Source organism: Blautia sp. DFI.3.45, from assembly GCF_020593505.1.
Lineage (GTDB): Bacteria > Bacillota > Clostridia > Lachnospirales > Lachnospiraceae > Blautia_A > Blautia_A wexlerae.
The window spans coordinates 1-41,090 of sequence record NZ_JAJDMI010000031.1; the positions used below are offsets into that span (position 1 = coordinate 1).

The following is a 41,090-nucleotide window of genomic DNA, read 5'->3' on the forward strand; positions in this document are numbered from 1 at the left end:
ATTGACTTTTTATTTGCAGGCTAAAGTAACGAGAATGCGACGCGCAGTTATTCAAGCGGATATAAATTCTGTAATGAGTAAAAAAAACATTTACAAGTAGTATTTAAAACTATATAATAAGGAACAGAGGTGATAAAAGATGACAATCGATGATAAAGACATGATAAACAGCATTCTGGAAAGTGTATCCAGGATTGACTATATTAAACCGGAAGACATCCCAAATATTGATTTATATATGGATCAGGTAACAACCTTTATGGAAGAACAGCTCGTTTCTTCCAAACGTTACGCAGACGACAAGATTCTCACCAAGACTATGATCAACAATTATGCAAAGAATAAGCTCCTTCCCCCGCCTGAGAAGAAACGTTATTCCAAAGAACATGTGCTGATGCTGATTTTTATTTACTATTTCAAGAATATTCTTTCCATCAATGATATCCAGACTCTGCTCACACCGATCACGCAGAAATATTTTAAATCCATGACTGAGAAAGATATGACTTATATTTATAATGAAGTTTTCAGCATGGAAAAGGAACAGATTGAATCCCTGAAAAAAGACCTTCTGCGCAAATACAAAACAGCACAGGATACTTTCGGGGACGCAGATGAAGAAGATCAGGCGAACCTGAAAAGATTTTCCTTTATCTGTCTGTTAAGCTTTGATGTTTATGTAAAAAAGATGATGATTGAGCATATAATCGACGGGATGAATCCGGAACCGGAGCATAATTCCAAAAAGAAAAAATAATTGTCAGCCTATAATCAAACAAATACTGAACAGACCAAAAGGAGACCACATATTTTTCTGTGATCTCCTTTTATTTTTCCTTTATTTTATCAGCGAATTACATATAAAAAAGTTCCTTCATCCACACAAGCATTTCTCCATTTTCACGATTTCCCCAATAACAATATGGTACCAGTGTCAATTTAACATCTTCCAGTTCTACTTTTCTGTTCTGATACAATATTCCTTCATTCCAACCCTTCTCTGAAATTTTTTTGCCGGTTATATGGAGTACACTGCATCCTTCCAGAAGTTCGTCATCATATGTTTCTTCAATCTTCTGATCAGTATTAACCATAACAGAAGAAAGATTCTCCCCGTTATCCGCTTCTTCCACACAGTAAACCAGAGGTCCCTTTACTACTGCCACTTTTGCACTGTCAACTCTTACCTGTGGATTTGCATGAACAAATACTGGCTCTGCATCAAAACTTATTTCAAATGTTTCTTTATACATTTTTCCGGAAATTTTAATATATCCATGGTCTTCTGTCAGATTCTCTTCTTTACCGTTTCTCAAAATTTTGAAATTCTCTGCATATGCCGGAACCCTGAATGCGATCATCGCCTCAGTTTCTTGCACACCATCTACAGAAACTGTCATCTTGTTTTCCCATGGGAAATTTCCTTTTAACGTAATTTTGAACGGAACTCCATTAAGTGTAACTTCTGTTTCATTTGCAACATACAGATTTACGTAAATTTCATTTTCTTCTTGGAAATAGATGTATTGTCCAAGAGATGCCAATGTTCTGGTAATGTTTGGCGGGCAGCATGCAACACCAAACCATTTCTGCCTGACAGGTTTCACATGTTCGCGTGAAGTTCTCGGCATACAGCTTACCGGCCATACTTCCAGAGGATTTACATAAAAAAAGCTTTTTCCATCCATAGCTATGCCTGATAAAAGTGTATTATATAAAGCCCGTTCCACTACATCCATATAAGAAGCATCCTTCTCCATATCTGCCATTCTCTTTCCAAACATAGCAAGTGCAATCGTAGCACATGTCTCAGAATAATTGCTGTCATTTGGCAGATCATAATCTGTTGTAAATCGTTCCAAGAATCCAGAAGATCCAACACTTCCTGTAATATACATTCTTTTGTGCACCATATTATCCCACAAGTTTCGGCATGCCTGCTGTAATTCTTTATCCTGATATTCATATGCCAGGTCTGCCATTGCAGAATACATATAGTTTGCTCTTACAGCGTGTCCTTCTGCTGTCCTCTGTTTTCTTACCGGTTTATGTGCCTGCGCATACATGGTATCATAATTTACAAAATCCGGAAAAATACGCTTATGTCCCGGTCTCTTTTCCTCCTCCAGAAAATAATTTTTGCCAGTACCTCTCAGATCTATGAAATATTTTGCCAGATCCAGATATTTTTTCTCACGTGTTACACGGTAAAGCTTTACAAGTGCCAGTTCTATTTCCTGATGTCCCGGATATCCATGGATTTTTCCCTCTTCCGATCCGAAAGTCTGGCAGACAAGATCTGCAAATTTTGATACAATTTCCAGGAATCTACGTTTTCCGGTTGCTTCATAGTATGCTACTGCTGCCTCGATCATATGCCCTGCTGTATAAAGCTCATGACCTTCCATAAGATTACTCCATCGTCCATCCGGTTCTTTGATCGTAAAATATGTATTTAAATATCCATCCGGCTGCTGTGCACGTCCGATCAGTTCAATCGTCTCATCAGCCAATTCTTCCAGCTTTTCATCTCTTTCATAATTTAACACAAAACCAACTGCTTCCAGCCATTTTGCAACATCCGTATCCTGAAATACGGCGCCCTGAAATTCTCCCTCTTTTTCTCCTGCTGCAATTTTGAAATTTTCTATACAATGACTGGTTTCTACATCTTCCAGTTTATCATTCAGAATATCCCACTGATAAGGAATAATCACATCCTTTACCAGATGCACATATTTATTCCAAAAATTATCTGTAACATGAATCTGTTTAAGAGAAATACTTGAATTTGCTGCTTTTCCCATTTTTTCTTCTCCTTTATCATCCATTTGGATCAGCGGTGACACCGTTAAATGTTCTTTAAAAGGGTGTCGAAAATTATCCCTCGATAATTCTGCGACACCCTCCTGATCTTTAAACTTCTTTATTTCATCGGCAGTTTGTAACCATCTCTTGTAAACAATGGAATCTGCTCGATCGGTGCTGCCACATGTACTTTCTGTCCACCTTCAAAGGTTTCACCTGTCCATGCATTTGTCCAGGAGGCTCCACCAGGAAGATATACATCTGTCTCACGTGCATCTGCATCTGTGATCGGTTTTACCAGAACTTTTGGTCCAAACATATACTCTGTCTCTACATTCCAACTTTCTTTGTCTTCCGGGAAGTCATAGAACAGCGGACGCATAACAGGAGTTCCTTTTTCATGAGCCTCCTCCATCAATTCTGTAATATATGGAAGCATGCGCTCTCTTAATCTCAAATAATCTGACAGAATCTCACAAACCTGATCTGTGTAACTCCATACCTCATTTGGTGCTCCTGATACACATGTAGCTCCACCAGTTGTACCATACTGAGGCTGAAGCGGCCAGCGATATCCGTGAAGTCTCATAACCGGACAGAAGCATCCATATTCAAACCAACGGACCAGAAGTTCATGGAATTCCGGATCATTTATATTTGCTCCGAAAAATCCGCCGATATCTGTTGTCCACCACGGAATACCTGCAATTCCCATATTAAGACCTGCTGCAACCTGATTTTTCATACTCGGGAAGGAAGATTTGATGTCTCCGGACCAGACCAGTGCACCATATTTCTGTGAACCGGCCCATGCGCAGCGGAGAAGATTGATAATGTTCTCCTGTCCTTCTGCTTTCATTCCATCAAAAAATGTCTTTGCATACATAACAGGATAAATATTTCCAACCTGAATATCCGGTCCGAGATGATAACGATAATTCTCGAAATCATAAACTGTATATTCCGGTTCTGCTTCATCCAGCCAGAATACTTTTACACCTTTATCATAATAATTCTTCTTTGCTTTTTCCCATACATATTCACGTGCTTCCGGATTAGTTGCATCGTAATGAAGTGTATTTCCCTGAAAATCCATGGATATCGGATATCCGGAATCTACGCGGATCAGAAGACCTTTACTCTTCATTTCATTGAAATTCTCGCTTCTGTAATCTACTGTCGGCCAGATGGAAACCATCAGTTCAATTCCCATATCTTTCAGTTCTTTGATCATTGCATCCGGATCCGGCCAGTATGTCGGGTCAAATTTCCATTCGCCCTGCATTGGCCAGTGAAAGAAGTCAACAACTATTACAGAAATCGGGAGGTTACGGCGTTTATATTCTCTTGCTACTTCAAGAAGTTCTTCCTGTGTCTGATAACGAAGTTTGCACTGCCAGAATCCCATTGCATATTCCGGCATCATCGGAACTTTGCCTGTTGCATTTGCATAAGCTTCTTCGATTTCGGCCGGTGTGTCACCTGCTGTGATCCAATAATCCAGTTTCTTGGAAGAAAATGCTTCCCATGTTGTAATATTTTTGCCAAAATTTACACGTCCTACAGCCGGATTATTCCACAAGAATCCATATCCAAGACTAGAAAGCATGAACGGAACACTTGCCTGTGAATTTCTGTGTGCCAGTTCAAGATCAGCTCCCTTTACATCAAGGTATGGCTGCTGATACTGGCCCATACCATATATTTTCTCCTCCGGTGTGGAAACAAAACGCATTGTCAGTCTGTAATCCCCACCTGTGATAGGCTTAAATTCTCTGGCTTCTACTTCAAGAGAACTGCAGGTATTTCCGAACATATCTTTTCTGTTGCGGACATACTCATCCAGTAAAAGTTCTCCTTTCTGATTATAAAATGCAATTTTACCGATCAGATTAATCTCTGCACGGATCTTACCATTACGGATCGTTGCTCCGTCTTCGCGAACTTCGATTTCCGGTGTGATTTCCTTCTCTGGTTTGATCAATGCCCAGTCTGCCGGATCCATCTCTGCGGTTTTCCATGCACGTACACGAAGGCTGTCAGCACCCCACGGCTCAATTCTTACCCGTTCAGCCTCATAACGGTAGCACAGCGCATTTCCTTTTTGCTCAAAATACCCATATACGTCTCTTACTTCTTCCTGATTTGCCATTTCTGCCTTCTCCTTTTCATTCTTAATGGAGTTTCAGCGAATTGGAACTGCAGTTTTATCTGTTTTGTTCTAATCCGCTGAACTTGTTTATAATATAAATAATAGCTTTATTTTATCAGTCTTTTACCGCACCTGCGACAAGACCGCCTACAATATATTTCTGTAAGAAAATAAACATCAGAATTACCGGAAGTACCAGTATTGCACCATAAGCCATGATACAGTTCCATCTTGTACCATATGCACTCTGGAATTTATAAATATTCGCTGTCAAAGGTCTCATTATCTCTGCAACATTAAATGTCATTGAATATACCAGATCATTCCAGCCGTTCAGGAATGAAATAACCATAATAGTAATAATTCCTGTTTTTACTGCCGGAAGCATAACCATAAGAAATGCTTTTACCGATCCGCATCCATCCAGTCTTGCGGCCTCATCCAATGATACCGGAATACTTCTGAAATAAGGTCTCAATGTTACGATTACAAACGGTATAGAACTGGCTGCAATCGCAACCGGAGCTGTCAGATGATTTCCAAGAAAGCCCAATTTACTGAAAATCAGATACATTGGGGTCAATGTCAGGGATGGAGGAAGCATCTGTGAAATCAGAAATGTAAGAAGGAAAACATTTCCACCTTTTACTCTGTATCTTCCCATTCCATATGCTGCCGGGACACCGAGTACCAGAGCAATTGCCATTGTCAAAAGTCCATTAAGAAAACTGTTTTTCAAAGATATCAGAAACGTTTTATCTGTTAAGTTTTCCAGCCACGGTTCAAAGGTGAAATCATGTGGAAAATAGGTAAGAACCTTTCCAAATGTTTCTGCATCTGACTTAAATGAAATCTGTATCAGCCAGTAAATCGGAAATAAGAAGATAAATGCAATAAGAAGTGCAAATATCGAATTTCTGATCTCTTTTGCCTTTTCAGCACCTGTCATATTATCCATATCAGCCTTCCTCCTCTTCTTTTGATAACAGTTTCAGATAGAACAGACCAATAAGGAACAGGCATGCAAACAGTACCATTGCAACTGCCGCACCTTTTGAAAAGTTAAACTGTGTAAATGATAACATATAAGAATATGTTCCCAGTACATCTGTTGAATTCAACGGACCTCCGGCTGTCATGATATACATCAGGTCAAATGCACGGAATGTATAGATAAATCCTAACATCAGTACTGCAAGAATTGACTCTTTCATCAGGGGAAGAGTTATAAAAAGAAAACGTTGTCCCCAGTTTGCTCCATCCATGGATGCGCTCTCGTATACATCCGGTGAAATACTTGTAAGTCCTGATACAAGAAGGAGCATATTAAACGGAATACCTACCCAGCAGTTCATAATAATTACTGCAATCAGAGCTGTACTGGTGTTAACCAGCCATTCCGGACCGCTGATTCCGATTTTTCCAAGCAGGTCATTGATAAGACCTGCATTGGAAAAGATATTTTTACCAAGAAGACCAGTTACTGCCATTGGCATCATATAGCTGACAAGAATCAGACCTCTGATCGGACCTGCGAGTTTAAATTTCTGATTGAAAAACATCGCAAATGCAAATCCGATGGTAAACTGGAAAATAAGACAAGCTATTGTAAAAATAAATGTATTGCGCAGAACCAGAAGAAATGTCGGATCATGGAATAAATCAATATAGTTCTGTAATCCGACAAATACGGAAGTTCCTGATTTCAGGTTCTTTACATTTACATCCTTAAGACTGAGAATAATGTTATAAACGATCGGGTATCCCAGCACAAGGATCATATAAATAAATGCAGGTACAATGAAACAGTATGCTTCTTTTGTCTTTTGCTGCGCCATAGTCCTAGACTTTGCTGCCATTAAAGCCACATCCTTCTCTGTTTGTTAGTTTTAGTTGCTTTCAGGAAGAGGAGTTTCTTCTACGATTGGATTAATTTTAGCTGCTGCTGTTTCAAGAGCGTCTTTTGCAGATGTTCCGTCTACGATTACAGACTGTGTTGCTGTATAAACCGCTTCAGAAATAGATGGCCATTCAGCGTGCGGTCCACGAGCCTGCGCATAATTCATTTCATCTGTAAATACCTTAAATCCATCCTGCTCAAATGTGTATTCAGCTGTCGCATCCTGTCTTGTAGGAATCTTTCCGCCTACAGCTGCCCATTTTGCTTCGTTTTCCTGTGAGCAGAGCCACTCAAGGAATTTAGCACATGCTTCTTTGTTTTCTGATTCTTTGCAGACACCAAAGTTCTCACCACCGATTGTAGATGTAGAGGTTCCTTCGTCGCCTGTTGGAAGAAGTGTAAAGTCATATTCAAATGCTCCGTTGATTGCATCTGTCTGTGCCAGATGCCATGTTCCACATTCTGCAAATGCAGCTTTTCCTGCGCAGAACTGATTCCATGCATCTGCCTGTGTCCAGTTTACACACTCTTTACTCATGTATCCGTTTGCTACAAAATCTCCAAGTGTCTGTAATCCATTTACAGCAGAATCAGCAGTAATATTATCAACATTAACGCCAGTTCCATTCTGTACAGATCTCAGCCATGGAAGGATCTGGAATGTTCCTTCTTCTGTAGATACTGCACACATTGCGAATCCGTATACATCATTGGATGCATCTGTTGTTGCTGCAACCATTTCCTTGAACTCATCAAGACTCTGCGGCATATGATCATATCCGGCTGCTTTCAGAAGATCCATATTGCAAGCAAGTGCAAGACAGTTACTATTCTGTGGAAGTCCGTAAACTTTTCCATCAGGGTCTTTACAGGAGCTTAATGGTCCATCATAGAACTGATCCAGTTCTCCCCATGATTCCAGCTCATCAGTGATATCTTCGAATACTCCGAGAGATATGTAGGATTCCATATCCGGTGAATCTACCTGTCCGATATCAGGAAGTTCTCCTGAAAGTGCTCCAACTGTGTACTGGTTCATTAACTCTGTTCTGGATACGAATGTTGCATTGATGTGAATATCATCCTGTAAAGAATTATATTCTTCAACCATGTCTGCGAGCATTTCCTGCTCTGGCTTCTGATCAAAATAATGCCACATTGTAACTTCCTGCGGAGCTGCCTGTACAGTTGATGCCGCCATCAGCGAAGCCGCCAATAATGTTGCTGTAAATAATGTTTTTTTCATGTTTTTTCCTCCCTTTTTCCTTCTTAGTTGAATTTTGTTTTGGTTAGTTGCACAATTTTAAGTCGTCTCTCTGTTGTTTTGTTGTATATATTTTACCATTCAAATTTCCACCGCATAACCCAAGATTTTATGGAAAAAGGAATTTTGTACGGATAATATTTTAAGATTAAGGAAATATTTTAAGATTTTCAGGATATTTTCCATATATTTCTTATATTTTTACTCTTTTATTTCTGACAGATATTCAGATGGACTCTTTCCTGTCACCTCGCGAAAGACTTTTTTGAAGTATTTAGAATCGGAAAATCCTACCTGATAAGGAACATCCCTCTGATCACATATTTCTTCCCTCAACATATACTGTGCCTGTTCAATTCTATACTCCCTTAGAAAAGTGCTGAAATTTTCTCCGATATTTTTTCCAAAAAGATAACTGAAATATTCCTGGCTCAGCCCAAGATCTTCTGCCAATTTCTTCTGGCTTATTTTTCCGGCATATCCACTCTGTATGATATCCAGAGCTTGCAGAATCATAGGGTGGGCATCCGGATATTTATCTCTCAAATTTCTGGATTTTCTGCGGGAATAGCTATTTTTTCCACTGATCTTATTCTCAATTTTCTTCAGTACTGCTTCTGCCTCATCTCTTGTAAGAGGTTTCAGAAGATACTCTATTACACCAAGAGAAATTGACTGCTTGGCAAAATCAAAATCTGCATATGCACTTACAATCACAAATTCTGCCTTAATTCCCTGAGCTCTGGCAGCTTCTATTACTGAAAGCCCGTCCATAAACGGCATCTTGATATCAATAAAAACCACATCCGGCTTCTGTTCCAGAATCATTTCCAGCGCTGCTTTTCCATTAGATGCCTGTGCCACAATCTCATACTCATCCCTCAGGCTCTGCAAAACCCTTACTAATCCCTGTCTGGTTCTCTGCTCATCTTCTGCAATTAAAATTCTCAATGTATAAAGACCTCCTCTGTTACTTTTTTTGCTACATTTATTTACTCTATATCTTTCTCCGGATTCTCTGGTATTGGAAGCCAGAAAGTAAATTTTGTCCCCTTTTCAGGTTCTGATTCCAAAACTACAGAAAGTTCTTCTCCATAATACATTCGCAGTCTTGTCACTACATTCTGAATCCCGATTCCTGTTCCTGCCAAATCCAAAGTATGCTTTTCCATAAGAATCTGCTGCATCAGTTTCTCTGTATCTTCATTCATTCCACATCCATTATCTTCAATGCAAAGACGGAATCTGGATCCATCAATGTGACCCGTAATACGGATCATTCCCCCGCTTTCTCTTCCTTCAAAACCATGAAGGATAGAATTCTCCACAAATGGCTGAATAAACAGTTTACAGCATGGCCATTCGCCGTATTCTTCCTGAAATTCAATCTCGTAGTCAAACACATCCATAAGCCTGAACTTCTGCAGATATAGATACTGCTCTACCCATCTCAGTTCCTGCCCCAGACTTACTGACACAAGCTTCCTTGAGAATGTATATGAAAGCATATTGGAAAGCTTTTTCAGAAGATCTGCTACCTCATAATCTTCATTATCTATCGCATTATAATTGATCGCAGTCAGTGTATTGCAGAGAAAATGTGCATTGATCTGTGATTCCAGAGCTTCTTTCTCTGCCTTATTTTTCTGACGGATAGAAAGATTCTTTTCACGATAATATCTACGTATTTCCTTGTACTGTCGTTCCAGAGTTTCCGCCATTTCGTTATAATAACCAGCCAACTGCCATATCTCATTGGTTCCCTTTACTTCTATCTTCGGAAGATTCTTGGAAAGTTTAATATTTCGCATAGAATCCCGTATAATATCAATTGGTTTTAATACTCTTCGTATTGTAAACTGCCATAAAAATCCACAGATACACAACAAAAACAGATATACATAAATGCTTCTGGTATACATCTGGTTAACCTGTGCACGCATTTTTCCAAGATCCGTGGTAATATATGCTGTCCATCCAAAATATTTTAATGATCTGCTGATATTCTCGGTACTGTCCAGCGTTTTTCTGTAACTTTCCACTGTCATTCCATCGTACTCTTCATTTGGATGGTAAATGATTCTGTTATTTTCATCTGCAATATATCCAATCGAAAGAGGTTTATCAGCTACTCTGTCAAAAGCACTTTTTTCCAGAATATCTCCCATATCGAAAGATACGACCGCTACATTTTTCACATGAGAATAACTGTAAGTTTTTCCAATCAGCGGAACTGCAATATGTACCATTCTTATCTGCGGCCACTGACTGTGAACAGCAGGATCTGTCTCTACATAGTACCTGACATTTGCTTTCTCTTTCTGAAGTGCCATGGTCTTTTCATATATTTCCTGAAGTTTATCCAGATTGCCATCTTCCCATACTCCTTTTGAAGATGTCTGGTACCAATAAACCCCATACTCCTGCCACAGACCTTCATCTGATACAATTGCAATAGATACAACACTTCCAATCTGATGAGCAATATCATCCATTCTGCTGCCCAATGTCAGTTTTTCTTTTGCCAGAAGTATTCCGTCTGCTTCCGTGTTTTCTACCAGAACTCTTAATGTCTCATTAACTCCTACATTGCATGCAGCACTGATGATATCCTTCAGATTTGCATCAATATTAATCGTCGATGTTTCAATCATGGATTCTTCCATTGATCTGGTATTCCTGAGCAGATAATTAAAATATTGATTTTTTACGTAAATCTGAAGGACCAGACCTGCCAGAATCAGAAGTAATACTACTGTTACTGTAACCTGCGCACTCATATGTGAGCAAAAATAATTTCTGATTCTTCCCGGCATTTTTTTGATTTTCTCTTTCATTTTTCTTTACCTGCCTCGTTTTTTATAATTCTACGACTATTTTACATCATTCTACAACATCTTATAAAGATATATCATATAAAATTTTGTGATTATTTATTGATTGATATCTATAGATGGCAAAGGACAAAAAAAGCCAGTAACTAAGCTTATCTGCTATTAATAAACTTAATTACTGGTTTTCATCTTTTTATTATGTTCAAACAGTCACCTACAATTGAATCAGATAACTTATTTGATTCGGTAATTATTTCTCCACTGCCTTAAATGTAAATCTGATTGGCTGGTAATCACCTGTTGTCAGTGGTAATGGCAGTCCTGCTTTCATCAGTGCTGCGCCTGTGTATACTTTTCCGGTTGCAATGTCTTCGTAATGCAGATCTGCATCCAGTCCCTGAGGATAGAAAAGATAGATATACGGATTAGCTTCGCTGTGGAGTCTTACGCCACATACAACTGTCTCTTTTTTGTCCTTGGATACGAACTGCCAAAGTACATGGTTGTTGTTTTCGAATGGGTTCACCAGACGATAGTAGTCTCCGGACTGTACCAGATGCTCCATTTCTTTATACTTCAGAATCTGCTCTCTGGCTGTCTTTTTCTCTTCTTCGGACATCTTCATCAGATCCAGCTCATAGCCAAAGGTACCTGCGGATGCAACAATTCCTCTTGTCTCAAAAGGAGTCGTTCTTCCAGACTGATGGTTCGGGCATACGCTGACATGTGCGCCCATTGCACTTATGGGATATCCGAAGGAGGTACCATACTGGATTTTCAGTCTGTCAATAGCATCTGTATTGTCACTGCACCAGATCTGCGGAGAATAGTAAAGCATTCCCGCCTCAAATCTTCCGCCTCCGCCTGAGCAGGACTCAAACAGAAGATCCGGATATCTCTGTACCAGGCTTTCCATCATTTCATAAACAGCCAGCACATATCTGTGGTAAACCTCTCCCTGATGTTCCTTTGGAAGAGCTGCTGAGAATACGTTATCTACGCTTCGGTTCATATCCCATTTCACATAATCAGCCTTGCATGCATCCAGAACCTTAAAGATCTGGTTCATAATGTGTTCACGTACTTCTTTTCTGGTAATATCCAGATTTAACTGATATCTGCTTCGGTTCATGGCACGTCCCGGGATCTTCAGTGCCCAGTCTGGATGCTCTCTGTAGAGATCACTATCCTCAGAGATCATCTCCGGCTCTACCCACAGACCGAATTTCAGTCCAAGTCCATGAATCTTCTCTGCAAGTGCAGGAAGCCCGCCTTTAATCTTTTCTTCATTTACTTCCCAGTCACCAAGTGCACACCAGTCATTGTCTCTCTTTCCAAACCATCCGTCATCCAGAACAAACATATCCAGTCCGATATTTTTTGCCTCTTCTGCAATGTGGTAAATCTTATCTGCGTCAAAATCAAAATAAGTTGCTTCCCAGTTATTTACCAGGATCGGTCTTGGCTGCTCTGTGTATTTGCTGCGGATAAGATTGCTTCTGTATGCATCATGGTAGATTCTGGAAAGTTTTCCAAAGCCTTCTGCTGAGTATGCCATGATCACTTCCGGTGTCTCAAAACTCTCTCCCTGTTCCAGTGTCCAGGAGAAATGATAAGGATGGATTCCCATTGCCACACGGGTATGTCCTACCTGATCCACCTCTGTTTCAAATAAGAAGTTTCCACTGTATGCAAGTGCATATCCATAGCAATCTCCATAAGTTTCCTCTGTATTTCTGTCACAGAGGATTACAAATGGATTGTGATGGTGGCTGGAGGTTCCGCGGATACTTCCCACAGACCAGTTGCCATGACCAAGGTGAGTTCTCTCCATCTGGCGTTCCATAATGTGCCTGCCATAGAAATGGACTGCATCCAGTTCTCTGTATTCATAGTCCATTTCCATAGACATTGCTTTTTTTACTGTAACCGGTGCTGTACCTGTATTTTCCAGGCGTACCGCTCTGGTGATTACATCAAGATGTGGAAATACACCATAGAGAAGATGTGCTTTCAGTCCGCTGACACGGTCTGTCAAAACAATTTCCAGTGTCTCTGCCTCATCTTCCTTTGCAAACATTGCAGGAAGCCCTTTCAGGCTGTACTTTCCTTTTGTAATCTCATAGGACTCAAATTTCAGATTTGCAGTATCACTGCCGTCTGCCTGCTCTGTCTCCAGGCCATTGATACGATAATCACCATTTCCATATGCAGTATATTCCTGTGGCAGGGTATCTAATGAAAATGTTCTGTCCTTTTCTGCCTCATAAGGATTTCCTGAAAATCCTCTGTCCACACATACGATCCTGTCTGTGATCAGTGCATCGCCTACCGGACTTCCATAATACAGATGAACCAGAGTATCATACTCTCTTACCTGCATCTGATAAGTGCTGTGCTCTGTTCTCAGGTCGAATACTTTCTCTGCCTCGTGATATTTGATCCATTCCATACTCTGTACCTCTCATTTCTTTGTTCTTTCTATTTTATAGATGTTCTATCTATTTTTTATGTAACCAGGTATCGCTGTTTGTTTCGGTTAAAACGCGTACTGATCAGGTTCTGTGTCCACGTAGTGATGTCCCTCTTCCTCCTCTTTGAAGTAGGGCTTGAACAGTTTCCACATAAACCAGGAATCTGCATAGGCAGTCAGGGAGAATCCAAACATCAGCCAGATCAGCAGATATACCGGGAAAAGTTTTGCATCTACAAGTGTCATTGTCATTGGCAGGATTGTAATCACTGCCACAGCTAAGGCATAACCTATATGTTTAACCGCAAAATAAAATGCGTTTGTGATCAAAGTCATTGTTTTATTTTCAAATGCTGCAACTGTTGGAAATACATACAGTGCAACTGCCACCAGAGGAATATATACCGCAAAGATCACATAATTAAAAATCTGTGACATGGATCCCGGCATTGTTGCCAGAGCTTCTTTTTCCATATAAATAAATATTCCTGCTGCAGCCATCAGAATCCAGATCAGTGTGGACTGCCTGAAATTCTGCTTAAAACTCTTAAAAAAATCATGAAGTACTCTGATATCTCCATCTTTATGGAGCTTCAATGTACAGTAAAATAATGCAGTGGTGGATGCCCCTGCTGTGATAATCGGAAGAGAGCACACGATCCACAGCAAATTTAATGCGATCAACTGACCTAAAAATCCAAATATTCTGTCAAAGAGACTTCCTGGTTTCATTTCTATCTACCTCTTCCTTTCATTTATCTTTTTTTATTTTATATTTCAGTTTTCTTTCTCTAGAGCATGTTTAAAAAACCATTCCCGCAAATTGTGACGCACATCTTGGGGAAAGCATTTTTCAGACACACTCTAAATATTATCAAATCCAGTTTCAGGCAAGCCCTGTTATAGTTTTCATTTTTTATAACAAAGCCTGCCTGTGCAGCTCAGATCAAACAATTAATCTTTCTGAACACCTGAACTTTTACTTAATACTTATTGTTTATTTTTATTACAGCTTACCGCCTGATGTTGCAATACCTTCAATGAACTGTTTCTGGAAAATCAGATACAGTACGATCATCGGGATACATGCAAGCAGAGATGCTGCCATCAGCTGCGGATAGTTGTTAGTGTACTGTCCCTGCATTTTTGCAAGTGCTGCTGACAGAGGCATTACATCTTTGTTACAGATCAAAGGCCACATCAGATCTTTGTATGCAAATACTGCTGTGAAGATTCCCAGTGCCACCATGGAAGAACGTGTCAGAGGAGCCATGATGAACAGGAAAGTCTGACCGATGTTACATCCGTCAAGACGTGCAGCCTCTTCCAGATCTTTTGGAAGTCCCATATAAGCCTGTTTGAGGAGGAATGTACCAAATGCAGTAACAATACCGGGAAATACCAAGGCAAAAATGGTATTGAGCATTCCCATTTTGCTTACCATTAAGTACTGTGGGATAATGAAAATCTGTCCAGGAACCATCATCTGGAAAAGGACCAGAGAGAACATCAGGTTTTTCCCCCTGAAGTTCAGACGTCCAAATGCATAGCCTGCCAGTGTTGCTGTCAGAACCGCACATACAACACGACCCAGGATCAGAAGTAAGGTATTGATATACAGATGTAAGAAATCCATATTTGCGCTTACTTCTCTAAAACTGTCCCATCTCCATGTAGACGGGAGGATTACGAACGGGTTGACAGAGGTTGCCTCTGTCATAGTTTTGAAAGCTGTCAGAATCATCCATAAGAAAGGAACCAGCATGGTAATAGATACCAGTATCAGGATAACATGGATCAGAACTCTGTTTGCTTTATCTCTTGCTGACATAATTATCCCTCCTTAGTTATAATGAACCCACTTCTTCTGCGCAATATTCTGGAATACTGTCATGATCATAATTACAACCAGAAGAAGTACGACGATTGTTGAACCATAACCTTTGTTATTCTGTACAAAGGAATTCTGGTAGAACAGGTAAACAAGTGACTGTGTTTTGTAAAGTGCAGGACTGTTTCTGTCCATAACCATGAAGATCAGGTCGAATACCTGCATGGCACCGATGACACGGGTAACCATTACAAAGAAGATGGTCGGTGAAAGCAGCGGGATTGTAATATGGAAGAACTGTTTCACACCAGTTGCTCCGTCAATGCTTGCTGCTTCATAATAATCTCTTGGGATTTCCTGCAGACCGGACAGGAAAAGTACCATATTGTAGCCGATGATAGACCATACACCGATCACTGCGATCGCATAGACTGCGATCTTCGGATCAGAGATCCAGTTGATCTTTGTGTGAAAAATGTGATTGAGAAGACCGAATTCTGAGTTAAACAACCATCTCCATACCATGGCGATCGCAGCCGGAGCAGCAACCATAGGCAGGAAGAAAATAGTTCTGTAAACAGCACGGCCTTTCATTTTACGGTTTAATAAAACTGCCAGTACAAGTGCGATAGCAATGGAAAACGGAACTTCCACAATGGCATATTTAAATGTATTTAATAATGCCTGCCATACTTCCGCATCATGGAACAGCTTTACATAGTTGTCAAAACCAATGAAGATATTTCCCTTACCGAAATCTCCGGTCTTGAAAAAGCTCTCATAAATGGTCTTAAAAATCGGATAGATATTTAAGATGATCAGACCAAGCATTGTAGGAAGAATGAACGCCCATCCCCAGATGAATTCATTCCGCGCCTGACTGGTACCTTTTTTTGGATTTGCCACGGTTCTCACTCCTTCTTATCGTAAAATTTTGTTGCTGATTTGAACGGAAAACTGCCGCACATCTGCATACCTGTTGTGACTTCTGCGGTTATCACATAATCGGAATCTTTTCTGCGGCAGCTTTCCTGTTTCTTATTTTTTATGAATGGTTTTGCTGAATATTAATTAATAGGACTCTTCTGCGATGGCATCGTTCATAATAGTAACGATATTCTTGCATGCATCATCCATGCTTTCTTCATCATTCCATGGTTTCTTCAGTTCTTCGCACATTGGGTTCCACCATGCAAGTGTTGCATTTGTGTGTGGTCTGAATACGATATTGTCCATTGCATCCATGTATGGCTGTAAGTTGAAGCAGTCAACACTGTTAACCCATCCATCGGACATTCCTTCGTAAGCTGCCATTGTTACACCAAGGTCAGCCTGTTTCTGCTGCATATCTTTTGTACCGAACCACTCAATAAGCTGGAAAGCTTCGTCCGGCATATCTGTGTTTGCAGATGCTGCCCATCCAAGACCATTGTAAAGAGATACGCTCTCTCCTGTTTCAGCATCTTTCGGAAGTCTTGCCACATCACAGTGCTCTTTGATATAATCGTTGTCTTTGAAAGCAGATACCATCCAGGATCCCTGAGAAATCATAGCTACCTTGCCAGATCCGAAGAGTACGTCTGTACCTGTTTCGGACATTGTAGATGCAGGAGGCATTACATTTTTAACGCATTTGTCAACGAATTCCATTGCTTTGATAGTGTTTGGATCATCAAAACCGGATTTGTTGTCATCTGTCAGTACACGTCCGCCCATGGAGTAAACAATATTCATCCATGTATCCTGCTCGTTAGACGGGTTTGCTGCAAAACCGTACTGGCTTCCGTCTTCTTTTGTAAGTTTTTCTGCAATGTCATAGAATTCATCCCATGTCCAGCTTCCGTCCGGATAATCGATTCCTGCTTCATCAAACATATCTTTGTTGTACCACATAGCAATTGTATCGATGTCCTTCGGTACTGCGTATGTTTTTCCGTCCCACTGATACATTTCTTTGATATCTTTCGGGAATTTGTCCATTTCCAGTTTGTCGCTGTCTGCAATCTTGTCTGTCAGATCAAGTAAGATATCATTGGACATATATCTTACAGCTTCATTGGAATGCATCCAGAATACGTCCGGCATGTCTCCGCCTGATGCACCTGCTTCAAGAAGTGTCCAGTAGCTGCTCCACTCTACTACCTGAAGTTCAGTTTTGATTCCGGTCTCTTTTGTAAACTCATCCATAATTTCCTGAAGTCCGGCTTTCTGTCCGTTATCCCAGATTGCAACTGTCAGAGTTTTGTCTTTCGCCTGTGCGCTTACTGGTGCAAGTGCAGTAACTGTCATAGCACCGATCACTGTTGCGACTGTGAGTTTTTTCATGTTTTTTCTCATATACATCCTCCTTTATTCGTCGTTTCGACGTGTTCCTTGTGATTCTTATTATACGTTTTTGTCTATTTTTTTAAATGGACTAATGAAATGAATTTATGTCATAATCGTTATGGAAAAAACGCTGAATTTATGGTAAAATGTCAACAACGACTTGAATTTATGCGTATTTGCAGGATATCAGTCCTTATGTCTTTATATCAACAATATCTGCAATCAAAGAAAATAGAAAAAGGAATTACCCAAATGCCAGATGTAAAATATACGGACAGCGCTACTTTCCGCTGTCTTGAAAATCTGAAAGAAGGCTCCCTTGATATCAGTCTAATCCATACGGGCAAAGAACACTGCCCGCCCGGACATATCTGTTCCATGCCAAGAGATGAGTTCATCATCCATTTTGTGCTGGACGGTACCGGATTCTATTCTGCCGGAGGTCAGACCTGGAGCCTTACTCCCGGACAGATGTTTGTAATTTATCCAAATGAACCAGTCACATACGGTGCTGATGAAACCAATCCCTGGACTTATGCCTGGATTGGTTTTCGCGGAATCCGAGCTCACTCAATGGTAAAAGAATGTGGATTTTCCAAAAATCAATTGGTACTTCCTGCACCGGATCAGAAAATAATCCTGAAACACATCGATTATATGCTGAATCATAAGCAGCTTTCCAAAGCCAATGATCTAAGGCGCCAGGCTTATCTGATCCTGTTGTTAGCCGAGCTTGCCGGCTTTCATGAAAAGCAGTCTGCACAGAACAAAAAAAATGCCAAATATGTCTACAGCACCAGTGTCTACGTGGAGCTTGCCATTAAATATATTAAAGATATGTATCAAAAGGGAATCGGGATTTCTGATATTGCAGATAATATCGGAATCAGCCGTGCCTATCTGAACAGTTCCTTTCAGAAAGAGCTTGGAATGTCCGCACAGACCTTCCTCATTGATTATAAGATGCATAAAGCAGCCAGTCTTCTGGTCAGTACCAGTCTGTCTGTTAAAGAGATTGCTAATAATGTGGGCTATGAAGACCAGCTTGTTTTTTCCAAGGCTTTTAAGAAGAAGTTTGGAATGAGTCCGAAGAATTATAAGACCCATAAAGAAATGATGGATAAATTTAACGAAAAGCAGGTAGACGATCCCGTGTGATCGTTCTGCCTGCTTTTTGTTGATTTTTTATTTCTGTCTATTGCTTTTCGCAACCTCCATAAGGAGCTTACCTGATTCGGTTATTATTTTGCAGTTAAAACATAAATTCTGGACTCATAGTCTGTGCATGGTTCGTCTTCACTTGTAGGTTCACCTGCTGTACAGTCTGTGGTGAGCAGTCCCAGATTCATCAGCTCATCCCCGTAGTTTTCTGTTTCATTATACTCATTTCTGTAGATAAGATCCGGATCCAGTCCCTGAAGCCGCACTCTGGTAAAATCTGCGTTTACTACATTTCTTTCCCTGTACCAGAATACCAGCGCTGTTTTTTTGTCCTCACTGACTGTCATCCACGCTGTTTCATTGCCCTCAAAAGGACTCTTCAGTCTGTAAAAAGTTCCAAACTGAATCAGTTCTCTGTATTCTTTCATAAAGGTAATCTGCTGTTTTACTTCACTGATTTCCTCATCAGACAGTTTATTCAGATCCAGCTCATATCCGAAAGTTCCAAAATAAGCTACATTTGCTCTTGTATGTAACGGAGTTTTGCGGTTTAACTGATGGTTTGGTACTACAGAAACATGACTTCCCATGGAGCTTACCGGATAACACATGCTTGTGCCGTACTGGATTTTCACACGCTCTGCCGCATCTGTATCATCACTGGTCCATCCCTGTGGCGCATAATAAAGGATTCCCGGATCAAAACGTCCGCCACCGCTTGCGCAGGACTCAAAGAGAATCTGCGGAAATGCAGTATTTAACCGCTCATACAGATCATAAACTCCGAGAATATATCTGTGGAACACTTCTCCCTGACGGTCTGCAGGAAGTGCAGCTGAACAACATTCCGTAATACTCCTGTTCATATCCCATTTGATGTAGGAAACCTTTGCTTCTGAGAGAATTTTGTACATCATCTCATAAATACAGTCCACCACTTCTTTTCTGGAGAAGTCCAGCACATACTGATTTCTGCCATGACAGGAATGCCTCTGGGGTGTCTGCAGGATCCAGTCCGGATGTGCACGGTAAAGGTCGGAATCCTTATTCACCATCTCCGGCTCAAACCACAGACCAAATTTCATACCCATCTCTTCAATCCTGTCTGCGATTCCCTTGATTCCCTGCGGAAGACGCTCTCTGTTTGCCACCCAGTCACCAAGTCCTGCATAATCGTTGCTTCGTGCACCGAACCATCCGTCATCCAGCACAAATAATTCAACACCACATTCCTTTGCCTTTGCAGCAATTTCCACCAGACGGTCCTCTGTAAAATCAAAATAAGTAGCTTCCCAGTTATTGTTCAGGATTGGCCTGGGACGGTCTCTCCAGTAACCTCTTGCCAGTCTCTTCTGATATAATTTATGGAAGGTCTGGCTCATTCCATTCAGACCCTTATCAGAAAATACTACTACTGCTTCCGGAGTCTGAAAGCTCTCACCACAGTCCAGCTTCCAGTCAAAATTCTGCGGATTGATTCCCACAGTGATGCGGGTTGTATCATGAGTATCCACCTCTGCCTGCATTCTGTGATTTCCGCTGTAGATCAGGCTGAATCCCATCACTTCTCCTGCATTTTCTGTTGCCGACGGACGTCGGAGCACAATAAAGGGATTATGTTCATGGGAAGAATTTCCTCTGATGCTTCCCACAGACTGGATTCCCTGCTCTAATCTGCGTTCTTTCACATGACGTTCTCTGGACCACGCACCTGAAAACTGCATCCACACATAATCCTTGTCCGGCAGATCAAGGCTGAGGCTCATTGCATTTAACAGATGTACTGATGATGTACCCTCGTTTGTAAATCTGGCACTTCTGGTGATGATTCCCCTCTGTGTAAAAATAGTATAAAGCAATTCCAATACAATTCCTGTTACTTCATCTTTCAATTTTACACATAAGGTCTGGGCTTCTTCGTCTTTCTCAGTATACGTAGCCGGAAGTCCCTGAAGTTTTGGTTTTCCAGCTGCAATTGTATAACTTACATAAGTAAAATCAGAAATCCTGCTGCCGTTTTCCTGAAGGATCTCCATTGCCGGATAACGGTAATCAGAACTACCATACACCGGATATTCCAGTTTCAGATGCTCCAGCGAAAATTTGCGGTTTCCCTCATAAACACAGGCTGTCATTGGTCGCTGCTTCATCTCAAGAAGATATGAAAAATCTTCTCTGTCATGGATTCTTTTCCCAAAATAGAGATTTCCAAGATGTCCATTTGGAAGTACGGTCATAATATAACTGATGTTATTGTTGTATAAATGGAATGTCTTTGAACTTTCGTGATAAATAATCATAATTTTCCTTTCCGCATATCTGTTATTCGCTGATAATTCCAGAAAATAATGCAATTCAGATTACATTACTCTTTCATATCATTTAAGAAAACAGTCTGTCAAGTGGATGTTTATTATAATGCCAGTGAACACTCATCAATCTTCTTTAATTCCTCTTCACTAAACGGTGCACTGTCAAGCACTTTCAGGTTCTCAAGAATCTGCTGCGGACGGGATGCCCCGATGAGAACGCTGGTTACGATTCCGTCGCGGAGAATCCATTTCAGTGCCATCTGAGCAAGACTTTCCCCTCTCTCTGCTGCAATTGCATTCAGACTGCGGATACTGTTAAGACGTTCCTCACTGAACTGATCTGCATGGAGAAAACGTCCGTCTGTGTTGACACGGCTGTCCTTTGGAATTCCATTCAGATATCGGTCTGTGAGCATTCCCTGGGATAACGGGCTAAATGCAATAATTCCCTTTTTCCTCTCTGCTGCAGCCTGTTTCAGGCCATTTGTCTCGATGGTACGGTTAAAGATATTATATCTGTTCTGATTAATGATAAACGGACAATGCAGTTCTTCCAGAATATCTGCAGCGCGTTTCATTGTCTCACCATCATAGTTGGAGATTCCAACATACAATGCCTTTCCGCTTCTGACAATTTGTGCAAGAGCCTCCATGGTCTCCTCCAGAGGCGTCTCCGGATCCATTCTATGATGATAAAAGATATCTACATAATCTAGGCCAAGACGTTTCAGGCTCTGGTCAAGACTGGCGATCAGATACTTACGGCTTCCCCAGTTTCCATAAGGTCCCGGCCACATATCATAGCCCGCCTTTGTGCTGACGATCAGCTCATCTCTGTATGCAGAAAATTCCTCTCTCAGGATTTTCCCAAAATTTTCCTCCGCACTTCCAGGCTGTGGGCCATAGTTGTTTGCAAGGTCAAAATGTGTAATTCCATTATCAAATGCTGTGAAGCACATCTGCTTCATATTCTCATAAACACCGGTGTCTCCGAAATTATGCCATAACCCCAGAGATAACTCCGGCAGCATCAGCCCACTGGCACCACAGCGGTGGTATTTCATAGTTTCATAACGTTTTTCATCTGCCTGATACATAAGATAATTTCTCCCTTTTCGTACAGTTTTCAAATCTTCACTTTTATTAAATCCTACTCTAATCTGCAACTTTGCAAATCACATTTTGCACCTTCTCAGACTGTATCAGCATCCTCATCTTCTCATCCCCATCCTCAATCTCAGGCTTACCACATCTAAGACTATCTGGATGCTCCGACACACAGCAATTTTTATACCAGCATTCACCCATAAGAGTCCCTTTAACAGACCACTTTTCATTTTGTGTAAATTCGCCTGCCAATGACTTCATCACTCGTTCTGTAGAATATCTTTTAAAACATGCTATATACTGCAATGTCTTCTCGTCATCAATCTTTGATAAATTGATTCTATGATTTTCAACTGCTGCCAAGACTTCTTCACGAATTTTGATTTTATCTGTCTTTCCGGTGCCTGTCCATGCTATTAGCTTGTCAAATGCAAGAATCAGATATTCAAAACAAATCATATCCAGAATTACAATTTTTCCTTCCGACTTATCTGTTATTAATTTCAACATACGATACTTGTTACGAATATCCTGATTATCAACCACATAATCAAATGCAACGTAGTATTTATCGTCATCTTTAATGTCCAAGTCTATTACCGCATCCAGTAATCCCTGATTGCTTCCTTTACTTTCGACTACAAGCTCATTATCAAAGAAAAACTTGTTAACTAATTTCCAGAAGTGAAGCCCTGCACCAGTATCCTCCGTCCATAAATATCTCATATCACAGCTCCTCTTCCAGTGTTATTCTGTTGTTATCAAACTTCAGCACCTTAAAACTTTTATCAGATACATTGAGTCCGTCACAATTTCGCAGAAAAAGCATATACTGATTTGAGAACTCAAAATTAATGAATCTCCTGATATCATCATTAATCAAGTAATCTGCATTATCTACCACAATGAAACTATCCCGGCACTGTTTTATTGCTTTTAAAAAATCATCTGATTTATAGTTAAATAATTTTATAGCCTTGTATTCGTCTGTTAGTCTTATATCTTCCAGCATTTCATAAAGGACTGTTTTACCGGTACCGCTGTCTCCGCCAACAAGAGTAATTCTATCCTCAAATTCCAAGTCGTATGAAAATGGATCTGCTTTAAAAGTAATGTTCTTATAAATCATCTGCTTCTCTCCTTTCATACTCCTTACTCCACCAGGCATTATAGCCTCTCCCGCCGATAACTATATCAGAATTATTAAATCGGATTTTTGCATTGTCCGGGATATCAAAAAGTGTCGGTCTTGACATATAAATCTTTATATTTTCCATAGTAAAAATGATCCTTAACACATTCGGACCACATTCCTCGACATTTACCACCTTATCAGGGTGTTTTACAATATTTATCAGTGTCTTGCAGCCTGATGATAAATTACGTATTGTACCCAATCCATATTTTGTTTCTATATGCTTGTCCGGAGTCAGCTTTGCCTCATCTATTTGCCAGATTAAATCAATTTCTTTTTGTGACATTTCTTCATTACCTGTGTTCAGATTAAAGTACAGGTCGTTTTGAAGTATCCAGTCTTTTGAATTAATCTTATTTGTATATATATCTATCATTTAATGTTACTCCTTTTCATTATCGATCGCCGACTTTTGAGAATCGTTAAACCACTATAATACCCACGTTTTCACCCTGCATTATAAATCAAAATCTACTTGTATATCATATCACATTTTCAATGCTATAAATATCATTTTTTGTTGTCTATTTATCTATAATAGTTAAAGGGACTGTCTGAAACAGCCCCTTTTCAAAACAAATAAACTATATTAAATTCCTTTAAAGCTAAAGGAGAACTCCATCTTTCCGTCTGCATTCAGCAGATATTCCGGATGGGTATATGCTCCCCAGCTGTCGTCGCCGCCGATTCCCATCTGGCCTTTGGCTACGCGTACTACTGTGTAATGAATCTGTGGGAGTTCATATGGATGCATGGCATTTTCCATCTCATGTGGAGTGTATGGGAGTGCAGAGAACATCATTGATTCTCCATCCATTTCAAAGTACATTCCTCTGCCCTTGCGATCTGTGACTTTCGCCCAGCGTACTTCCTCTTTTGCTCCACATTCCTGCGGTACCATGTATCTTGCTATGTTGTCCACAATTTTATTCTGGTAAATGCCCAGTTTTGCACCTTTTTTGCGATCTGCATAGGTCTCAGCTTCGCCCAGTCCATACCACTGAACATTGTCGTAATCTGCATTGAATTTGAAAATCACCCCAAATTCCGGCATATCACCAAGTTCTTTTACAGGATCATAAGTTAAAGTTGTCTTCACTTTTCCATCGCCGAATACTTCGTAGGTGAGCTGACACTCACTGGCTGGTGTGGTTGGCATCAGATAGGTAAATGTTACTTTTACAGAGTGGTCTGTTTCTTCTGCCTGTGGTAAATTGGATGGGCCATATGCACCTTTTCTATATTCTTTGTGGCTTAAATACATGCTGGCAATTTTCCACTGTGCGTAGCGCATCTGCATAAGATTCCCACAGTCATTATCTGTTGGTGCACGCCAGAAGTTTGGTTTCGGGATTGCCTCGATCATCTCTTTGCCCGCATATTTGTAAGAAACCAGACCACCATTGAGGACGGAGAACATTACTTCGAAGTGCTCACCGCGGACACCAATGTTGTGTGTGCTTCGGATGATCTGTGGCTTCTTTACAAACGCATCTGATACACATACATCTTTTTCCGCTGTAATCGCTGTTTCTGCTGAATCTGATTTTCCATCCGGAACATCCTCTTTCACCTGATATACATACTGTCCAAACGCAATCTCATGGCCTGCAGGTGCCCATATTTCTTCCTCTTTCAGATGGAAGGAAACAGTAATTGTATATTCTCCGGCTGCCTCAGCCTTTTCAAAAGGCAGTTTATATTCTTTCGTACTCAATGGCTCAACTGCTGTTTCCAGTGCTTCTGTACAAATCACTTTTCCATTCTTTGCAAGTATTACCTTACAGTCAAAAGTATCTGTATTTACAAAGAGGTTCTTGTTAATCACTTTTACTGTATCAGCTGTCACCTCTGCTGTAATATTCTGATAATTGAATTTCACTTCCTGCATCTTCGGAGATGGCTCTCTGTCACCGCCATATGCGATTCCGTTACCACTGAAATTATAGTCTGTAGGGCGTTCTCCGAAATCGCCGCCATATGCCTGGAACTCTTTTCCATAGCGATCTTTCTTATAAATAGACTGGTCAATGTAATCCCAGATAAATCCCCCCTGATATTTGGGCTCTGTATCTGTCAGGTCAGTATATTTGTGCATGGCACCGCAGGAATTTCCCATGGCATGTGTGTACTCACAGCAGATAAACGGTTTACTGTCATCCTTTGCCAGAAACTCTTTGATTGCTTCTACAGACGGATACATCTGGCTTTCCATATCACTGGTATCATTATAACTGCGGTCATGGAAAAGTCCCTCATAATGTACCAGACGGGTAGAGTCATTCTTACGGAAAAGCTGAGACATTTCATAGATATCTTTTCCGCCAAAAGATTCATTTCCACAGGACCAGATCAGGATTGCCGGATGATTCTTGTCTCTCTGATACATGGAGTTGGCACGGTCAAGCATCATATCCAGCCATTCCGGTTTGTTGTGAGGAACAACATGAGTATAATCCTTTGTAAATTCCGCCACATCCCAGGAACCATGGGATTCCAGGTTTGTCTCATCGATCATATAAATACCATATTCATCACAAAGCTGATAGATCAGTGATGTATCCGAATAATGACAGGTACGGATGGCATTGATATTATTCTGCTTCATAATGCGAAGATCCTTGCGGAGTTCTTCCTCTGATACATGTCTGCCGCTGACAGAACTGAATTCATGACGGTTTACGCCCTTAAACACGATACGCTTTCCGTTCAGAGTCATAATGCCGTTCTTCATCTCGAAACGGCGGAATCCAACCTTCTGAGGAATCACTTCCTGAATATTTCCTGCTTCGTCATAAAGTTCAATTGTAAGATCATAGAGCTGCGGATCTTCTGCACTCCATAATTTTGGATTATTGATTTTCCATATAAAACTGTTCTGTACAGTCTTGCTGCTATTTGTTTTCTGAATATAAAATGCCTCTGCATCGGCTTCTTCATTTCCAGCTTCTGTAAGAGATTTTTTCTCTTCCAGCACACATTCTCCATCTTTCTCAAGCCTGAAAGCAATGCTTCCTTTTCCCCATGTCTTTACCTTAATTTCAAGATCTGCTACATCCAGATTCTCTTCCGGGATTGCACGGATCTGTAGATCATATGCGTGGGTATTCGGAACTGTATAAAGATACACATCTCTGTAAATTCCGGAGAAACGGAAGAAGTCCTGATCTTCGCACCAACTGCTGGAGGTCCATTTAAATACCTGTGCTGCCAGCTTATTCTGCCCATCTTTAAGATAATCTGTCAGTTCAAATTCAGATGGGGTGAAAGAATCCTCACTGTAGCCAACAAAGGCTCCGTTCAGCCACAGTGCAAGTCCGCTCTCTGCTCCCTGGAAAGAAATAAACAACCTCTTTCCCTTCATATGTTCCGGCACTGTAAAATATTTCACATAGCTTGCAACCGGATTAAATCTCTCCGGAATCTGACCGGGATAAATTTCCTCATGACCTTCCCATGGATACTGGACATTGGCATACTGGGGTGCATCATATCCTTCCATCTGGATATGTGCAGGTACATGAATGTCATCCCAGTCATAACAGCAGTAATCTTCCTTTTCAAATCCCTGAACTGTACTTTTGTAATTACGCGCATAATGAAACTTCCATAAACCGTTCAGACTGTAACGGAAAGAAGTTTCTGTTCCATCCTGCACAGCAGCCTGCATTTCATTCCCATCTCTATAATATACATGATCTGAATGAGCTTCCATTCGGTTATCGCAGAAATACTGTGGATCTTTTACCAGTGAATAATCAAATGCCTTCATACTCTTATGTTCTCCTCATGATTTGTTTTTTTATAACTGTTCTCTCTGCCTGCAATATTACATTTCGCCATGCATTTGTAAAATACTTCCAGCAAAATACTTTATATATGACTTTTTTCATAAAAATATCTTATACGATATTGCCAACAGCCAGTTATCTTTCATAAACAAAATTATAACATTATACCAATCCGCATAGTTTGCATATTTGACTATATAATATTCATTTTCGACTTTTATAGATTGATCCTTCGCAGCATTTTCTCAGCCTGCACAACACTCTCCCAGAAGAGGAATAATCGGACTTCTCTTTTATCCGAAAACTCCCTATACAAAAAAGGCAGGTGATCTTCACCTGCCCCACAATAGCACTGCATTTATTCAGCCTTCCGCTATCTTATTCCCCTTTAGTTTCCTTCTCTGCCATTCTTGAAAACACCATCTCATATCCGTCATTTCCATAATTCAATGAACGATTCACACGACTGATCGTTGCTGTGGAAGCTCCGGTTTTCTCCGAAATATCAAGATAGGTTCTCTTGTCCATCAGCATCTTGGCAACCTCAAAACGCTGTGATAAGGAAAGAAGTTCATTGATCGTGCATACATCCTCAAAAAAAGTATAGCACTCTTCTTTATCCTTCAGGCATAAAATCGCTTCAAAAAGCTGATCTACAGCCTCTGTTCTGATTTTTTTACTCATTTTCATGCTCCTTTTAGAACTCTGTACTTCACTGGGCGGACATTTGTCTTTAAAATGTCCGTGTTATATTTCTAACAGTGATATTTTACCACGTTAAATTATAGGAAGCAAGCCTTTAACCCAAAAGAAATCACAGATTTTTTAATTTTCTCGCAAAAACCTTTTTCGAAAAGTCAGGCCGATAAAATCATCCTCTTTGTGGCACAGCTCTACACCAAATAACTGCTTCTCAGTTTATCAGAACTTACGATTCACATGCTTCCTTATTGCATCCGCAGACCGATTAAGAACCAGCTCTTCCGGAAAATCCAGTTTCTCCAGCAGATCTCTCGCCAGATCAAACTCCCCGATCAGAAGATCAAAATGAGCATCACTGTCCATCACCACCGGAACCTGATATTTCTTACACAGTTCCAACATCACCGTATCATTCTCCACAGCATTCTCACGGGTACATTCTGAATCCATAGAATGATTATTCAGTTCCAGAACCTTCCCGTATTCCTTCGCTCCCTGAACCAGTGCCTCATAATCAATCTCATATCTCCCGTCATCCGGATGTCCGATAATGTTTACATATGGATTCTTCATCACATTCAGATAGGCTTCTGTGTTCTCAAGCTTAGATGCCGGCTTCATACACGGCGTATGCAGACTCGCAATAACCACGTCCATACTGGAAAGCGTATGCTGTCCCAGATCCACTGTTCCCTGCGCATCCAGAATATTTACCTCAGATCCCAACAGCAACTGAATCCCGTACATCTCCCTTGGCACAACCTTAAGATTATTAAAATAAAACTTATGACACGTCCCCGGCATACTCGGCGCATGCTCCGTAATCCCCAGAACCTCCAGTCCCTTCTCAGAAGCTGCCTTCGCCATCTCCCTCAGAGAACAATAAGCATGCCCACTGGCCACAGTATGCGTATGCAGATCCAGCACAGAATTATATCTCATAACAAACCTCTCCTCACTTCGACAAATATTTATCCCTAATTATACGACCATTCCCTAACATCCCGCAAGTATTTTACACCTCAGAATACTGAGACATCATCACTCCCCTGACAGACTCCCTACATCTTTTCTTTCTTTATTTCATATACTATTACATCAGCTTATAACTATCCCACAATCTCCCCAAAACATATTAACATCCATATCTGCGTATTTTTGATAATTTATAAGGAGTATCTTTGCATGAAGCGGACTTTAATATTTTTTGAAATATTATGCATAATTTTTTTCCTGCTCTTTTCCTCTGCTGACAGACGCACACAGTTCCTTACTTCACTGGCAGGTCCCGGTATGCTTTCCCTTGTAAAACAGGCATCTGCAAAAGCTACAGCTTCTGAGAATTTTTCAACTGACACCACCGCCGGGCTTCCCGTCGAAGAACCTCCCAGAATCGCACTGACCTTTGATGACGGTCCTAATGCCCGGTATACCCCCATGCTTCTGGATGGATTAAAAAAAAGAAACATCCGGGCATCTTTCTTTCTGATAGGCGAGAACATTGAAGGAAACGAAGACATACTCCTGCAAATGCGAAAAGACGGACATCTTATCGGAAATCACACCTGGGATCATGTACAGCTTGACAAGATACCGGCGGAGAAAGCCAGACTGGAAATTGAAAAAACAAATAACAGAATCTATGAAGCTTCCGGAATTTACCCTTCTTATGTACGACCGCCTTTCGGCGCATGGATCAAGGATATGGAACTTTCTGTCACCATGCTTCCCGTATTCTGGGATGTAGACACCTTGGACTGGAAAAGCAAAAACATTGATTCTATCCTGTCTATCGCCCAGAAACAGGTTCATGACGGTTCTATCATCCTGATGCATGACGGCTATCAGACATCTGTGGATGCAGCCCTGAAAATCGCTGATCTTTTTACTGAAAAAGGCTATGTTTTTGTCACTGCAGACCAGCTCCTGCTCACATAAAAGATTTGCTTTTTCCTGCCTGATTCGTTATACTGTTATACAAAGCTTGTACAGATTTCTCTGTAGCAGGATTATCCGCAGAGTATGCTGTACATCATTATATACAAAAGGAGTAATTAAACGAATGGACAGACTATTTAACATGGACAACAAATTCTTCACCGTCATGGGACGCGTGGCTGATCTTATTATGCTTAATGTGGTCTTTCTGATCTGTTGTCTGCCAATCGTGACTATTGGTGCGTCACTGACTGCACTCCACTATGTCACACTGAAAATGGCACGTAACGAAGAATCTTATATTATCAGAAGCTTCTTCAAATCCTTTAAGCAGAACTTCAAACAGGCAACTGTCATCAATCTTATCATGCTTGCAGTTGCAGCTATCCTTTACATGGATCTGCGTATTGTAGGTAATATCAGCGGAACAATGTCTCAGGTATTGTATATCGTTTTCTTTGCATTTGGTATCCTTTATATGATGGTATTTCTGTATATTTATCCGGTGCTTGCCAAATTCTACAACTCCATCAAAAACACCTTCCGCAATGCATTCCTGATGGCTATCCGTCATCTTCCGTATACAGTCCTGATGGCAGTCATCACTCTGTTACCTGCAGGCGTGTTTTTTATTAAAAGTTTCCGCATACAGTCCATGGCCATCATGCTTCTGTGCATGTTTGGATTTGCACTGGAGGCATTTATCAACGGACATTTTCTGGTAAAGATTTTTGATAATTATATTCCGGCTGATGCAGATACCCAGGATACAGACCTTCAGAACGGAAACTCTGCTGAAACTTCATCAACAGAAAATAATCACACAGTATGACCAAATGGGGAGAGAAACCATACCACTCTCTGGACTATATGCTGAGAGAGCGGTTTGGAGAAAAGGTTTATAAGGTCACGCTAAATGGCGGCATGTCCTGTCCCAACAGGGACGGTAAGATCGGAACCCGCGGCTGCATCTTCTGCAGCGCAGGAGGAAGCGGAGATTTCGCTGCAGATGCCGCACTTTCCATCACTGACCAGATAGAAAGCCAGATCAGTATCCTTTCACAGAAACGTCCGATTCATAAATATATTGCCTATTTCCAGGCGTACACAAATACCTACGCACCTGTGGAATATCTGGAGAAAATTTTTACAGAAGCAATCTCTCATCCAAAGATAGTTGCTCTTTCCATCGGCACCAGACCAGACTGCCTCAGTCCTGAAATCGTGGCACTTTTGTCCCGGTTAAATAAACAGAAACCTGTCTGGATTGAACTTGGACTTCAGACGATCCATGAGTCCACTGCCAGGTATATCCGAAGGGGATATCCTCTCTGCGTTTTTGATGATGCCGTAAAACGCCTGCGAAAAGAAAATATCGAAGTAATCGTGCATACAATCCTCGGATTGCCCGGTGAAAACACAGCAGATATTCTGGAAACTATGGAATATCTCAACCATATGGATATTCAGGGAATCAAACTGCAGTTACTTCATGTGCTTCGCGGCACTGATCTGGCAGCAGATTACGAGAAAGGACTGTTTCAGACTTACGAACGGGATGAATACATCTCTCTCCTTATAAACTGTCTGGAACATCTCAGACCGGATATGGTTATACACCGCATCACAGGCGACGGCCCCAAAGATCTGCTGATCGCACCACTGTGGGCAAGCCGTAAACGTGAGGTATTAAATATGCTGCATCACAGGATGAAAGAAGAACAAAGCTACCAGGGAAGACTGTTTTCACACTAAAAGCTTCTCTGCTACTCTATGCAAAGGAGGGATAAAATGGCAACACCATTCACAGTTTACAAATTAATCGTGTTATACATGCTTCAGAATACCGAAAATACCCTGACAAATTCGCAGATTTCGGAATTTATCCTGGACCGGGAATATACAAACTATTTCCATCTCCAGCAGGCAATCTCAGAACTGGTAGAGGCAGAACTGATCACCATGGACACCCGTTCCAATGTCTCCCATTACCGGATTACCGAAGATGGCATAAAGACTCTCTCCTTTTTCCAGAAAGATCTCTCTCCTGAGATCAAACAGGAAGTCAGGGAATACCTGAAATCCACCGGCTTCAAAGCCCAGGAGCGAATCGTCACACCTGCCGATTATTACATCACCAAACAGGGAACCTATTCTGTAAGATGCCAGCTCATCGAAAAGGGCAACTCCCTCATCGACCTGAACATCGCAGCTCCTAACCTTGAGGCAGCACAGTCGATCTGTAAAAAATGGTCCACACATTACCAGGAAATATACGGAAAAATAATGGAAGAGCTCTTATAATGCTCTTCCTTTTTATTTCCTAATCTTTACAAAAAAACAGGGATACGTTATACTAAAACAAATATACGTTCTATAGCACTCCTCGTAAATAATGTATATTGATTAAGAGACTTGCTATAATTTGTCAGAAATGTTTTATGTTACTATAAACACGAAATGAAATGTGACTGTTTTATCATCATATTCTATGGAGAAAAAACTATGGATTTATTTGAATACGCCAAATCAAAAACCCTGGACCAGGAAGCCCCTCTGGCATCCAGACTACGCCCCACAACTCTGGATGAAGTTGTAGGACAGCAACACATCATCGGAAAAAACACCTTATTATACAGGGCTATCAAAGCTGACAAGCTGACCTCCGTCATCTTCTACGGTCCTCCCGGAACCGGCAAGACCACCCTGGCAAAAGTAATCGCCAACACTACCAGTGCAGAATTCACCCAGATCAACGCCACTGTAGCAGGCAAAAAAGATATGGAAGCAGTTGTAAAAGAAGCCCAGCAAAACCTGGGTATGTACGGCAAAAAAACAATCCTCTTCATAGACGAGATCCACCGCTTCAACAAAGGCCAGCAGGACTATCTCCTCCCATTCGTAGAAGACGGAACCATCATCCTCATCGGTGCCACAACAGAGAATCCATACTTCGAAGTCAACGCTGCTTTAATCTCACGTTCCATCATCTTCGAACTGAAATCCCTGGAGATCTCCGAAGTCAAAGAACTCATCCTTCGCGCAGTCAACGACAAAACAAAAGGAATGGGAAACTATAAAGCCCGGATAGATGAAGACGCCCTCGACTTCCTTGCAGACATGGCAGGCGGCGACGCCAGAAATGCCCTCAATGCCATCGAACTGGGCATCCTCACTACCCCCCGTAGCGAAGACGGTCTCATCCACATCACCCTGGATGTGGCATCTCAGTGCATCCAGAAACGCGTCGTCCGCTACGACAAAAACGGAGACAACCACTACGACATCATCTCCGCCTTCATCAAAAGCATGCGTGGCTCAGACCCTGACGCAGCAGTTTACTACCTTGCAAAAATGCTCTACGCCGGAGAAGACGTCAAATTCATAGCCCGAAGAATCATGATCCTCGCCTCCGAAGACATCGGAAACGCCGATCCACAGGCCCTCTGTGTAGCAGTCGCCGCAGCCCAGGCAGTAGAACGCGTAGGAATGCCCGAGTCCCAGATCATCCTCTCCCAGGCAGTCACCTACATGGCCTGCGCCCCCAAAAGCAACTCCGCAGTCAACGCCATCTTCGCTGCCATGGACTCCGTCAAACGCACAAAAACCACAGTCCCGCCACACCTCCAGGACGCCCACTACGGCGGCCACGAAAAACTGGGCCACGGCATCGGCTACAAATACGCCCACGACTACCCAAACCACTACGTACACCAACAATACCTCCCCACCGAAATCCAGGGAGAACACTTCTACGAACTCTCAGAAATGGGCTACGAAAAAACCTTAAAAGAATACCAAAACAAAATCAAATCCCAGTCTTAATCCCAAAAAGGGCAGCCTCCAAAGAGAGACTGCCCTTTTCATCATTTAATTCCCATAACGTTCATCTGCGCCAAAATCGCATCCACACATTTCTCAAATCCAAGCTTTCCTGCATTCAGACACAGATCATAATTCGTCGCATCACTCCAGTCCCCACCGGCAAATTTACGATAATAATCCTGCTTTCTCTTATCATCCCTACGAAGAAACTTCTCAATCTCCTCATCACTGCCGCTGATCTTCTCTCTGGACTTCTCCACACGAAACTCCCAGGGTGCATGAACAAACACTCTCAAAGTATTCGGTCTGTCCTTAAACACATAATTCACACAACGCCCAACGATCACACAGGATTCCTTCTCTGCCAGATCCGTTGCAATCTTCGCCTGATAATTAAAAATATTCTCATCAGAAACAAACCCCTTCTGATCCGGTGCGATCAGATCTCCTTTATATAACCCTGTCTTATTAAACAGAGATGCCTTCACACTGGAGCCTTCTTCCACCTGTCCAAAAAGCTTCACATCAATCCCGCTCTCATCAGAAGCCATCTGAATGATCTGCTTGTCATAGAAAGAAACTCCCAGTTTCTCTGCCAGCATCTTACCGACGGTACGTCCGCCGCTTCCATACTGTCTCGCAATGGTAATTACAAAATTCTCCATAAAATCCCTCCTGTTTACTCTCCAAGATAAGCTTTCTGAACAGATTCATCATGAAGAAGATCACTTGCCTTACCTTCCAGTGTAATCCTTCCGGTCTCAAGGACATAAGCTCTGTCAGCAATAGAAAGAGCCTTCTTCGCATTCTGCTCAACCAGAAGAACCGTTGTTCCACTCTCACTTACCTCTTTAATGATATCAAAGATCTCATTTACAAAGATCGGTGAAAGGCCCATGGACGGCTCGTCCATCAGAATGATCTTCGGCTGGCTCATCAGCGCACGTCCCATGGCGAGCATCTGCTGCTCACCACCACTTAAGGTACCTGCAGTCTGATTCTGACGTTCCTTCAGACGCGGAAAACGTTTATATACTTTCTCAATGGTCGCATCAATCTCATTTTTATCAGATCTTGTAAAAGCACCCATCTTCAGATTCTGAAGAACAGTCATATTTGCAAACACACGTCTTCCTTCCGGAACATGTGCCATACCCATTGTTACGATCTTGTGAGGCGGAACCTTTGTGATATCCTGTCCGTCATAAATAATATGTCCTGATTTTGCCCGGAGAAGCCCTGTCACTGTATGCAGGGTAGTTGTTTTACCTGCACCGTTTGCACCGATCAGAGCAATAACTTCACCTTCATTTACAGAGAAAGAAACACCCTTCAATGCCTGAATCATTCCATAATAAACCTGTATGTCCTGTACTTCCAGTAATGCCATCTGTCTCTCCTCCTATTCTCCAAGATATGCCTTGATAACTTCCGGATCATGGAGCACATCTGAAGTCTTGCCCTGTCTCAGAACATGACCGAAGTTCAGTACAGTCAGCTCCTCACAGATACCTGAAACCAGCTTCATATCATGCTCGATCAGAAGAATGGTCATATCAAAGTTATCACGAACAAAACGGATGGTATCCATCAGTTCCTCAGTTTCATTGGGGTTCATACCTGCAGCCGGCTCATCCAGAAGAAGAAGCTTCGGCTTTGTTGCCAGTGCTCTGGCAATCTCCAGCTTTCTCTGTTTACCATAAGGAAGGTTGGATGCAAGGATATCTGCCTCTTTGTCCAGATCAAACACTTTAAGAAGCTTCATTGCTTCCTCATTCATGGTTTTCTCAACCTTAAAGTATTTCGGAGTATGTACAATACTTGTAAAAAGACTGTATTTATCATGATTGTGAAGTCCTGCCTTTACATTGTCCAGCACACTCATCTGATGGAACAGACGGATATTCTGGAATGTTCTGGCGATTCCCGCCTTGTTGATATCAATGGTACTCTTTCCGGTGATATCCTGTCCGTCCAGATTGATGATTCCCTCGTCCGGCTTATACACACCTGTAAGAAGGTTAAAGATTGTAGTCTTACCGGCACCATTCGGACCGATCAGACCATAAAGCTGTCCTTTCTCGATGGAGACATGGAAATCATCCACTGCATGAAGACCGCCGAATGAAATATTTAAATGATTTACTTCCAGCAATGCCATAGCTTATGCCTCCTTTTTCTTAAATTTACTGAAAAGACGCTCTCTCATCTCGATTGCCTTAGGTGCCCAGTTGATCAGCATCATTACGATCAGCACGATTGCATAGAACAGCATACGGTAATCACTGAGTCCACGCAGAAGTTCAGGAAGAAGGTTCAGAATCACTGCCGCAATAATAGAACCACGCATATTTCCAATTCCACCGAGAACTACGAATACCAGGAACATGATAGACATGTTATAACCGAAGTTCTTCGGAAGTGCTGTTAAAGTTGCAAGATTATGAGCATAAAGCACACCGCCGATACCGGCTAATGCTGCTGAGATTGCAAATGCTTTCAGTTTATACTTTGTGATATCAATACCAATTGACTCCGCTGCAATACGGTTATCACGGATTGCCATGATCGCACGTCCGTCTCTGGAATTGATCAGGTTCAGAACTACGAATAAAGTAACCAAGATCAGAATCACACCTATAGTAAAGGTTGACTGTCTCGGTGTACCTGTGATACCCATGGCACCACTGATGATCATTTTTCCACCAGGCTCCATTCCAAGAGACATCTGGTCTTTCATGGAAAAATGGATTCCGTTGCTGTCAATTCCTACATAAAGCACATTGATGATATTCTTAATGATCTCACCAAATGCCAGTGTTACGATAGCAAGGTAGTCACCTTTCAGACGAAGTACAGGAATACCTATCAGGAATCCAAAGATACCTGCACATACAGCTCCGATGATCAGAGCAACGAAGAAACGAAGTCCTGCATTCGTAAATGTATCCATAGTTGCCTTTGTAAATGCTGCACTGGTGAAAGCACCGATACACATAAATCCGGCATGTCCAAGACTTAACTCACCCAGAATACCAACCGTCAGGTTCAGGGAAAGAGCCAGGATAATATATACACAAAGAGGCACCAGAAGACCCTGCATCAGGTTGGAAAGCAGATTCCCTGCGATCATTCCCTGTACGATCAGATATGCTGCAAGAACCATTCCGTATGTAATGAGATTGCTTTTTGTTGTTTTGTTTAATTTCTTCTTTTCCATGTCTGCCACCTCACACTTTCTCCTGAATGTTCTTACCAAGAATACCGGTAGGTTTCACAACCAGAACTACGATCAGAACACCGAATACAATGGCATCAGCCATCTGTGAAGAGATATAAGCTTTACCAAAAATCTCCAGGATACCCAGAACAACACCTCCGATAAAGGCTCCCGGGATAGATCCGATACCGCCAAATACAGCTGCAACGAATGCTTTGATACCAGGCATAGCACCTGTATATGGTGTCAAAGACGGGTATGCAGAGCAGAGAAGCACACCTGCGATTGCTGCAAGTCCGGAACCGATTGCAAAAGTAATGGAGATTGTTTTGTTTACGTTAATACCCATTAACTGGGCAGCGCCTTTATCCTCAGATACGGCAAGCATTGCCTGCCCTGTTTTTGTCTTGCTGATAAAGAGCATCAGACCTGCCATGATCAGGATACCACCGATAATGGTTACGATGGTTACACCAGTGATCACGATAGAACCACCTGCAAGTTTCAGGGATGGAAGACTGATCACGTTACTGAATGATTTGGTATCTGCTCCCCAGATCAGAAGGGCCACGTTCTGAAGCAGGTAGCTGACACCAATTGCTGTGATCAGAACAGCCAGAGGTGAAGCTGCATTACGCAGTGGTCGATACGCAACGCCTTCGATCACAACGCCCATGAGTGTACAGATGATAATGGACAGCAGGATGGCTAAAATCGGATTTAATCCCATGCCGCTGACTGCGACATAAACTACATAAGAGCCGACCATGATAACATCTCCATGAGCGAAGTTCAGCATTTTAGCGATTCCGTATACCATGGTATAACCAAGGGCGATGATCGCATATACACTTCCGAGGCTGATACCACTGATAAGATATGATATAAAACTACTCATAGAAGTCTTTCCTTTCTTATATTTAAATAATTTTATTGTGTGTAAAACTGGCAGATTTGCCTTTAGCGAAATCTGTCTTGTTTATTTTGCCAAAAGTAAATCTGTCATTAACGCATTAATGTAATAACGTATTAGGCAACAGGGCTGTCTGCATAATTCAGACAGCCCCGTTGGCATGCAACCATTGTCCACTCCAGGAACAATCGCATTTTATTTCTTATGAAATCTTTTCAGTTATTTCAATTTCATTATTCCATTGCTGCGTAAGCACCATCTTTGATTTCTACAGCTTTCGGAGCTTTGTTCGGCTCACCGTCTTCTGTCCATGTGATCTCGTCACCTGTAACACCTTCAAGTGTGATCTCGGTCATGCCTTTTTCAAGTGCTGCACAGATATCTGCAACATCCATGTCTGCTTTTACATCTTCTTTTTCTGCTGCTGCTTTGACTGCGTATACTGCATCATAAGCATCTGCTGCGAACTGGTTTGGTGTGTCTTTGTAAGCATCTTTGTATGCTTTTACAAAGTTCTGGGTTTTCTCATCTGTAGAATCTGCTGCAAATGGTGTAAGAAGCATCAGCCCCTCTGCAAGAGATGTATCAAAGTTTTCTACACCAAGGATACCGTCCATACCGTCGCATCCGAAGAATTTAGTTTCAAATCCCATGCTGTCTGCCTGTGCAAGGATCAGGGAAGCTTCTGTATAATAAATCGGAAGGAATACTAATTCAGCACCACCGTCTTTTGCTTTCTGAAGCTGTACGGAGAAGTCTTTATTGTTATCAGCAGTGAATGCTTCGGAAGATACGATTTCAATACCCTGATTAGCTGCTTCTGCTGTGAAGTTCTGTGTGATACCTGATGAATATACATCAGAGCTATCGTAGATAATAGCTACTTTTGTAGCAAGTTTATGCTCTCCAATGTACTGAGCTGCTGCAGTACCCTGGTTCGGGTCAGAGAAGCATACACGGAATACGTTCGGATTAGCAACACACTCTGTTGCAGATCCGGATGGAGTAAGCTGGAACATATTGTCTGCTGCTGTTTCATTTGCTACAGCTACACAAGGTGTGGAAGTAACTGTACCAACCAGGATGTTCATTCCCCAGTCTTTTAATGCGTTGTAAGCGTTCAGGGTTTTCTCAGCATCGTTTTCATCATCTTCAAATTTGAACTCTACCTGATATCCGTTGATTCCGCCGTCTTCGTTTACTTCATTGATTGCAAGCTCTGTTGCATTCTTTACAGCCTGTCCATAGATTGCTGCTGCTCCGGTTACAGGTCCGATTCCACCGATCTTAAATGTAGCATCGTCTGCAAATACAGATACAGGTGCAACTGTTGACATTACCATTGCTGCTGCCGCAGTAACACTGATGATTTTTTTCAGGTTTTTCATAATAAATCCTCCTTATATTTTGTCAGTCCTTTCGTCCCTCTTACGGCTCATAAGATTAGCTTCCGTTACCATTCATTCCACCCGGTATATCATTTTCACCAGATTCCGCAGGTTCATTTATTATGTAGAGGAACTGAAAAGTAACAAAAAGCCAACTGGGTTCCCAGCCGGCTTTGGCTTCCACTGACACTTTAATATGTTGCTGTTTTGAATTATATCACCATATATTTGACCATGCAAGAAAAACTTTATGGAAATTTAAGATTTTTCCGTCTTTCATGGACACTTGACCGTACCGCGCACGCAATTTTATCCCATTCATCGAAAAATGCATTAAAAAAGGTACACACAGAAACCGTAACAATTTCTATGTGTACCTCAAAATTCTGATTTAATTTATCAAATCTTATGTCTCTCTAAAACCGACAATTATGCAATTGCTTTTTTAGCGATCTCAGCAAGTGCTGTAAATCCTTCTGCATCGTTTACTGCAAGTTCAGCAAGCATCTTTCTGTTGATGTCGATGTTTGCAACTTTCAGTCCGTGCATCAGTTTGCTGTAGGATAATCCGTTCATTCTTGCTGCTGCGTTGATACGAGCGATCCAGAGCTGTCTGAACTGACGTTTTTTCTGCTTTCTTCCTGCATAGGAGCTAGCAAGTGCTCTCATTACAGACTGTTTAGCAACTCTATACTGTTTGGAACGGGCTCCTCTGTAGCCTTTTGCCAGTTTTAATGTACGATTATGTTTTTTCTTTGCGTTTAATCCGCCTTTAATTCTTGCCATTTCTTAAATTTCCTCCTGTTTGTCTATCTTCAATGAATAAATGCTTCTTATAAATATGGTAATGCTTTCTTCATGCTCTTAACATTAGTAGCATCAACAACAGTAGATTTTCTCAGATTTCTTTTTCTTTTCTGAGATTTCTTTGTTAAGATATGGCTCTTATAAGCTTTATTTCTTACTAATTTTCCTGTACCTGTTTTTTTGAAACGCTTTGCTGCTGCTCTGCAAGTTTTAATTTTTGGCATTGTTAATTCCTCCTTAAACTGTATCTCTATTATATTTAACGTTTTTCCGTTAAAAACATGGTCATGCTTCTGCCTTCAACCTTCGGTGCCTTCTCCACTGTTGCCACATCTGCAAGCTGCTTTGCAAAATCATCAAGCACATGTCTGCTGCTTGCCATATGTGCCATTTCTCTTCCGCGGAAACGTAATGTTACCTTTACTCTGTCACCCTTGGAGAGGAACTTTCTGGCGGCGTTGACTTTCGTATTCAGGTCATTGGTATCAATGTTTGGAGAAAGTCGCACTTCTTTGACATCGATGGTCTTCTGCTTCTTCTTGGCTTCTTTTTCTTTTCTTGCAAGCTCATAACGGTATTTACCATAATCAATGATCTTACATACCGGCGGTTTCGCCTGCGGGGCAATTTTTACCAGGTCAAGCCCTGCCTCCTGAGCTTTGAACATTGCTTCTTTCGCGGACATGATTCCAAGCTGTTCTCCGTCCGAACCGATTAAGCGTACCTCTTTGTCTCTGATCTGTTCGTTAATCATTAAATTGCTAATTGTAGTGCACCTCCATACCTGTTAGATAGATTCTAATGACTTCTCGTCGCCCTCATTTACATAAAAAAAGCGTGGACAAAATCCACACTCCGCTATCACACTGCTGATATCTTTTCTTCTTAATCTGGGGAACAATCTCCTTATTCCTGCCAAACTTAAATATCAGCCTTCTCTGTGCAATATAAACCCAAGCCGCTAAACTAAATGCGCTGAGGTGAGAGTGGAACTCTGCTTTGTTTTCTTACGTACTTGTATAAGATACCATGTTCAGTCTGCTATGTCAAGTACTTTTTACATTTTCTTTATTTTTTTAGATCTCATGTTACTGTTCACACACCACTATTCCGCGAGGTGTTTTGGCATGAATATGCCAAA

The 41,090-nt window shown here is 41.4% G+C and carries 37 protein-coding genes; 8 read left to right on the forward strand and 29 right to left on the reverse strand.

What is annotated here, in order from left to right; all coding sequences use genetic code 11:
* The first annotated feature begins 139 nt into the window (after positions 1 to 139).
* Positions 140 to 757 carry a DUF1836 domain-containing protein gene (locus LJE09_RS11435; protein WP_025578120.1) on the forward strand — a complete coding sequence of 206 codons (618 nt, stop codon included), beginning with the start codon at positions 140 to 142 and terminating at the stop codon, positions 755 to 757.
* Between the two features lie 97 nt (positions 758 to 854).
* Here the strand turns inward: LJE09_RS11435 and LJE09_RS11440 are convergent, their stop codons facing one another.
* The 9 genes from LJE09_RS11440 to LJE09_RS11480 all read right to left on the reverse strand — a co-directional run bounded on the left by LJE09_RS11440 (position 855) and on the right by LJE09_RS11480 (position 14,163).
* Positions 855 to 2,807: a glycoside hydrolase family 127 protein gene (locus LJE09_RS11440; protein WP_227311349.1), complete on the reverse strand. Its 1,953-nt coding sequence runs from the start codon at positions 2,805 to 2,807 to the stop codon at positions 855 to 857.
* A gap of 119 nt (positions 2,808 to 2,926) precedes the next feature.
* Positions 2,927 to 4,960, reverse strand: coding sequence for a glycoside hydrolase family 31 protein (locus LJE09_RS11445; RefSeq protein ID WP_025578117.1), 2,034 nt, complete (start codon positions 4,958 to 4,960; stop codon positions 2,927 to 2,929).
* Positions 4,961 to 5,075: 115 nt separating this feature from the next.
* Positions 5,076 to 5,918, reverse strand: coding sequence for a carbohydrate ABC transporter permease (locus tag LJE09_RS11450; RefSeq protein WP_025578115.1), 843 nt, complete (start codon positions 5,916 to 5,918; stop codon positions 5,076 to 5,078).
* A 1-nt stretch (position 5,919) separates the two neighbouring features.
* Complete coding sequence (locus LJE09_RS11455; protein ID WP_025578113.1) at positions 5,920 to 6,819, reverse strand: carbohydrate ABC transporter permease; 900 nt, start codon at positions 6,817 to 6,819, stop codon at positions 5,920 to 5,922.
* Positions 6,820 to 6,849: 30 nt separating this feature from the next.
* Complete coding sequence (locus tag LJE09_RS11460) at positions 6,850 to 8,106, reverse strand: ABC transporter substrate-binding protein (protein ID WP_196027462.1); 1,257 nt, start codon at positions 8,104 to 8,106, stop codon at positions 6,850 to 6,852.
* Between the two features lie 219 nt (positions 8,107 to 8,325).
* Complete coding sequence (locus LJE09_RS11465; RefSeq protein ID WP_055149581.1) at positions 8,326 to 9,075, reverse strand: response regulator transcription factor; 750 nt, start codon at positions 9,073 to 9,075, stop codon at positions 8,326 to 8,328.
* Between the two features lie 41 nt (positions 9,076 to 9,116).
* Positions 9,117 to 10,961, reverse strand: a complete 1,845-nt coding sequence (locus LJE09_RS11470) for a sensor histidine kinase (protein ID WP_025578107.1) — start codon at positions 10,959 to 10,961, stop codon at positions 9,117 to 9,119.
* Between the two features lie 247 nt (positions 10,962 to 11,208).
* Positions 11,209 to 13,410, reverse strand: coding sequence for an alpha-galactosidase (locus LJE09_RS11475; RefSeq protein WP_161233412.1), 2,202 nt, complete (start codon positions 13,408 to 13,410; stop codon positions 11,209 to 11,211).
* 87 nt (positions 13,411 to 13,497) lie between these two features.
* Positions 13,498 to 14,163 (reverse strand): YesL family protein, encoded by a 666-nt coding sequence (locus tag LJE09_RS11480; protein ID WP_118565985.1) that lies wholly within the window; start codon positions 14,161 to 14,163, stop codon positions 13,498 to 13,500.
* A gap of 80 nt (positions 14,164 to 14,243) precedes the next feature.
* On the opposite strand from LJE09_RS11480, the gene LJE09_RS19195 reads away from it, so the two are divergent.
* Positions 14,244 to 14,552: a DUF6783 domain-containing protein gene (locus LJE09_RS19195; RefSeq protein ID WP_368199794.1), complete on the forward strand. Its 309-nt coding sequence runs from the start codon at positions 14,244 to 14,246 to the stop codon at positions 14,550 to 14,552.
* On the opposite strand, the gene LJE09_RS11485 is transcribed toward LJE09_RS19195, so the two are convergent.
* The 3 genes from LJE09_RS11485 to LJE09_RS11495 form a co-directional block, all read right to left on the reverse strand.
* On the reverse strand, positions 14,438 to 15,262 hold the full coding sequence (locus tag LJE09_RS11485) for a carbohydrate ABC transporter permease (RefSeq protein WP_008706570.1): 825 nt from the start codon (positions 15,260 to 15,262) through the stop codon (positions 14,438 to 14,440). The genes LJE09_RS19195 and LJE09_RS11485 overlap by 115 nt on opposite strands.
* Before the next feature lie 12 nt (positions 15,263 to 15,274).
* Entirely contained in the window at positions 15,275 to 16,168 is an 894-nt protein-coding gene (locus LJE09_RS11490) for a carbohydrate ABC transporter permease (protein ID WP_118330157.1), read from the reverse strand.
* A 165-nt stretch (positions 16,169 to 16,333) separates the two neighbouring features.
* Positions 16,334 to 17,599: an ABC transporter substrate-binding protein gene (locus LJE09_RS11495; protein WP_330575069.1), complete on the reverse strand. Its 1,266-nt coding sequence runs from the start codon at positions 17,597 to 17,599 to the stop codon at positions 16,334 to 16,336.
* A 243-nt stretch (positions 17,600 to 17,842) separates the two neighbouring features.
* Between LJE09_RS11495 and LJE09_RS11500 the strand changes: the two genes are divergently transcribed.
* Positions 17,843 to 18,748, forward strand: a complete 906-nt coding sequence (locus LJE09_RS11500) for an AraC family transcriptional regulator (RefSeq protein ID WP_227311350.1) — start codon at positions 17,843 to 17,845, stop codon at positions 18,746 to 18,748.
* An 83-nt stretch (positions 18,749 to 18,831) separates the two neighbouring features.
* Here the strand turns inward: LJE09_RS11500 and LJE09_RS11505 are convergent, their stop codons facing one another.
* The 8 genes from LJE09_RS11505 to LJE09_RS11540 all read right to left on the reverse strand — a co-directional run bounded on the left by LJE09_RS11505 (position 18,832) and on the right by LJE09_RS11540 (position 28,800).
* Positions 18,832 to 21,051: an alpha-galactosidase gene (locus tag LJE09_RS11505; RefSeq protein WP_255601802.1), complete on the reverse strand. Its 2,220-nt coding sequence runs from the start codon at positions 21,049 to 21,051 to the stop codon at positions 18,832 to 18,834.
* A gap of 113 nt (positions 21,052 to 21,164) precedes the next feature.
* Positions 21,165 to 22,160 (reverse strand): L-glyceraldehyde 3-phosphate reductase, encoded by a 996-nt coding sequence (gene mgrA, locus LJE09_RS11510; protein ID WP_025578098.1) that lies wholly within the window; start codon positions 22,158 to 22,160, stop codon positions 21,165 to 21,167.
* Between the two features lie 58 nt (positions 22,161 to 22,218).
* Positions 22,219 to 22,896 (reverse strand): hypothetical protein, encoded by a 678-nt coding sequence (locus LJE09_RS11515; protein WP_055058616.1) that lies wholly within the window; start codon positions 22,894 to 22,896, stop codon positions 22,219 to 22,221.
* 1 nt (position 22,897) lies between these two features.
* On the reverse strand, positions 22,898 to 23,317 hold the full coding sequence (locus LJE09_RS11520; RefSeq protein ID WP_226852626.1) for an ATPase: 420 nt from the start codon (positions 23,315 to 23,317) through the stop codon (positions 22,898 to 22,900).
* Entirely contained in the window at positions 23,289 to 23,741 is a 453-nt protein-coding gene (locus tag LJE09_RS11525) for a DUF4869 domain-containing protein (RefSeq protein WP_026648228.1), read from the reverse strand. The genes LJE09_RS11520 and LJE09_RS11525 overlap by 29 nt, the downstream gene beginning before the upstream one ends.
* 213 nt (positions 23,742 to 23,954) lie before the next feature.
* Positions 23,955 to 27,137: a glycoside hydrolase family 2 TIM barrel-domain containing protein gene (locus LJE09_RS11530; RefSeq protein WP_227311351.1), complete on the reverse strand. Its 3,183-nt coding sequence runs from the start codon at positions 27,135 to 27,137 to the stop codon at positions 23,955 to 23,957.
* A 397-nt stretch (positions 27,138 to 27,534) separates the two neighbouring features.
* Positions 27,535 to 27,840, reverse strand: a complete 306-nt coding sequence (locus LJE09_RS11535; protein ID WP_008706557.1) for a YerC/YecD family TrpR-related protein — start codon at positions 27,838 to 27,840, stop codon at positions 27,535 to 27,537.
* A 237-nt stretch (positions 27,841 to 28,077) separates the two neighbouring features.
* Positions 28,078 to 28,800 carry a phosphatase gene (locus LJE09_RS11540; RefSeq protein WP_227311352.1) on the reverse strand — a complete coding sequence of 241 codons (723 nt, stop codon included), beginning with the start codon at positions 28,798 to 28,800 and terminating at the stop codon, positions 28,078 to 28,080.
* 243 nt (positions 28,801 to 29,043) lie between these two features.
* On the opposite strand from LJE09_RS11540, the gene LJE09_RS11545 reads away from it, so the two are divergent.
* The 5 genes from LJE09_RS11545 to LJE09_RS11565 all read left to right on the forward strand — a co-directional run bounded on the left by LJE09_RS11545 (position 29,044) and on the right by LJE09_RS11565 (position 33,621).
* Positions 29,044 to 29,796 (forward strand): polysaccharide deacetylase family protein, encoded by a 753-nt coding sequence (locus LJE09_RS11545; RefSeq protein ID WP_227311353.1) that lies wholly within the window; start codon positions 29,044 to 29,046, stop codon positions 29,794 to 29,796.
* Between the two features lie 124 nt (positions 29,797 to 29,920).
* Positions 29,921 to 30,628, forward strand: coding sequence for a YesL family protein (locus LJE09_RS11550; protein ID WP_215679962.1), 708 nt, complete (start codon positions 29,921 to 29,923; stop codon positions 30,626 to 30,628).
* Positions 30,625 to 31,551: a TIGR01212 family radical SAM protein gene (locus tag LJE09_RS11555; protein ID WP_055052676.1), complete on the forward strand. Its 927-nt coding sequence runs from the start codon at positions 30,625 to 30,627 to the stop codon at positions 31,549 to 31,551. Before LJE09_RS11550 ends, LJE09_RS11555 begins: the two co-directional genes overlap by 4 nt.
* 36 nt (positions 31,552 to 31,587) lie before the next feature.
* Positions 31,588 to 32,100 carry a DUF4364 family protein gene (locus LJE09_RS11560; RefSeq protein WP_008706534.1) on the forward strand — a complete coding sequence of 171 codons (513 nt, stop codon included), beginning with the start codon at positions 31,588 to 31,590 and terminating at the stop codon, positions 32,098 to 32,100.
* Positions 32,101 to 32,301: 201 nt separating this feature from the next.
* On the forward strand, positions 32,302 to 33,621 hold the full coding sequence (locus tag LJE09_RS11565; protein WP_195277530.1) for a replication-associated recombination protein A: 1,320 nt from the start codon (positions 32,302 to 32,304) through the stop codon (positions 33,619 to 33,621).
* Positions 33,622 to 33,662: 41 nt separating this feature from the next.
* On the opposite strand, the gene LJE09_RS11570 is transcribed toward LJE09_RS11565, so the two are convergent.
* The 9 genes from LJE09_RS11570 to infC all read right to left on the reverse strand — a co-directional run bounded on the left by LJE09_RS11570 (position 33,663) and on the right by infC (position 40,703).
* Positions 33,663 to 34,286 (reverse strand): cytidylate kinase-like family protein, encoded by a 624-nt coding sequence (locus LJE09_RS11570; protein WP_008706532.1) that lies wholly within the window; start codon positions 34,284 to 34,286, stop codon positions 33,663 to 33,665.
* A gap of 14 nt (positions 34,287 to 34,300) precedes the next feature.
* Positions 34,301 to 35,011 carry an ABC transporter ATP-binding protein gene (locus tag LJE09_RS11575; protein WP_020993607.1) on the reverse strand — a complete coding sequence of 237 codons (711 nt, stop codon included), beginning with the start codon at positions 35,009 to 35,011 and terminating at the stop codon, positions 34,301 to 34,303.
* A 12-nt stretch (positions 35,012 to 35,023) separates the two neighbouring features.
* The gene (locus LJE09_RS11580; RefSeq protein ID WP_025578122.1) at positions 35,024 to 35,782 is read right to left on the reverse strand and encodes an ABC transporter ATP-binding protein; all 759 of its coding nucleotides are present in this window, start codon (positions 35,780 to 35,782) and stop codon (positions 35,024 to 35,026) included.
* A 3-nt stretch (positions 35,783 to 35,785) separates the two neighbouring features.
* Positions 35,786 to 36,841: a branched-chain amino acid ABC transporter permease gene (locus tag LJE09_RS11585; RefSeq protein ID WP_020993609.1), complete on the reverse strand. Its 1,056-nt coding sequence runs from the start codon at positions 36,839 to 36,841 to the stop codon at positions 35,786 to 35,788.
* Positions 36,842 to 36,851: 10 nt separating this feature from the next.
* Positions 36,852 to 37,739 carry a branched-chain amino acid ABC transporter permease gene (locus LJE09_RS11590; RefSeq protein WP_008706530.1) on the reverse strand — a complete coding sequence of 296 codons (888 nt, stop codon included), beginning with the start codon at positions 37,737 to 37,739 and terminating at the stop codon, positions 36,852 to 36,854.
* Between the two features lie 248 nt (positions 37,740 to 37,987).
* The gene (locus tag LJE09_RS11595; RefSeq protein WP_020993610.1) at positions 37,988 to 39,142 is read right to left on the reverse strand and encodes an ABC transporter substrate-binding protein; all 1,155 of its coding nucleotides are present in this window, start codon (positions 39,140 to 39,142) and stop codon (positions 37,988 to 37,990) included.
* 429 nt (positions 39,143 to 39,571) lie between these two features.
* Entirely contained in the window at positions 39,572 to 39,928 is a 357-nt protein-coding gene (gene rplT / locus LJE09_RS11600) for a 50S ribosomal protein L20 (RefSeq protein ID WP_022380175.1), read from the reverse strand.
* 47 nt (positions 39,929 to 39,975) lie between these two features.
* Positions 39,976 to 40,173 (reverse strand): 50S ribosomal protein L35, encoded by a 198-nt coding sequence (gene rpmI / locus LJE09_RS11605; protein ID WP_008706525.1) that lies wholly within the window; start codon positions 40,171 to 40,173, stop codon positions 39,976 to 39,978.
* A 35-nt stretch (positions 40,174 to 40,208) separates the two neighbouring features.
* The gene (gene infC / locus LJE09_RS11610) at positions 40,209 to 40,703 is read right to left on the reverse strand and encodes a translation initiation factor IF-3 (RefSeq protein WP_008706524.1); all 495 of its coding nucleotides are present in this window, start codon (positions 40,701 to 40,703) and stop codon (positions 40,209 to 40,211) included.
* Between the last annotated feature and the right edge of the window lie 387 nt (positions 40,704 to 41,090).

Coding starts and splice junctions, on each gene's coding strand:
- LJE09_RS11435 (WP_025578120.1), top strand. CDS start 140: ATGACAATCGATGATAAAGACATGATAAACAGCATTCTGGAAAGTGTA.
- LJE09_RS11440 (WP_227311349.1), bottom strand. CDS start 2,807: ATGGGAAAAGCAGCAAATTCAAGTATTTCTCTTAAACAGATTCATGTT.
- LJE09_RS11445 (WP_025578117.1), bottom strand. CDS start 4,960: ATGGCAAATCAGGAAGAAGTAAGAGACGTATATGGGTATTTTGAGCAA.
- LJE09_RS11450 (WP_025578115.1), bottom strand. CDS start 5,918: ATGGATAATATGACAGGTGCTGAAAAGGCAAAAGAGATCAGAAATTCG.
- LJE09_RS11455 (WP_025578113.1), bottom strand. CDS start 6,819: ATGGCAGCAAAGTCTAGGACTATGGCGCAGCAAAAGACAAAAGAAGCA.
- LJE09_RS11460 (WP_196027462.1), bottom strand. CDS start 8,106: ATGAAAAAAACATTATTTACAGCAACATTATTGGCGGCTTCGCTGATG.
- LJE09_RS11470 (WP_025578107.1), bottom strand. CDS start 10,961: ATGAAAGAGAAAATCAAAAAAATGCCGGGAAGAATCAGAAATTATTTT.
- LJE09_RS11475 (WP_161233412.1), bottom strand. CDS start 13,410: ATGGAATGGATCAAATATCACGAGGCAGAGAAAGTATTCGACCTGAGA.
- LJE09_RS11480 (WP_118565985.1), bottom strand. CDS start 14,163: ATGAAACCAGGAAGTCTCTTTGACAGAATATTTGGATTTTTAGGTCAG.
- LJE09_RS11485 (WP_008706570.1), bottom strand. CDS start 15,262: ATGTCAGCAAGAGATAAAGCAAACAGAGTTCTGATCCATGTTATCCTG.
- LJE09_RS11495 (WP_330575069.1), bottom strand. CDS start 17,599: ATGAGAAAAAACATGAAAAAACTCACAGTCGCAACAGTGATCGGTGCT.
- LJE09_RS11500 (WP_227311350.1), top strand. CDS start 17,843: ATGCCAGATGTAAAATATACGGACAGCGCTACTTTCCGCTGTCTTGAA.
- LJE09_RS11505 (WP_255601802.1), bottom strand. CDS start 21,051: ATGATTATTTATCACGAAAGTTCAAAGACATTCCATTTATACAACAAT.
- mgrA (WP_025578098.1), bottom strand. CDS start 22,160: ATGTATCAGGCAGATGAAAAACGTTATGAAACTATGAAATACCACCGC.
- LJE09_RS11515 (WP_055058616.1), bottom strand. CDS start 22,896: ATGAGATATTTATGGACGGAGGATACTGGTGCAGGGCTTCACTTCTGG.
- LJE09_RS11520 (WP_226852626.1), bottom strand. CDS start 23,317: ATGAAAGGAGAGAAGCAGATGATTTATAAGAACATTACTTTTAAAGCA.
- LJE09_RS11525 (WP_026648228.1), bottom strand. CDS start 23,741: ATGATAGATATATATACAAATAAGATTAATTCAAAAGACTGGATACTT.
- LJE09_RS11530 (WP_227311351.1), bottom strand. CDS start 27,137: ATGAAGGCATTTGATTATTCACTGGTAAAAGATCCACAGTATTTCTGC.
- LJE09_RS11535 (WP_008706557.1), bottom strand. CDS start 27,840: ATGAGTAAAAAAATCAGAACAGAGGCTGTAGATCAGCTTTTTGAAGCG.
- LJE09_RS11540 (WP_227311352.1), bottom strand. CDS start 28,800: ATGAGATATAATTCTGTGCTGGATCTGCATACGCATACTGTGGCCAGT.
- LJE09_RS11545 (WP_227311353.1), top strand. CDS start 29,044: ATGAAGCGGACTTTAATATTTTTTGAAATATTATGCATAATTTTTTTC.
- LJE09_RS11550 (WP_215679962.1), top strand. CDS start 29,921: ATGGACAGACTATTTAACATGGACAACAAATTCTTCACCGTCATGGGA.
- LJE09_RS11555 (WP_055052676.1), top strand. CDS start 30,625: ATGACCAAATGGGGAGAGAAACCATACCACTCTCTGGACTATATGCTG.
- LJE09_RS11560 (WP_008706534.1), top strand. CDS start 31,588: ATGGCAACACCATTCACAGTTTACAAATTAATCGTGTTATACATGCTT.
- LJE09_RS11565 (WP_195277530.1), top strand. CDS start 32,302: ATGGATTTATTTGAATACGCCAAATCAAAAACCCTGGACCAGGAAGCC.
- LJE09_RS11570 (WP_008706532.1), bottom strand. CDS start 34,286: ATGGAGAATTTTGTAATTACCATTGCGAGACAGTATGGAAGCGGCGGA.
- LJE09_RS11575 (WP_020993607.1), bottom strand. CDS start 35,011: ATGGCATTACTGGAAGTACAGGACATACAGGTTTATTATGGAATGATT.
- LJE09_RS11580 (WP_025578122.1), bottom strand. CDS start 35,782: ATGGCATTGCTGGAAGTAAATCATTTAAATATTTCATTCGGCGGTCTT.
- LJE09_RS11585 (WP_020993609.1), bottom strand. CDS start 36,841: ATGGAAAAGAAGAAATTAAACAAAACAACAAAAAGCAATCTCATTACA.
- LJE09_RS11590 (WP_008706530.1), bottom strand. CDS start 37,739: ATGAGTAGTTTTATATCATATCTTATCAGTGGTATCAGCCTCGGAAGT.
- LJE09_RS11595 (WP_020993610.1), bottom strand. CDS start 39,142: ATGAAAAACCTGAAAAAAATCATCAGTGTTACTGCGGCAGCAGCAATG.
- rplT (WP_022380175.1), bottom strand. CDS start 39,928: ATGGCAAGAATTAAAGGCGGATTAAACGCAAAGAAAAAACATAATCGT.
- rpmI (WP_008706525.1), bottom strand. CDS start 40,173: ATGCCAAAAATTAAAACTTGCAGAGCAGCAGCAAAGCGTTTCAAAAAA.
- infC (WP_008706524.1), bottom strand. CDS start 40,703: ATGATTAACGAACAGATCAGAGACAAAGAGGTACGCTTAATCGGTTCG.